The organism is Rhizobium sp. CRRU65, assembly GCF_048551595.1.
Classification (GTDB): domain Bacteria; phylum Pseudomonadota; class Alphaproteobacteria; order Rhizobiales; family Rhizobiaceae; genus Rhizobium; species Rhizobium leguminosarum_J.
Genome location: NZ_JBLYZH010000009.1, coordinates 171,296 through 226,310, shown reverse-complemented (window position 1 = coordinate 226,310; position 55,015 = coordinate 171,296). Strand labels below are relative to the sequence as shown.

The window sequence follows — 55,015 nt, the reverse complement described above, 5'->3', positions numbered from 1 at the left end:
GCTCTCGCATTGAGCAATACATCTGGGGAAAAACGCTTGCGCATCGTGCATGCAGTGAGAATTACGGTCATGCTAAAATCGGGCCATGATAACTGATAGGGTAGCTTGCCGTACTTAATAACTGCGATGACAGAAATCATCAAACGAAAAACTGCAGGCGCCAAAATTTAGTCGAGAAAACTGCGAGCGGTTGTTCATATGATCGGGATAGGAGCTTGGTTATGAGGGATGAAGAATACGGGTACACCCCTTGGGGCGCTAAGCTTGGCGGCCAAATTTACTGGAACGACGTCAACAGCTTGCGCATTGGCGTTGCTCTCAGCGACGATCCGTTACAGCCCGCAGCATCTCAATGTCGAACATCTTCCGCTCGGGTGGCGCCATTACGCCTATGTAATCTCGTTTCTTCGCGATGCACCGACGCATTCCATTGTTGTCCTGGATGAACCCGACCGCGTGCTTCATCCGCGCCTGCAACGCCGCCTTTTACAGGACGTCGCGGCGACTACGAAAGACCGGCACCAGCAGCTGTTTATCGCCACGCATTCTCCCGCCCCGGTCAATCCCGCCCTGGTCGAGCCGCTCGGAGCCAAGGTCTTTCGCGCGGGTGGTCACCGACTAACGGTGCTGACCGACCGGCGCGATGTCGGTCACTCATCGGCCGATCTCGCGCAGGCCAACGGGGTGATCTGGGTGGAGGGACCGACGGACAGGATCTACATCAATGCATGGCTACGACTTTATGCCGAGCATGCCGGGAAAGAAGCCTGGATTGAGGGGCTGAATTACCAGATCGCCTTTTACGGCGGCGCACTGCTCAAGTACCTAACGCTGTTTGACGCCAAGGATGGGATCGGCGACCGGGTTTCTCGAAACGCTTTCGTAATCATGGACGCCGACCTCGATGCGACCGATGGGGAAATCGACGCGTCGACAGCGAAGGGCACGCTTCTTGCGGAAGCCAAACAAATCGCTGCACAAAACGCCGATGGCAAAAGTCGCGAGGTACCAGCGTGGGTGACCCAGTCCTATACGATCGAGAACTATCTGCCGCCAGCCTACGATCAATGGCTGAAAACTGTCGATGAGCGGACCAAGATTGTCGGGAGGAAGATTACGCTTGCAGACCGGTTCCGCACCGGCGGTCATGGGTGGGAGGACAGCTTTCGTCAAGGCAGCGACCTCCCGGCAAAAATTGAGGCGCTCTTTGCTGAGATCGAGGCCTGGCAGGCCACGGACAAGGTCGAGCTGGCGCCGATGCGATCCCCTGACTCTAATCCGTCGATTTGGATTGCGGTTCGCGGCAAAGGCTTGCCCCGCCGGATAACTTGAAACCAAGATCGTGGGCCGGTACATCTCTCGCCCGGCCCACGCCCGTCAGATCAGGCTTCGGCAGCCTTTGCGGTCAAGGCCGACCCGCGATGAGATGGCTTTCTCGACACGACCGACGATTGGCAGGCACATGCCTCGCACCGCATGTCGGATTATTTCGCCAAATAATCGTGTGATGCGTGGCCCAGCTGTTCGGCACTTGAATCAGGCACGAATTGCCATGCGGCTCGGTTCCTGCTCGAAGGCCAGAAATCACAGAAGGAGGACGGCTCAATACCGTTCAATCCGGACAGCCATCCTTGATCCACTGCTCGATTTCATCGATCAGCGGGCAAGGGATATAGGGTCCGCCCTGCGGCATACGGTTTCCCCCGAAACCGACCCTCAAATCGATGATTAGGTTGGCCTGGCCGGCATTGGCTGTCCCGATAAGTTCGGGTTGGATCAGGCGGCGGTTTTTTCCAACCGCTGCCAGGAGATCAGCTTTCGAGTCCCACACAAAATGCGGTCCATGACCCGACAGATCAGGGTTGTGACCGTTGCTCGTAGCCCAGGTCTCCAAGGCCTCGTTTAATATCTGTTGCACGCGTTCGAAGCGCATACCATTCTCCTAGTGCTCGCTGACGTATTTTGAAAAAATATGGCTGACATTCAGCAGGAGTGGTTTCAGGATGACGGTCCCGGATACCGATTTGACGCGCTTGGTATCATGGCAACTGAAACAGTTCGGTTGCTCGATCTGCGTGAATGACTCCATAGCGAGGCTCGAAAGCGCGTCCTCGCCGGCGACGATGCCGTCGTCGGAGCTTTCCCCCGGCTGATTGCTAAAAGGCTTGTTCAGCAAAAAACTCTCTTCTGGCTTATCGAGCCAGGTGGCGCCAACGAGGCGGTAGAATTGGCGTTTGTCGGTTGCCGGAAGCTTGCCGTCCTGGAACTGGCCAAGCATGAATGCATTCAAATCCCGCAGGTCGTCGTCCTGTTCTATCGTCGTGGGCTTTGCCTCCGGATAAGCCCGGTAAACCGACGTCGGCAGAACGCCTCCTTTGTCCAGACGTTGCGTCTTTTCGTTAAAGGCGGCGGCTTGTTCGCTGAAGGTTGGAGCGATATTTGCAACCGTTCCTAAAGTGCCGCCATGATAGAGAAGGTAGTCGAAGGGCGAAATCGCGGTTGCCGGACCGGAACCGTTGGAGTCTGGATTGACTGGGGCGGAAGGGGCGAGGTCGGTCGCGCCGTTGAGATCGCTGTGTTCAAACGTCGACCAGATGAACTCGGGATGGCCCTTCAGGGTGAAAACGACATGAATAGCAAACAAGCCCAGGCGAACCCTCCTCGGGTCCGCGGCTCGATCGACTTCGATGCGATTGTTGACGACGTGAAGAGAGGGAACATCAGCCCAGGTGGTGATGTAGGTATCACCCTCATTTTCGTGCGTCAGCACCCGCCACGCAGACTTCAGCTCGACAATCCCTTCAGGAAAGGCCAGCGTATCGCTGGCGTTCTCAATAGCGGATTTGGTGGTGAGACCATTGTCTTTAACGAATTTAGCGAACTGATCGTTGACGTGGATCCCGTAATAGACCGGGTATCCGCGCTGATCGAAAAGAATGGCGGCATTCCCCGCCTGCTCGATGCCGGCGTCGACAGAGGTCGCAGCCGCGCCCGCAATTTTTGTCAAGGCAGCCGTCATCTGAAACGTTGAGGCGTCATTCGGCATCTGTATGCTTCGCGGCGCGAGGCTGAGCAGGTTCGAAGTGGCGATCTGTGCGTCAAACAGACTGCCCATCGACGGAAAGGAAAGAAAGTTTGCCCGGCCATCCGTGTCGGGCATGGCGTCAAACATGAAGTTGTGCCAAGCCTCGATGTAGAAAGGACAGTCCGGCTCGGGATGAGCCGGCGGTTTTTGAGTATAGGATGGCAGCGGCGTGGTCGGAAACCATGAAGTTAGCGCACCCTCACCAGCCGTTTCAGGGCAAGCTGCAAGGCTTTTACTCGCCAGCATCAGTGATGTGAGAAAGAATAAAGCGGAAGCTGCTCGGATTCGCACTTTTACCCCCCGTAAAAGACTGTTGAACGAACAAACCATCGATAACATGACTTTCGACCGTATGCAACCTAAACATTAATTCGTGGGGTATCAAGTAAATCTAAGATTGTCTACTGTGTTACTCAAGTTTAACAGGTAAAATCTTTCGCCGAACGAGATTCTATTGCCAGGAATGCAGCTCCTGGCGCGAAACGGATCTGGATCGCCTCTGCAAAAAATCGGTGAAGCCTCAAGTTGAGCGTCTCGCCCGGACGCCAACAATGCAGGAGGCATGGCGAGATTGTCCTAGCACTTGAATGGGTCCGATCCAACATAGACGCTTTCGGCGGTGACCCGAACAACGTGAGCCTCTCCCGGCCGAGTCAATTTATCGAGCCGTCACAGCCGTGCCGGTGACGGCCTTTCAGTGCCCTATTGCGCGGATGCGGTGAATGTGGGGTGCGGATCGTTTGTGACGTGGGGTGACGAAGGGATTTCGAAGCGTGGAGAAAATCGAGATGAAGCGCTGCAGACTTCCCGATGAACGGAAACCTTGCCGCGTCCTCTCCCGCTTCCGCAGTGGCAGATGGGAATTTGAGACCCTTGTGGGATTGGTGCTCGACAGAGGCTAGTTTCCGTGATTTTCGCGACCGCGCCAGGCTCCACTCGCTCTAAAGGGCAAAACAGTTGGCGCGACAATTTTCGGCAAGTCGGTTGTGAGTGCTTTCAGCCCTGATGCCGAGGTGAACGCGGCAAGGTCGGCGGGAATTACCCAACTCAGCGTGCGCGGCGAAATCGTCGCGATCATCAGCGTTGTCGTGCGATTTGAGGATGGAACAGGAGCGGCTATCGCAATAATTCCAAAACATCACACGACAGTGATGGTCGAGCCATTTGGGATTAGCAACGTGCTGTTCGATTTCGCCCGGCGGGGTTGGGATGGTAGGCTGGGCTTGGTACTCGACTACGGTGCGATCGCATCGGAAGTAGTGCCGCTGCGGCGAATTTCGGGCTGTTTCCCGAAAGCCGCGAGGATGCGAAGGCATTCGCGAAGAACTCCGCTCCCTTCAATAATCCTGCCCTGGCCCTCTACGCAGCGATGGGACTTGTAGAGGTTGGAACTCCGGAAGCAGGTGAGTGCTCTCACAGAGAATATGGGATGGTCCAAAAGTGGTGCGATATTCGACCTCTGCCTTCATGTCGGCAGCTGGAGCGTCGATGCGGGGCCATTCTGCCCGTTGCTAAGTCAAACGTGGGCTTTCTTGGAAAAGGACGCCCGGTATCTCCCCGATTACATCGTCGAAGCCGGCCGGCATCGACAAACGTCGCTTTGGACGACGTTCACCTCGGAGGGGATGAACATCATCGAAAAGGCAGGGGAGGCTGGAGAACTGCAATGGCAACGAAACTGATTTTCGTCCAAAATTACGACCGGGTCAGAAACCGGACGGACAATGCCCATGGTATTCAGGTTACTTGAGGGACCCTGTTGTTGCTGACCACATTTATGAAGCGGTTATGTCCGAGCTCTAGCGCTCTAGCGCGGTTCACCTGGATCGGAATTTGTTGACGGTGGGCCAAACTCGATAATTCCGCGCAGTAGTAGTGGAGTATCTTGAGGCACGGCTCCAGGCGTGCTTTTGAGTCCTGTCGAGATACAGATCTCGATGTCAAAACCTCGCCCAAGACGCGGCAAGCTGAGCGAAGCCCGCCGAAGTATAATCAAAACCCAAATTTGTTGTAGGCAAGCGGAGGGGCTCGGCGGGTTGCCAATTCTATCAATCGGTTAACTGTTTTAAACAGGCGTCGTTGGTTCTAATCCCTTCAAGGCGACCAGGATGGGTTTCGCCGACGACCAAGGGCATGTCCATCTGAGATATTAGCGCCGTGTTTTTGCTGCGACGATCGCTTCCGCCAGTATGATACATAGCTGTAGTTCTTCGAGCGTCATGCCGTTCGCGGCATTTGCAAAGCGTTCCAGGAGATCTGTCGTTTCAGCAACTGCGTCGGCGTGTCCTGGGACGCCCAGCAGCCAATTTGGTGTTGTGCCCAGCGACAACGCTATTCTTACCAGTATCGCTAAGTCGGGTTCTCTTCGGCCGGCCACATAGTGCGCATATCGGCGCTCATCGAGGCCTACCCGCCTCGCGGCCTCAGCGTTCGAAATGCCTAGCTGTTCAGCTCTTTCGCGAAGCCGCTTTGAAAGGATATCCATGGGAACGATTTGTTCCTCATTGATAACGATCTGGCCACGAACGATATGGAGTGATATAACTACATCCTGTAGTTTTGAATTTGATAGGTCGGATACATGGAACTACGCCAGCTCTCCTACTTCGTTGCGGTGGCCGAGGAACTGCACTTCGGCCGGGCGGCAGCCAAGGTGCGCATCGCCCAGCCGGCGTTGTCCAACCACGTGCAGGCACTGGAGCGCGAACTCGGCTGCGCGCTATTCATCCGTTCGACCAGGCGGGTGGAACTGACCAGGGCAGGGGAGATCTTCCACGAGCGCTGCGTCGGGATCCTGAGCGAGGTCGATCTGAGTGCCGAGATCACCAGGGCGGTGGCCGGCAAGACGATCCGGCAGATCAGGATCGGCACCGTCTATCCGGCGACCACCGGCGTGCTGCCGGCGTTTCTTGGAAAGATCGCCCGCAAGTACCCGGATATCCGCATTCATATTTCAAGCGGCAACACTGGCGACATCATCCGCGGCCTGGAGAACGGCCAGATCAATCTCGGTTTCATCCGGCCGGTGGAAAACATCGGCTCGTTGCGCTTCTCCTCGATCGCTCATGAACGGTATCTGCTGGCGGTGGCGAGGAGCAACCGGCTGGCGGAGCAGGCGGAGATCGTCATCGACGATCTGCGCGGGGAGAAGATCATCGCCTTCAATCGCAAGAACCTCTCCTATACCGAGCGGTACTTCAACGAGAAGTTCGAGGAATACGATCTGACCCGCAACATCGCTTATAGCTGCGACGACACCTATTCGCTGGTGTCGCTGGTCTCGGCCGGGCTTGGCATCGGCTTTGCGCCGGAATGGACCGAGGGCTTGCCGAACAGGGCCTTCGAACTGAAGGCGGTGAGAGGCATCGACTTCCGGATCGGGCTGGGTGTTGCCTGGAGCAAGGACGACCCAACCGCCTCGCGTGACGACATTGTCGATATCGCCCGCTCATTGGCATGGCCGGGCAGGTAAACGATCTGCGGTTCATCTGTGACGCGAGCGATGTGATCCCCTCGCGGATCTGCCATGTCTGCTTCCATCAGAACCTCCCCTGCGATTGCGGCCATCGCGTCCTGCCCCGGCTTTTGGTCCTGCCAGGCTCGCGCCGCCGGCAACGGCTTTGCCGTCCTCCACTTCGTTGCGGCCCTGCGGGTGCAGGCAGCGCTTGCCGCCCGGCTTTCGGACCGCCGTAGCAGGTCGCGATGGCCGCGACCTCGAAACGGAGGTTCCAACATGAGCAGGCAGCAATCCATTCAACGATCGGATATCCACAGCCGCATCACCAACACGATCATCGCCGATCTCAAACAGGGAGTGCGGCCATGGACCAAACCCTGGACGACAGGACATGCGACAGCCGAGGTCGGCCGGCCACTGCGCCACAATGGCCAACCCTATTCCGGGATCAACGTTCTGCTGCTGTGGTCGCAAGCCATCGCCCGCGGCTTTGCCTCATCACGCTGGATGACGTTCCGCCAGGCCATCGAACTCGGCGGCGCCGTTCGCAAGGGCGAAACCGGCACGACCGTGGTCTTTGCCAGTTCGTTTATCCGCACCGAGACGACCGAGACGGGCAGCGAGATCGAACAGGATGTTCCATTCCTCAAGGCCTACACGGTGTTCAACACCGATCAGATCGCCGGTCTTAACGGCCGCTTTGACGACACCGCACCTCACCAGGATCCGATGAGCCGCATTGGCGATGCCGGCCGCTTCTTTGCCAATACCGGCGCGCTGATCCGCCACGGAGGATCGGCTGCCTATTATGCCGCTCAGCGTGATTACATCCAGATGCCATGCCTGGATGCCTTCAGGGACGATGCTTCCTATGTCGCCGTCCTCAGCCACGAGATGACGCACTGGACCGCCGCACCGCGACGGCTTGATCGCGATCTCAGCCGCTACGCGAAAGACCGGAGCGAACGCGCCCGCGAAGAGCTGATTGCCGAACTCGGCAGCGCGTTTCTCTGCGCCGATCTCGGCATCGTTCCCGAGCTCGAACCGCGTCCCGACCACGCAAGCTATCTCGATGGCTGGCTGAAGGTTCTGGGCAACGACAAGCGCGCCATCTTCTCGGCGGCAGCCCATGCGCAGCGCGCCGTCGACTATCTGCATTCCCTGCAGCCGGAGCGCAACGAGGAGGAGGCGGCGTAAGCCGTCTCTTCTTCACTCAACTGTCTCTTCCTTCAATCAGGCATGCGAGACGCGGATGCCGATCACCGCAGGACCCGATAGCCTCTCGACCGCTTCCTGCGCAAAAGGGTGAGCAGGAGAACGACCGCTTTTGCCTCGCTGTCGAAGACATGGATCTTCTGCTGCCCGCGACTGCCGATGCGTCCCCAGCTGCGCACCAGCGAGGTCTCGCCGAAGAGGTTCGGCTCGATCGACAGCGCATAAAAGCGAGCCATGTTCTTCGATGGATCGATGCGTTCGATGTAGAGACGATAGGGCTGAACTGTCATGCCGGCAGAATCGCAAAGAACGGTTCACTGCGTCCAACGACATTTGTGAATCGGTTAGGCCCGATCGATTCATCGGGGTGATGGGACCGCCTCACTCATTTCCTGGCTCATCGCTCCGGCCTTATCTCTCCTGGTTCATCTCTCCTGGTTGACAAACAACCCGACGAATTCCGGATCGGAATAATAGCGCAACTTTGTCGCAACGATGGGCCGCTGGCCGGCGATGAACAACAGCTCGGTCTTGGCATGCAGGTTGCGGACTTCGTCGGGCGTCAGGAGAGGCCGGCCGACATGCTGCTCGGCGAAGGAGAGACCTGTCCTTCCCGAATCGAGCGCGCGCGCCGCCGTGTTGAACACCACGGTCTCCTGGCCAAGCAGATCGGAGACCAGACGGGCGCTGTCGTGATCGTTGACGCCGAACACTTGCAGCACGCCGGCGTTGGATAAAAACGTACCGGCGCGCTGGCCATAGGTGGCGCGCAACTGATGAATGTCCTGGACGATCGGCCAGAGTTGCACACCGTAACCTGCCATCAGACCCATGGCCCGTTCGATCGGCGCCAGATGACCAAGGGCGGCGAACTCGTCGAGCAGATAGAGAACCGGCGGCGTCGATGGATGCGGCGAGGGTGCCGTGCGCGCCATCTCGGTCAGGCTCTGGGCCACCAGCAAACGCAGCCATCGCGAATAGGCCGCAAGCCTGTCTGGCGGCAAGACTAGGAACACGGTCGCCTTGTCTGCCTTGAGGTCACCGAACCGAAAATCCGATCGCCCCAACACCCCGGTCATGCGCAGACTGTCGAGGAAATGTGTGTGTCGCTGGGCTGCCGATAATACGCCGCTGGCTTCGCGATCCGACTTGCCGAGATGGCGATTGGCAGCACGTGCCACCAGGCCGTTGATCGCACCAGTCCCCTGCATCTCATGAAGCAGATTCTGGAATGCCGCCGGCGCCATCGTCAGCAAATGCCTCAGCATCGTCAGCGTGCGCCTGTCGTCTGGTTGGCTGGCAAGCACATGCAGCAGCAATCCAGCGATCAGCGCCTTGGCTTCCTCGTTCCAATGGGCGTCACCTGAAAGACCAGGTTCGTCGAACACCAGCGCGTCGGCCAAGGTGGAGACGTCTTCGGCAACATCGATGCCGGCAGGATTAAAACCGTCCATCGGATTGAAGGCAGCCGTTGGTCTGCCGGTGATGCCGAACGGATCGAGGATATGAACCGGCCCGAACTTCTCTCGCGCATCACCGGCGATGATCGCGTTCTCGCCTTTCGGATCGATGCAGATGATCGAGCGGTCGGCGGTCAGAAGGTTCGGGATGATGGTGCCGACACCCTTGCCGCTGCGCGTCGGCGCCATGGTCAGAAGATGAGCCGGTCCGCTGTAGCGAAGAAGCCGGCCGGAGTTGTTCGCGCGGCCGATCAGCAATCCGCCTTCTGCCTTTGTCAGCGGCGCGATCTCTCTGCGGCCGGCAAAGCGCGCCGTCCCATGCGTGTCGTCCGCCGCCGATCCAAAATGCGTGATCAACGGAACCGACAACAGTCGAATGAGCAGCACGACGGCAAAGACCATCACCACCCAATCGCCGATATGCCAAATGACGTCACCCCTGTGGCCGCCGAGCATCACGCGTCTGAGGTAGTCGATCCCGAAGTAGACGGTGAACACGACAAGCAAATAGCCAAATGCACCCATGACAAACGACTTGGCATATCGCAGCGGAAACGTGATCAGAGCGACGATCGCCCAGAGCGGATCGCGGGCCGCCATGCGCATCATGTTTGCCAAGGCAATCTTGATCTGGTTGGCATGGATCATCACACTGCACTCCCGTTGCCGACATTGCCGATATTGCCGCGCGACGGTTCGTGTAGCTGTGGCTTCAGCAGATCGTCGAACAGATCCCGATCGCCGTCGCGGGTGAGGAACTTTGGCAGTTCGGATCTGAGCCAGGCTGCCAGTCCTCCGCCGATCTGCACATCGCGATCATGCTCCAGCCGATGCAGCACCAGTGCGCCGATCAACACCTTGCGGCGCGTATCGATGGCGCGTTCCTGTTTGCCGAGCCGGATCTGCAATGTCTTTCGCTGGGCTTCCAGCTGGGCCAGCCGTTCGCCGATGGTTTTGCGTACCACTGTCATTGTCTCCCTTCACGTCGATGAGCGATTGAACCCGCGGCATCAGGACAATGACCGCACGGGATCGCATGCGCAGATGCTGCCGCGATGGGTGCATGTCGGCTACTCGCAAATCTGCGCGTGGAAGCAACCGGCTGAACGGCTTACGACGTCATCGGGAGATTGCCGCATGCTCCCACCAGTGCCCGAAGGAGCGAAGCGACGAAGGCACAAGGGCGCACTTACGAGTTGCCGGGCAACTCAAAGCGCGGGCCGGCAGCCCGCTAACAAAGGGGACAAGCGATGGCGATCTATCATCTCAGCATGAAGCCGATCGCCCGCAGCGCTGGCCGCAGCGCTGTCGCGTCCGCCGCCTATCGTGCGGCCGAGCGGCTGACGAACGAGCGTGATGGGCTGACCCATGATTTTAGCAACAGGAAAGGTGTCGAGCATGCCGAGATCGTCTTGCCGACTGGTTCTTCCGCCTATTGGGCGATGAAGCGATCGGCCTTGTGGAATGCCGCCGAGCGTGCCGAGAAGCGAAGTGACGCCCGGATTGCCCGGGAATTCGAAATCGCCCTGCCGCACGAATTGAGTTCCGACCAGCGACTGGCGCTGACGCGGGCCTTCGCCGCCGATCTCGCCAACCGCTACGGCGCTGCCGTCGACTTCGCGATCCATCGGCCAGGTGGGGCAAGCGATATCCGCAACAGCCATGCGCATCTGATGATGACGACGCGCCAGCTGACGGAAACCGGTCTTGGCGACAAGACGCTGCTCGAGCGGGAAAACAGATGGCTTCTCGCCAATCACCTGCCGCCATCGCAGCTGCAGCTGAAGGATCTCAGACAGGCCTGGGAGCATCTTGCCAACACGCACCTTGAGAGGGCCGGCCTCGATATCCGTATCGACAATCGCTCGCATCTGGAAGCCGGGATCACGATCGAACCGAGCGAACATGTCGGTGTCCATGCCACTCAGATCGATCGGCAGGGTGGAATGGTCTCGCGCGTCCGCATCTCACCGCAATCGGCCGATCGCAATGCCGAGACCATTCGCCGGCGCCCCGAAGAGATATTGAAGCTCATCACCAACGAGAAAAGCGTCTTCAACCGCTATGATATTGCCAGGGCTTTGCATCGCACTATCAACGACGATGCGCAGACCTTCCAGAATGCTTTTGCCGCGGTCATGGCGTCGAAGGCACTTGTCGAGCTCAGACCCGACAGTTCAAGCCTTCGCGGTCGTGACGGCGAGGCACGCTATTCGACGGTCGAGATGGTGGCGATCGAGGGTGCGATGGCAACAGCCACTGTTGCGATGAAGACGCGCCAAAACCACGGTGTGGCGAAGCGCAATGTCGATGCGGCAATCGCCGAACAGGACAGATCGATCCAGGCGGGAAATCCTTCACCGGGGCAGGGGCTGTCGGCTGAACAGCGCCAGGCGATCGAGCATGTCACCGGCGCCTCGCAGATCGCTGTGGTGATCGGTTTTGCCGGTGCCGGCAAGAGCACGATGCTGGCGGCTGCCCGGCAGGCCTGGGAAGCGCAAGGCTATCGCGTTCATGGCGCGGCTCTGGCCGGCAAGGCCGCGGAAGGCCTGGAGCAATCGTCGGGGATCGCCAGCCGCACATTGGCGTCGTGGGAATACAGCTGGCAGGCTGATCGGGGTCGGCTGAATGCTCGTGACGTCTTCGTCATCGACGAGGGCGGCATGGTCGGAAGTCGTCAGCTTGCCCGCTTCGTCGACGAGGTCAAACGGGCCGGCGCCAAGCTCGTCCTGGTCGGAGATCATGAACAGCTTCAGGCGATCGGAGCGGGCGCGCCGTTTCGGGCGATTGCGGAAGCCGTCGGCCATGCGCAATTGTCGGAAGTGCGCCGGCAAAAAGCCGATTGGCAAAAGCAGGCTTCGATCGACTTTGCCTCGCATCGGACTGCCGACGGGCTTGCTGCCTACGAGGCACATGGCAACATCCAGCTGAAAGCAAACCGCGACGACGTGCTGAAGGCGATCATTGCCGATTACGTCGCTGACCGATCGGCCAATCCCAACGACACGCGCATTGCGATGGCCCATCGACGCGACGACGTCCGCGCCATCAATGCCGGCATTCGCGCTCGGTTGCAGGAGCGCGGTGAGCTCTCAAGAAGCACCGGCACCTCGGATGATCGTGGTGAGGAACTCACCTACCAGACCAGCAATGGGAAGCGATCTTTTGCGCGCGGCGACCGCATCGTCTTCCTGGAGAACGATCGTGATCTCGGCGTCAAGAATGGCATGCTGGGCGAGGTGATCGCCGTCGCGCCAGACGCAATAGACGTTCGGCTTGACGGCAAGGCGCAGACGCAAGATGGGCAACGCCAGGTGACCGTACCGGTCAATCGTTACCAATCCTTTGATCACGGGTACGCAACGACGATCCACAAGACGCAAGGGGCTACCGTCGACCGGAGTTTTGTCCTGGCGTCGACGACGATGGACCGGCATCTGACCTATGTGGCGATGACCCGTCATCGTGAGGAGGTGCAGCTTTATGCGGGGCTCGATGCGTTCAAGACGGAGCGATCCCTGACAGAGACACTGAGCCGCTCAGGCGTCAAGGAGACGACGCTTGACTATACCCATGACTTTGCCAATCGGCGCGGTATGGAGGATCGCCGGGGGCAGGGCGACGGCGCCGTCGCACCTGCGGTAATCATCAAGGAGGCGGAGCGCATCGCGGACACGACGGTTCCCAAGCCAATGCAGGAACCGCAGCCGCTCGCAGCCCGCACCATCGCCGATGGCGGCTCTTCGCACCAGGATCCCAATGTCGATGAACGTGGCGATGAACGTCGCGTGCTCATTGCGGCCGTGAAGACCTATGCGATGAGCGTCGAAGCGGTTGGACGGTCAAGGGCAATGCCGGCATTCGAACGAGATTGGGAGGCGGCAAAGCAGCTTGCGCCGCAAGTGTTCAACGACGCGCCAGCGGCCATGGACGTGTTGCGCGGCCGCATCCTGGATGAGAACGCAGATCCGGTCGAACTCGCCGGACAACTGAGCGCTTCCCCCGAGACGATCGGCGCGCTGGCTGGCAAGACCGGCCTGTTCGGAGACAACGCCGAACGCAAACACGCGCTTTCAAGGATCGATGCGCTGGCGTCGCATGTTCGCCAATCCGCCAACACCTGGCAGCGTCGCCTTGCGGCCGAATGCGGCTCGGAGCGCTGGAAGCGGGAAAAGCAGGACGTCGTCGAGGTTCTGGGGCCGAGCCGCCGGAGCGAAGCGCTGCTGCGCCAGCTCGATGATCTGCCTTATACGGACAAGGCCAAGTTCGTCGAGCGACTGGCCGGGACACCGGAGGGGCGTCAAGCGCTTGCCGAGGCAAAGGACATCGCTACTGCGATCGAAACGCGCTTCGGTCGCGCCGATCCCGCAGATCTCGCGGATCAGCTAAAGCGAGTGGGGCCCGATCGGGATGGTGATGTCGAGCGTATCCGCCAGGTTGCTCGCCTTGCCGATCGTAGTCATCGTGCGGAGCTCACCCAGCAGATGGAGTTGAAACGGTCCCTTTCGCGCACGAAGAGTTTGGGATTGGGGATGTAGAGTTCCATCACCGACCTGTGGTCTTTTTTGATTTCGGCCGGATCGTTCTGCGTGTCGATGATGCAGCGGATCGGCTCGGTCTTCTTGATCTGCTTGCGTTTCACGCGCACAGCTGGGCCAGCCTCCGGCTTTCGCCGACGGTGACGGTGACGAAATAGAAGCCGATTTCCGCACCTCCGCGTCAAGCTCTGGCCCCAGCACCAGACCTTGCAGAATAAGCCTTTGCGTGAATGCTCGCCGCCTTCGCCTCCACAGCGCGCTGTAGGGGGTGTCGAAATGGGGGATTTCCGAGCAAGCGGCTTTGTGATAAAACCTCTGCTATATATTCGATGAATAGAGGAATCGTCACAGGCGATGACATTCACTACCGCCCAGAGACTTCGAGCGCTCGACCTCCTGAAAGCGCGGGGGATGCTCCGGCTGAAGGATTTCGTTGCCGAAGGCATTGGACCGGAGACGCTCGCCCGTCTCGTTCGGGAGGAGGCAGTCGTCCGCCCGGCACGAGGCCTGTATCAACTCCCGGACACTCAGGCTGAGGCGGCCCATGCACTCGCTGAAGCGGCTGTTCTGGTTCCAAAGGGCGTGGTCTGCTTGACCTCCGCCCTCCAATACCACGAACTGACGCTGCAGATGCCCTCGGCTGTGTGGATGGCGATCGACCGCACTGCCTGGCGCCCCAAGATCGATTATCCGCCTATCAAGTTCGTACGCTTCAAGGGGTCCGCTCTCACCGAGGGCGTCGAACGGCATCGCATCGAGGGCGTCGAGGTGCCGATCACAAATCCGGCGCGTTCGATCGTCGATTGCTTCCGCTATCGGGCGAAAGTCGGCCTCGACGTTGCGATGGAGGGGCTGCGCGAGGGGCTCCGTCGGCGCAAGACCACAAGCGACGACCTCTGGACATATGCGAAAGAGGCGAGGATCTGGTCGATCATGCGACCCTATGTCGAAGCGACGGTGGCCGATGGCGCGTGAACTCAAGAAAAACGTAGGGGCATCGGTGCGCGCCCGGCTGCTGGATCGGTCTCGCGCAGAGCGTACGGACTTTCAGATCCTACTGACGCGCTACGCGCTCGAAAGACTCCTGTACCGGCTGAGCCTATCGGAGCATCGCGACCGCTTTATCCTGAAGGGCGCGATGCTGTTCGTAACCTGGATCGCCGACCCGTTTCGGCCGACGCGGGACCTCGATCTGCTGGGCTACGGCGAAAACAGCCCGAAGGCCATCGCCGAAACTTTCCATGCCATTTGCACGCAGCCGGTGGACGCTGATGGCGTAGTCTTCGACGTGGATGCACTCGCAGCCGCGCCGATCCGTGAGGAAGTCGAATATGGCGGCGTTCGTGTCCGTACCACTGCCACCATCGGAGGCGCGCGCATTCCCATTCAGGTGGACATAGGTTTCGGTGACGCCGTCACGCCTGGACCGGTCGACATAGAATATCCGTCGCTGCTCGATGCGCCGGTGCCGCGCCTGCGGGCCTATCCGGTCGCGACCGTGGTCGCCGAGAAATTCGAGGCGCTGGTATCGCTCGGCATGGCAAATAGCCGCCTGAAGGATTTCTATGATCTCTGGCTGATTGCCGAGACGTTCGAGTTGGAGCGGTCCACCCTCGCTGAGGCGGTGCGCCAGACCTTTGCGAGACGAGGGACGGGTATTCCGACGGAGGGGCCAACGGGTCTCAGCGAAGCCTATGCTGAGGTCTGGGATCGGCAATGGCGGGCGTTCCTTGGTCGCGAACGGATGGCGGCCGCACCACCCGCCTTGGGCACGGTGGTCACTGATCTCGGACGCTTCCTATTGCCGCTGACGCAGCCTGTGGAAGGGGAATGGCGCTGGAAGCCTCATGAGGGCTGGATTCAGCTCAAGTAAAGCAGCTTGGATATCCAAAGCGCTGAAGTACGATATGCCGGACGTCAGCGGATGAGCCTTCGCTCGAGAAAGCTTCGCATCTCGCGCCGTCCGATTTCCGTCAGTGCCCTGGCGTCTCGGCGCCGTCGCGCTAGCGATGAAACGATAGCGATCGTCGCGTTCGGCGTCCTCGGCGAAATGAACACGAGATGGCATCAGGGTTGGCTGTCAGCCAGACGATTTCGGATGCGCGCGAAGGATTCCGCAGCGGGGCGCAGTTTGCCCTCCTCGACCTGCCGGTTGGTCAGCGCCAGCACCTTCAGAAGCGCCAGCGTCTCCTGTGTTTCTTCGTATTGGCCGATATCCTGAAGGATGGCTTTCGCCTCTCCGTGAAGCGTAATGACGACCGGCTGCGGATTATCCTTCAGCTTTCGGATGACCTCCGGCGCATGCGCCTTGAGATAGATGACCGGCTTGACCTGTTCTGACAGCTTCATGCGGTTACTCCGTTTCGACCCAAATATAGACCATCAAGTGGCGATTGAAAGAAGCCTTACGCTGCCAGTGAGACACAGTCCCGGCAGGCGATTTTCCATCTTAGGTGCGGCCCTTTTTTTCACGCAACGCGTTCGAAAGAGAATGTCATTTCTTATAATGAAGTTTGTCTACTGATTTTATAGACTAAACTTTGCAACCAAGGATCGGATCGTGGCGTCATGACCTATCTCCTCAGCCTTCTCGACAAAAGCCCGATCGAACAGGGTCTCACCGCGGCGGACGCGCTGCGGGCGACGGTCAAGATTGCCGCCCGGGCCGAGGAACTCGGTTATCACCGTTTCTGGGTCGCTGAGCATCATAACATGTCCAATCTGGCGAGCTCCGCGCCGGAGGCACTGATCGCCTATCTTCTCGCCAGGACCTCGAGGATCCGCATCGGCTCCGGCGGCGTCATGCTGCAGCACTACAGTGCGTATAAGGTTGCCGAGACCTTCAATCTTCTGGCATCGCTTGCGCCCGGTCGCGTCGATCTCGGTGTCGGCAAGGCGCCGGGCGGCTTTCCGCTCTCGACGCGCGCCCTGCAGCTTGCCGTCGATCCGGCCAGGAAGCCCGATTTCGCGAGCCAACTTTCCGATCTCAACACATATCTCGCTGCCGACCCGAATTACGAGGGGGCGCAGGCAACGCCTTTCCCGCCGACTGCTCCCGAACGTTTCCTGCTCGGCGCCAGCGTCGAAAGCGCCGAGCTCGCTGCCGAGAAGGGTTGGGAACTCGTTTTCGCCGGTCACCTGAACGGCGATCCTGACAATTTGCGCAGAACCTTCGAGGCCTATGAGCGGGCATCCGGCGGCAAGCGCCCGATCCTGGCACTCGCAGCCTTCGCCGCCGAAAGCGAGGACTATGCCCGCGAGCGCGTCGGCAAGCTGCGCATCGTCAAGGTGTTCCTGCCGAACGGCCAGACCGTCAATGTCGGCAGCGAGGAGCAGGCGGCCGAATTTGCCCGCCAGGCCGGCGTCACCGATTACCGCATCGAGGAAAAGGTGCCGAGCGTGCTGCATGGCACGGCGGAGCAGATCCGCAAGGAGCTGGACGAACTTCACCGCCGCTACGGGGTCAAGGAGTTCGTGCTCGACACGCCGGCGCTTTCGGCCGCCGAGCGGCTGGCCTCCATCGAGCTGCTCGCCAAAGAGCGGCTTTCCCTCGCCGCCTGACCGTTTCCAAAAAAGGATTGATCCCATGGCTCAAAGACACGTCACGTTCGGCATCATGCTGCAGGGTCCCGGCGGTCACATGAATGCGTGGAAGCATCCAAGCGGACCGGCCGATGCCAGCGTCAATTTCGATTTCTTCGTCAAGACGGCGCGCAAGGCTGAGGCGGCTGGCATCGCTTTCGCCTTCGTTGCCGACGGGCTCTACATCAACGAGCAGTCCATTCCGCATTTCCTCAACCGGTTCGAGCCGATCGCCATTCTCTCGGCGCTCGCCGCCTCGACCTCGAAAATCGGCCTCGTCGGCACGGTCTCGACCTCCTACAGCGATCCCTTCACCATCGCCCGCCAGTTCGCCTCGATCGATCTCATCAGCGGCGGCCGGGCAGGGTGGAATGCGGTGACCTCGCCGCTCGAGGGTTCCGGGCGCAATTACAGCCGCGAACATCCCGAACACGAACTGCGCTATGAGATCGCCGAGGACTATATCGATGCGATCAAGGGCCTGTGGGATTCCTGGGACGACGACGCCTTCGTCCGCAACCGCGAGACCGGCGTCTTTGTCGACAAGACGAAGATGCATCGCCTCAACCACAAGGGCCGCTTCTTCCGCGTCGAGGGGCCGCTCAATATCGGCCGCTCCAAGCAGGGCCAACCCGTCGTTTTCCAGGCAGGCGCCTCGGACTCGGGCATCAGGCTTGCCGGCAAGCATGCCGACGCGGTCTTCACCAATGGCGGGCCGTTCGAGGAGGCGCAGGCCTTCTACCGGCAGCTCAAGGACAGCGTAATTGCCCATGGCCGCAGTGCCGCGGAAGTCGGAATCTATCCTGGTATCGGACCGATCGTCGGAGCGACGCAGGAAGAGGCGGACGCCAAGTATCAGGCGATCCGCAACCTCGTCACCATCGAGGAGGCGCTGCTCTATCTCGGTCGCTTCTTCGATCATCATGATTTCAGCGTCTATCCGCTCGACGCGCCGTTCCCCGAGCTCGGCGATATCGGCAGGAACAATTTCCGCGCCACCACCGACCGCATCAAGAAGACGGCGCGGGAGAAGGACCTGACGCTCCGCCAGGTCGCGCTTGATTCCGCAACGCCGCGCACCGCCTTCATCGGCACGGCGGAACACATCGCCGACGAGATCATCCGTTGGGTGGATCATGGCGCCGCCGACGGCTTCATCCTCGGTTTCCCTGTCATCGCCGAGGGCTTCGACGACTTCTCCAGATACGTTCTGCCGATCCTCACGGAACGCGGCTATTTCGATCCGGTCCTGAAGGGCGAGACGCTGCGCGACCATCTCGGCCTGCCCTTCCGCGAAAGCCGCTATGCGGCTGGCGCGGACCAGGTCGAGCGCGGAAAGGCTGTCGGCGCCTGAGGCGCTGACGAACCGCAATGAACATCATCGCTCAGAACTCGCACAGCAACGATCCGGTCGAGAAAGGTATCGCCGCCTATCTCGACGAGATCATCGCGCTTCGCCACGACCTGCACCAATATCCGGAGCTTGCGTTCCAGGAGCTCAGAACCAGCAAGCTTGTGGCATCCCACCTTTCCTCCTGGGGCTATGAGGTGGCGACGGGCATTGCCGGAACCGGCATCGTCGCCACCCTCAAGCGCGGCGATGGCAAAAAGCGGATCGGCATCCGCGCCGACATGGACGCGCTGCCGATCGAGGAGGCGACCGGTCTTGCCTATGCCAGCAGCAATCCTGGTGTCATGCATGCCTGCGGCCATGACGGACATACGTCGATCCTGCTCGCCGCCGCCCGTTATCTCGCCGAAAGCGGCAATTTCAGCGGCACGCTGCGGCTGATCTTCCAGCCCGCCGAGGAAATCGGCGCCGGCGCCCGCAAGATGATCTCGGAAGGCCTGTTCGAACGTTTTCCTGTCGACGCGGTCTTCGGGCTCCACAACTGGCCGGGTGTTCCCGCGGGTCAATTCGGCTTCGTTAGCGGCCCCGCCATGGCTTCGGTCGATCAGGCGGTAATCAAGATCATCGGCAAGGGCGGCCACGGCGCCGAGCCGCACCGCGCCGTCGATCCGGTGCTTGCCTCGGCCTCCTTCATCACCGCCTTGCAGAGCGTCGTTTCCCGCAATGTCGACCCGCAGGACATGGCGGTCGCCACCGTCGGCTCGATCCATGCCGGCTCCGCCTCGAACGTCATCCCTGAGAGCGTCGAGATGAAGCTCACCATGCGGGCCTTCAGCGAGACGGTCCGCCAGCTGTTGCGAGACCGCATTCCCGCCCTTGCCCGCGCCCAGGCCGAAAGCTTCGGCGCCGAGGCGGATGTGAACTACCGCCTCGGCTTTCCGGCGCTGGTCAATCACACAGCCGAGACGGCCTTTGCCCGCGACGTCGCCTATGACGCACTCGGCCCGGCGGCGGTCGAGAAGGATTTCCGGCCGAGAACCGCGAGCGAGGATTTTGCCTTCATGCTGCAGGCAAATCCCGGCAGCTACCTCTTCGTCGGGAATGGCGACAGCGCTCCTCTCCACAATGCCCACTACAATTTCAACGACGCGATCATTGCGCCCGCCGCCCGCTACTGGGTCCGGCTCGCCGAAACCTTCCTCACTGATGACAACGGGTGATGAACGATATGAGCGATACGTTTCTCTATACCAGCCCTCTCGACCCGCGCGCCAAGCCGCTGATCGATGAATTGATCCACGAATATGACAGCCGCTACGGCAACTATTTCAATGCCGAAGGGGCCGCAGCCGAGCTGAACCGCTATCCTCCCGAAGCCTTTGCGCCGCCTGACGGCAATTTTCTCCTGTTGATCCGTGGTGGCGAAACCATCGGCGGCGGCGCCTTCAAGAACTATGACGACCGCACGGCCGAGTTCAAACGCATCTGGACGCGCTCCGATCTGCGCCGTCAGGGCCTTGCCCGCCAGGTGCTCGTGGAACTGGAGGCCCAGGCCGCCCGCCAAGGCTATTCCCGCATCTACCTGACGACCGGCTTTCGCCAGCCCGAAGCCGTCGGCCTCTATCTGAACTACGGCTACACCGCTCTCTTCGACACCTCCGTTGATCCCGAGATCTACAAGAGCCTGCCCTTCGAGAAGGACATCACCCATCTCGCTGAGCCTGCTCACGAAGATGCCGAACCGCGCCTGCGGGTGGCCGGCGCAAATTTCTGAAAACGGCAAAGACCGACAATCATAAAAGGGAAGCACAATGGCGCTGACAACGGATTTCGCCGGCATCGACCCCGGCAGCAGGACGGCAGGATCGAAGGATTACTCCCGTTACCGGATCGTGCCGGCGCGTCATCCGGGCCGCCTGGCAGGCACGATCTTTGCCGCCGTCGTCATCATCGCCGTGCTCTATTCCATCTTCACCAATCCGCGCTGGGGCTGGGGCGTCTTTGCTGAATGGTTCTTTGCCGAACCAGTGCTCGTCGGTCTCGGCAGGACGCTGCTTTTGACCGTGCTTGCCGCCATATCCGGATCCATCCTCGGGACCGCTCTGGCGCTCGCCCGCGTTTCCAGGTCGCCGCTGCTCTCAGGTCTTTCCTGGGGCTATATCTGGCTGCTGCGCTCGATCCCGGTCATCGTGCTGCTGCTGATCTTGAACAATCTCGGCTACCTCTACGAGACGATCAAGATTGGCATTCCCTTCACCGATACCGTCTTTCTCGACTATCCGACAGTGCAATTGCTGACGCCCTTTGCCGCCGCCTTCCTCGGCCTGACGCTCAACCAGTCTGCCTTCTTCGCCGAGATCGTGCGCGGCGGTATTCTCTCGGTGGATCATGGTCAGCTGGAGGCGGCCGCCGCACTCGGTCTGCCGCGCCGCCGCCAGGCCTTCCGCATCGTGCTGCCGCAGGCCATGCGCTCGATCCTTCCGACCGGCTTCAACGAACTCATCGGACTGGCGAAGAGCACCTCGATGGTCTACGTGCTGGCGCTGCCGGAGCTCTTCTATACGGTCCAGGTGATCTACCGCCGCAATCTCGAAGTCATTCCGTTGCTGATGGTCGCGACCGTCTGGTACCTGATCATCATGACGGTGCTGTCGATTGCTCAGCGCTATATCGAACGCTACTTTTCCAAAGGCGCCGTGCGCAACCCGACGCCGTTGCCCTTCCAGGCATTTTTCGAGCGTTTCCGCCGTCCGCTGCCTGTCGTCGATTCGGCGACTGACACCGTGCGCAAGATCGGTTTCCAGGATGCGGCAACGCTGCGGGCCGCAGGCGGCGCGGTGCGCATCCACGGTATCTCGAAGAGCTTCGGCTCGCTGAAGGTGCTCGATGATGTCGAGCTCAGCCTTCCCGCCGGCAGCGTGACCGCCATCCTCGGCCCGTCCGGTTCCGGCAAGTCGACGCTTCTGCGCACCATCAACCATCTGGAGCGTGTCGATGAAGGTTTTATCTCGGTTGACGGCGATTTCGTCGGCTACAGCAGGAAGGGCGACACGCTCTACGAGCTCAAGGAGAAGGATATCCTCAAACGCCGCGCCGATATCGGCATGGTCTTCCAGAGCTTCAATCTCTTCCCGCATCTGACCGTGCTCGAAAATCTCATCGAGGCACCGATCCAGGTTCGCGGCGTCGGCCGTGAGGACGCCGTGCAGCTGGCGCAGGAGCTGCTGGCACGCATCGGCCTCAGCGACAAGATCAGCGCCTATCCGCGCCAGCTTTCCGGCGGCCAGCAGCAGCGTGTGGCGATCGCCCGCGCACTGGCGCTCCGCCCGAAGGTGCTGCTCTTCGACGAGCCGACCTCGGCGCTCGATCCGGAGCTCGTCGGCGAAGTGCTCGACGTCATCAAGGAACTTGCCCGCACCGGCACGACGCTCGTCATCGTCACCCATGAGGTCGGTTTTGCCCGCGAAGTCGCCGACACGGTCGTCTTCATGGACAGCGGCCGCATCCTGGAGGCCGGCCCGCCGGCCCGCATCTTCACACAAGCGGAACATCCCCGTACGCGGGAATTCCTCGCCAAGGTTCTCTAGCGCGAAACAGCGCTGGCGAAATGCCGGGCCGCGACGGGCTGCTCCGGCCGAATAGCGACAATCACAACCTAAAGATGAAATGGAGAAGGGGCATGACATTTACAGATAGAGCAAGGCTTCTGATAGCGGGAGCCGTCACCATTGCTGCGATCGGTTTCGGTTCCGCTCAGGCGCAGCAGAAGTTCGATCTCAGCCCCGAGCAGCCGAACCGGTTGCGGGTGGAAAAGAACGAGAAGCGCATTGCCGAAGTCAAGGACTTCAAGTTCGTCGAAAGCGGCGTCTTCACCGTCGGCATCAGCTCAAGCGGCAATCTTCCGCTGCATGACTATGCCTCCGATTCCAAGACCGTCATCGGCTATGACGTCGATCTGGCGCAGGCCATTGCCGACAGCCTGGGCCTGAAGCTGGAGTTGGTTTCGGTCGCCTGGGCCGATTGGCCGCTGGGGCTGACCTCCGGAAAGTTCGACGCGGTGATCTCCAACGTGACGGTCACGGAAGAACGCAAGGAGAAGTTCGATTTCTCGACCTACCGCAAGGATGAGCTTGGCTTCTACGTCAAGGCCGATAGCCCGATCGCGGCGATCAAGCAGCCGAAGGATATTGCCGGCCTGAAGGTGATTACCGATGCCGGCACCAACCAGGAGAAAATCCTGCTGGAGTGGGATCGCGAGAACGTCGCCGCCGGCCTGAAGCCAATCGAGGTGCAATATTATGACGACGACGCGGTCAAGGATCTCGCCGTTCAGTCCGGCAGGGCCGACACCGTCTTCAGCGTGAACGCGACGCAGGCCTATTCGGCGGGGATCAACGGCAAGACCAAACTTGTCGGCACCGTCAGCGGCGGTTGGCCGATCACGGCCGAAATTGCCGTTACCACGCGCAAGGGCAGCGGCCTGGCTGCTCCCTTGACCGATGTCGTCAACGACCTGATCGCCAGTGGCGCCTATCGGAAGATTCTCGATACGTGGAACCTCGGTCCCGAAGCGATCGACAAGGCCCAGACCAACCCGCCGGGCCTGCCGAAGAGCGGTTCCTGATCAGTTCCTATAGGGCCGGCGGCATTGCTGCCGGCCACCCTGCCTGACAGTTTGGAGAATAAAAACCATGATTGCCTTTCCGGCATCCCGGACCCTGCTGATCGCCGCCATGGCGTCTGCCCTTTGCTACGGCGCAGCTCCTGCAGCCGAGGATTTCGACCTCAGCCCAGAGCAGCTGGGCCGGCTTCACGCCGCCAGGAACGATGCGGCGATTGCCGCAATCCCCAAGGATTTCAAGTTGGTCACGCCAGGCAAGTTTACTATCGCGGTCAGTCCCGGCGGCCCGCCGCTTGCTACTTATGCCACGGATGCCAAGACCGTGGTCGGGGCAGATCCCGATTATGCCTATGCCGTCGCCGATAGCCTCGGGCTGACGCTGGAGATCGTGCCGGTCGCCTGGATCGACTGGCCGCTCGGCCTCGCCTCGGGCAAGTATGATGCGGTCATCTCCAATGTCGGGGTGACCGAGCAGCGCAAGGAAAAATTCGATTTCTCCACCTACCGCCAGGGCCTGCACGGTTTCTTCGTGAAATCCGACAGCCCGGTCACCTCGATCAAGGAGCCCAAGGATGCGGCAGGCCTCAGGATCATTGTCGGGGCCGGCACCAACCAGGAACGCATCCTGGTGAAGTGGAGCGAGGAAGATGTTGCCGCGGGCCTAAAGCCGATCGAGCTGCAATATTACGACGACGAGGCAGCAAGCCTTCTCGCGCTGCGGTCCGGCCGGGCCGATGTCATCGTCCAGCCGCATGCGCAGCTCGTCTTCATCGCCGCGCGCGACAAGAACATCAGGCGCGTCGGCACGCTGAGCGCCGGCTGGCCGGATCGCTCGGACGTCGCGATCACCACCCGCAAGGGAAGCGGACTGGCCGATGCGCTGACTGTCGCCACCAACGGCCTGATCAAGGACGGCACCTACGCAAAAATCCTCGACCACTGGCATCTTTCCGAGGAAGCCTTGCCGGTATCCGAGACCAATCCGCCCGGCCTGCCGAAATACTGATCATCGGATGGCACGAGTGGAAGAGACGACATGAGCGGCCACAACATATCCATCAGCCATATCGGCTTCCTCACCCCCGGCAACTATGCCGATGACGATCCGTTGTCGGGATTGGAGCAGACGCTTGAGCAGCTGCAATATGGCGAAGATCTGGGCTTCGACAGTGCCTGGGTCCGCCAGCGGCACCTGGAGCCTGGAATCTCTTCGGCCAGCGCCTTCCTGGCGGCGGCGACGCAGCGCACCAGCCGGATCGAGCTTGGAACCGCGGTCATCCCGATCGGTTACGAGAGCCCTTACCGGCTGGCCGAAGATCTTGCCACCGTCGATGTTCTGTCCCGCGGACGGCTGAATGTCGGCGTCAGCGCTGGCCGGCCGCTACACGCCGAGCTGATCGCCCCGCTCGTCTTCGACGGCGATTGGACGGGTTACGATTTCTCGCATGATCGCGTGCTGCGCTTTGCCGACAATCTGCGTGGCACTTATCTCGGCGACGAGCAGACCTTGATCAAGACGCCCTTCGGCCCGCAGCGGCCGCGGCTGCAGCCTTATGCCAGGGGCCTGATCGACCGGATCTGGTATGGCGGCGGGTCGCAGCGCTCGGCCGAATGGGCCGGCCGCAATGGTTTCAACCTGTTGACCGGCAATGTGATAACTGGCGAGGGGACCGATGATTTCTTCACCGCGCAATCGCGGCTGATCGAAACCTATCGCGCCGCTGGCACGCAGCGCCGGGTCGCGCTGGGCCGCGTCATCGTGCCTTTCGACAGCGCCGATGCGGCAACGCGCCGCCGATATCGAGACTATGCCGATGGCCGTGATGAGCGGACGCTTTCGCCGCAGGGCGAGCGGGGCACCTTGTTTGCCCGCGATGTCGTCGGCACATCGGACGAGATATTGGCGCAACTGTTTGCCGATCCGATCCTGCCCGAGGTCGGCGAGTTGCGGCTGGAGCTTCCTTACGAGTTCGAGCACGAGGAATATCGCCAGATTCTCCACGACTTCGTGACGCGGATCGCCCCGGAGCTCGGATGGAAAGCACAATCCGAAGTTAGATCCGCTTCCTGAAAATACCGTCGCCCATTCGACGCCAGAACAATCACCTCGCAGGGAACATGCATCAGTGACCAAATCAGTAGAATACTTCTTTTCGATCGGCTCACCCTGGTCCTACATCGGCTTCGACGCCTTCGCCGAACTTGCGGCGAAGAACGAGGTCGTCATCACGCCCTATCTGACGACGGTGGTCGAGGAAAATGGCGGTATCTTTTCGCGCAACCGCCCGGAGATCCGGCGCGCTTATTGGACGCGGGACCTCAAGCGCTGGGCGCGCGTGCGCGGCAAGGAACTGCGGCTCGAACATCGCCCTGATTTGAGTGATCCGACGCCCGCGTCCCTCTTCGTGATTGCCGCCTATCTCGACGGACAGGATTGGATCGGCGTTGCCCGCGCCCTGCAGCATGCCTTCTGGAGCGAGGCGAAGGATATCGGCAAGCCCGATGTGCGCGAGGCGATCGTGACATCAGCGGGTTTCGATGGCGCAGCACTCCTCAGACGACAAGCCGACGACGATGTCCAGAACAAATGGTCGGCGGACCGCGTCCATGCGCGCGACAGCGGCGTCTTCGGCTTTCCCACCTATGTCTATGATGGCGAGATCTATTGGGGACAGGACAATTTGCCCTTCCTCGAACGTCATCTTCACGGCGACAAGCCTTAGGCTTGGATTAAGCAATCCAGCCCCCGTGGACGGATTTTTTCAGATAAGCCTATAAAATAGATAGGCTTTATTCTCTACTCCTGATGCCATGCGATAGATTGGTGTGGTTGATGGGGAAATCACGCGCATGCTCGACAGGACTTCGCAAGCCGCCGGAAACATTGCTTCCAGGCGTTCGACGGAATGGCCGACCGTCATTCTCGCACTCGTCATCCACGGCGGATTTCTCGCGCTGACATGGTGGTGGCAATCATTGCCGCTGATCGTGGCCGTGATCGCAGGAGGCTGGTTGATTGCCTGGCACGGATCCCTTCAGCACGAAGTCATTCACGGCCATCCGACGGGAAACCAAGGGATAAACGACGCGATCGGGTCGATACCGCTGTCACTGTGGCTGCCTTATCCGATCTATAAGGAAAGCCATCTGGAGCATCATCGCGACGAATATCTGACCGATCCGATCGAAGATCCGGAATCTTCCTATTTTACCAAGGCTACCTGGGAGCAGCTTGGCGCCACCGGCAGGTTGCTGGCGCGGTGGAACACCACCCTGTTCGGCCGTTTGACTATCGGTCCTGCGGTGATGCTGTTGAGTTTCCTTGGACAGGAATGGCAGCAGATACGGGCGAACGAGCCGGGACAACGTCGGATTTGGGCAATGCACGGCATCGCCGTTGCCGCCGTCCTTTTCTGGGCGATGGTCGTCTGCGGCGTGCCGCTGTGGCTTTATCTCGGTTTCGTCTATACGGGTGCTGCGATGACGCGGCTCAGATCCTATGCCGAGCACAGATATGCCGAAAGCCATGAGGAACGCACCGCCATCGTCGAAAACAGCTATCTCTTCGGCTTGCTGTTTCTGTTCAACAACCTGCACGTTCTCCATCATCGCCGGCCGGGCATTTCCTGGTATCGCCTTCCGACGGTGTATCGCAAAAACCGCGATACACTCGTCCGTTCAAATGGCGGGCTTGTCTATGATGGCTATTGGGACATCGCGCGCCGGTTTTTTCTGAAGCCGCACGACGATCCGACGCATCCTCATCATTCATAACAGGTACGGCGCCATCGTACCCGATGGTCACCGGGTTGGGCCGCCAGTGCCATTGCCACGTCTCAGCTTTGCGGGCGTGAGGCCAATTGCCTTTGCTGAGGTGCGTCGCGCGAAGCAGCAGGCGCTGTCTGGCGAAGCGAGCGTCGTTCCGCTCGAGCGATGATAGCGGACGGAATTCTGTTATCTTGGCAAGATTGCGCCATCCCATCGAAACCGTTCCATTCTATTGGAGGAAAAGATATGGGAAGATTTTTTTACATTGTTTGCTGCAATTAGTTCTTTTATCTCCCGGTTCATTGAAACGCGAAACGCCGCTGTATTGATCGGAGAGAGACAATGAACCCCGCCATGAACATGATGCCGATGATGAACAACATGATGCCTGCCATGATGAACCCGATGATGGGTGGAATGATGCCGATGGGCGGCATGCCCATGATGAACGGCGCGATGATGCCGATGATGGCCTCCATGCCGATGATGATGATGATGGGCTCCATGAAATGCACCATGACCGCCGAGGGCATGGTCTGCGAAATGAAGCCGATGGAAGGCATGGACAAGGACATGTTCATGGAATGCTGCAAGCGCATGATGTCGATGATGTCCGGCGGCATGCCCGTGATGATGAACTGCGGCGGCATGATGATGTGCTGCACGATGGCCGCCTGAGCCATCCGCCTCTCAAGGAAACGACCAGGAGCCTCCGGAAGACGGGGGCTCTTTTTTGCGTCAGACGCGAACGTCTTCGAGATAGGTCGTAACCAGGTAGAGGATTGCTTCCGTTCCCGTCATGTTTCGGTAGATATGGGGCACGTCTGCATCGAAGATGATGGCGTCGCCTTCACCCAGGATATGCGGTGCCTGCTTGCCGGCAATGATTTCGACGGTTCCTTGGGCAACGACCAGATTTTCGACTGTTCCATGCTGATGGGCATCGGCACTTTCTGTATGGTGCGGAGCGATCCTGAGCTCGTAGAATTCCACCTTTCTTTCGCCTTCGAAGGGGAAAAGAGCCCGTGTCCGGAAGCGCCCTTCGGAAGAGGCGAGGATCTTCGATCTTGCTCGCGGTACGGCAATGATCGAGGTTTCGCCGCGTTCGGCGATCAGCGCGGCGCACGGAATACCAAGAGCAAGTGCGATCTTCGAGAGAATGCTTAACGTCGGGCTGCTTTTACCCGTTTCGATTTGCCCGAGCATGGCACGGCTGACACCGGCGATCTTTGCCAGCCGGTCCAGGGAGTAGCCGCGGCGGGTGCGAATGCGCCGCAGATTCTGTCCTGTCTGAACCGTGATCTCCTCGGCGGTGTCTCTGGCTTCGCCGTCGGGAAGAAGCGCTTGATCAGACGCCATATCCCGCAATGCCCATTGCCATGACCGGGACAAAACCCCAATACGGCACCCACATCAGAACCGGCTGCATCGCAAAGGATACGGGTGCGGCCGCCTTGGACGCATCGGGCGCATCTTTGCTGCGCGATTGCCGGTAGGCCTGGAAATCGATGACATCAGCCGTCTGCAATGGCATGAAAAGCTCCCGCTAAAATCTATAAGAAGCCTATATTTTCCGCAGAGGAAAAGGCAGGGCTTGTCATCCAATCGTCCCGCTGAACCGGAAATCTTATACCAATTATATTCGACCTTGCGGCAAAGCCATTTATGGCGGGCAGTTTGCAAGAGCTCTCGCCGGGCTCGAGACATCACGATGCCGCCCGCATCAGCGTCTCCAGAAGCAGCCGAACAAGTCGCCTCCCTGCCTTTCTTCCCGCACGCGCGATCGCAGATGCCGAAGCGGCCGCCAGATCGTCGATCGCTTGTAGCGATCGCCATACAGCTTATGCGTGCCCGATCGGCGGCGAACGTTTTTTTCAACCAGGCGAAGAAGGAGAGACGCATGTTTCTTTAATCTATCAATTTTGTAGACAATAGTTGAGGCAACACAAAGAGAGGAAAAACCATGTCAGCTTTCAAACTCGTCGGCATTGCTGGCAGCTTCAACCGTCCATCGAAGACATTGGCACTCGTTCGACATGTCGCCGAACGTGCGAGCATTCGCTACGGATTTACCAGCAAGACCTATGATCTCAATGATGTCGGTCCGTCGCTCGGCAGCGCCTTGTGGCGCAAGGATCTCGACGCGCAGGCCAGGCATGTCGTCGACGAGATCGTACAGGCCGATGCCCTGATCATCGGTTCGCCAACCTACAAGGGCTCATATCCCGGCCATTTCAAGCACCTGATCGACCTGATCGACCCCCACGAACTTCGGGGCAAGCCGATTATCATCACGGCGACCGGCGGCGGTGACCGGCATGCGTTGATGGTCGAGCATCAGCTTCGGCCGCTGTTCGGGTTTTTCATGGCCCACACCTTGCCGACCGCCGTTTATGCGTCCGATCGCGATTTCACAGACTATGCGGTCTCATCCGACCCGCTGTTGGGCCGCATTAACGAAGTGATCGGCGAATTGGCGGCCTTCTTTCCCCGCGCAAACCCGGCCCTGGCGGCAGCCGAGTAAGGATCGTCGCGATGGCTCGATCTCAGGAAGCAACGATCCCCGATGCGGAACGGCCGGGGGCAAGCGAGCAATTGTGGAGCGTCTTCGAATTCGCCCGACGCTATCGTCTCGCCAAACGCGAGGAGAACCGCCTGCTGATGCTTTTCGGACCAACGGCATCGCTTCACATTCTTCTCGCCAATGCACAACGTCATTCGCTGATTTCGTAGTGCAATTCCAGCAAAAGTGCACAGCGGTTTTGCGTCCGGAATTGCATGAAAACAAAGAGATGAGCACTTCCGCAATTCGAAGAAAGACGGAAATGCTCTAGCCGAAGAATACGGGTTCCTTACAGGAGGTTCGCATGAAGCTTGATTTTCAGTTCTGGCTGAAGCTTTCGATCGGCCGGTTCCTCGGCCTGAAGCCGCCCGCTGCACGGGTGCCTGTGAATGGATCGTTCGCGCGAGACGACGAGCGCGACCGGTCCGCGCGCGAATACGAACTCCATTATTGGGGCACCATGCCCGGCCTTTGGTATTGAGGAGAACGGCGCGATGGCGATTGTCGTGGAGACCGACCTGCGTCGGGGCGGTGCGAGAAGAGCGGAAGGCAGCGGCATGTCGCATTTCAGGCATGCGGCCGGAATCTGCACGATCGTCAGCTCCTTCACATTCCTGTTCGCCCTGGTGATCGGGTGGATCTGATGAGTGATGTCCGATGTTTGCCCCAATCGAGAAAAAGGCCGACGCGCAGCTTCAAAGAGGAAGCCGTCAGATGATCGACGTACTTATTCTTCCCGGGCTTTTCGGCTCGGGAGAAGGGCATTGGCAACAGCATTGGCTGCAGGATCAGCCGGACAGTCGTCTAGTCGCTCAGGACGACTGGGACCATCCGAACCTTGACAACTGGCTGCTGCGATTGGAAGGCGCGCTTGAAGAGGCCGGCGAGGCCTATCTGGTTGCCCACAGTCTCGGATGCCTGCTTGCCGCCCGCTTGGCCGGGCGAAGTGCTGCTCGCCGCGTCAAAGCAGCATTGCTCGTTGCTCCATGCGATCTGCCGGTCACGGAAAACCTGCATCCCGGGCTTATCTCGTTTGGCGCCATGCCGACGGCGCCTTTGGCTTTTCCGAGCATTGTCGTCGGCAGCATGAACGATGCGTACATGACGGTCGATCGGTTGACCCTGTTCGGCCGCTTGTGGAACGCAGAGACCAGGAATATCGGCCTTGCCGGGCACATCAATGTCGCCAGCGGCTTTGGCCGCTGGCGCAGCGGCTACCGATTGCTGGAGGGCTTGAAGACGCAAACGCGCGGTCGAAGGCATGTCGTTTCCATGCCGCCGGCTTTTGCTATGTGAGTGGAATCGCCATGTCCGACATTGTCGCCGACCTGCTGCGCCTAAGCGAAGATCCGAATGCCGACCCGAGGACCAAGCGCCGCCAAACCATGGAGCGGCTGGTGCAGACGCTGCTCGCCATGGCAGATACCGAAATGGGATCAGAAGATCCGCAGCACCGCCATTCCATCATTCATTTGACGACGATCATCCGCGAGATGACGGGAAGGATCGCAGAGGCCGATGATGCGACGTTTTCGGCAATCGTCAGGGAGGCCGCGATGCTGATACGCAGCCTGCAGCGGCGCCAGGCCGACGCGGCCAGATTTACGGTGCACTGACGCATGACGGATATCCGGGAGCATAAGCTGGTGACGGTCCGGGGAAGCAAACTTTTGATGCCCGGATCAACAATGGCTCTGACGGACGAGCTCGTATCGCTGAGCCTTCGCCCCGCGATTGATGTCGGCCCGGAGCCACACCGAAAACCGCTGACCGAAGCGGAGGTGGAGATGCTCGCCAACCGGCTTCTTCACGAGTCTACCGGCACGCCGCTTTGGATCTTCGCCTATGGCTCATTGATATGGAAGCCGGACTTCGATGCCGTCGAATCGCAGCATGGCGCGACAAGAGGGTGGCATCGCTCCTTCTGCCTGCAGATGACCCGCTGGCGGGGAACGCGGTCCCAGCCGGGCCTGATGATGGCACTTGACCGTGGTGGGCGATGCAACGGCGTCGTCTTCAGGCTTGCCGATGATGACCGCCTTGGCCAGATTCGGCGGTTGATCCGCCGTGAGGTCGGCACGATCGAAGACGCAGCGACGGTGCGCTGGATCCCGGTCGCAACCGCGCATGGGCTGGTGCGTGCGCTGGTCTTTTGGGCTGGTCCGAAAGGCGAGCGTGTTTCCCGCAAATTGCCGCTGGAGACGGTGGCGCAGGTACTTGCGAGAGCCTGCGGGCACATGGGCTCCTGTGCCGAGTATCTGTATCTAACGGTGAAACATCTGGAAGAACGTGGCATCCGGGACCGCAATTTATGGCGGCTTCAGAAGCTGGTCGCAGCCGAGCTCGTCGCCATACACGGGCTGAACGCGGCGGCGGGAAACCATTGAATATCGCTCCCTGCCCGCCCTCCGGTCAGAGCTTGCCCTTCCAGGGCACGAGGTACGCCTCCAGAAACCGGATGACGGCCGAGAAGGTGAACGCGCAGATCGCAATGATACCGATACCGACGAAGACGACGTCGGTCGCCAGGAACTGTGAAGCCGACATGATCATGAAACCAATCCCGCGCGTAGAGGCGATCAATTCAGCTGCAACCAGCGTACCCCAGCCGACACCGAGCGCAATTCGAATGCCGGTGAGGATCTCGGGCAGGGCCGACGGCAGGACGATATCAAGGAAGAGCTGCAGCCGGCTAGCGCCCAGCGAACGCGCGGCATTGACGCGCTCGATCGGCAGCGCACGGACGCCGGCCTGGGCCGAGAGGCAGATCGGTGCGAACATCGCAAGCACCAGCAGCGTGATCTTCGACGTCTCGCCGATGCCGAGCCAGATGATCATCAGCGGCAGGTAGGAGAGCGGCGGAAGCGGCCAGTAGAATTCGATCGGCGCGTCGAGCACCCCTTTTGCCCATCGGTTCAGGCCCATGAGCAATCCGAGTGGGATGCCGGCGGAGACGGCGATCAGGGCGGCGACGACGATGCGGAACAGGCTTGCAAAAACATGCTCGGACAGCGACGCACCTGCGTAACCGTCGCGATAGATGGCGCCGATCTGTGTCAGCACCTCGTCAGGACGCGGCAGAAACAGGTGTGGAACGACACCGAGCGCAGAGACGACCCACCACAAAAGCAGTATGGCCAGCGCTGTCGCAATGCTGATGGCCACCGTCGATTTCTCGCCGGCTCCAAAGCCCGCCATTTTCACCAGCTTGACCTGATGGTCCTCTCTACCCGCCGCAATCGGCGGTGCCTGCACTATATCGCTCATGCGGCGCTCCTGAGGTCTTCGGTGCTGTGGAGAATGGCGCGGATCTCCTCGCGCAGCTCGGCAAATTGCGGCGACGCCTTGATTGATCGGGCGTCGCCGGTTTCGGCGAAGCGGCGAACGAAATCCAGATCGAAGCGCGCAACGACGCGCCCCGGTCGAGGTGACATGACCAGGACCTGCGTGCCCAGGAACAAGGCTTCTTCGATCGAGTGCGTGATGAAGAAGACCTTCTTTGCCGTCTTATCCCAGATGGAAACCAGCAGTTCCTGCATCTGCTCGCGCGTCAGGCTGTCGAGTGCGCCGAACGGCTCGTCCATCAGCAGGATGTCGGGATTTGTTGCCAGAGCCCGTGCGATGCCGACACGCTGGCGCATGCCGCCCGACAGCTCGTAGGGAAAAGCGCCGGCGAATTCGTCGAGACCGACGAGCCGGAGCAGCTCCAGGGCGCGCGCTTGGCGCTCCCTGCGCTTGACCCCGGCGAATTTCAAACCGAGCGCGACATTGTCGATCACCGATTTCCAAGGTAGCAGCGAGTCTTTCTGAAAAACGACGCCGCGATCTGCGCCGGGTTGTTCAACCGCACGGCCATCGAGCGTGATCCGGCCATCCGAAAGCGGAAGGAAGCCGGCAATCGCGTTGAGAAGGGTTGATTTGCCGCATCCCGAAGCGCCGAGTGCGACGACGAAGCCCCGTTCGGGAATATCGAAGGAAACGCGATCGAGTGCGTGAACCGTCCGCCCGTCGCGGGCTGCGAAGAAAACGCTGGCGTGATCGACTTTAAGCATGTTGCCGCTCGCAAGTTCGATGCCGGCGCGGTAAGCCGCGCCGGCGCTGGGGAGGATCAGTTGCTGACGCCGGTGAGGGCATCTGCGGTGACGAAGGCGCCGTAATTCGCCTGTACATCGGAAACCTTACCCTGTTCCTTCAGGAACGATGCCGTGTCCTTGAGAATCTTGCCGGCACCCGCCTTTTCGCCGCCGCCGAGCCAGGCATCCGATGCCTGGACCTCAGGTGTCAGAAGCGTGAGGTTCTTCAGGGCCGATGCCTGCTGGTCGGCTGTTCCGCCGAGAAGCTTGGCAAGTGATTTGGCGTTGTCGCTGTCGGGACCCCAGGCGGATTTGTCCGATGCGAAGGACGCGTAGTATTTGTTGATGACCGAAGCGAAGCCCTTCAGAAAGTCCGGGTTGTCGGCGGCAAATTTCGAGGTCGCGACCCAGGCCGAGAATGTCGGCGCACCCTTGTCTGCCACGTCCTTGGAGGTGACGAGAACCTTCCCGTTCTTCTTCAGTTCGGTGAGCGCCGGATCCCAGACGAAGCCGCCATCGATATCGCCGCGGTTATAGCTGGCGACGATTTCGGGCTGGGGGATGGCGAAGACCTGAACGTCTTTTTCGGTCAGGCCCAGCGATTTGATCAGCGCCAGGAGCTGATAGTGGTCCGTGGATACCGGCGCGGCAGCAAGCTTCTTGCCCTTCAGATCATTCAGGCTTTCGATGCCGGAACCGTTGCGGACGACGAGAGCCTCGTCGATGCCCGAGATGGAGGCGAGGTAAAAAGCCTTGACCTCGAGCCCGCGTGATACCGCAGCCGCAAACGGGCTGGAGCCGACATAGCCGATCTGGACATCGCCGGATGCAATGGCCGCAAAGATTTCGGCGCCGGAATTGAACCTGCGGAAGTCGATGTCGTATCCCGTCTCCTTGGCGAATTCACCATTGGCGATCGCCACGGAAGACGGCAAGGCGTCGGTCTGATAGGCGACAACGACCTTCTTGTCCGCCGCTTCGGCGACAACAGCCGTTGCAAAAGTGCCGACGCCGACGGCGATCGCGGCAACCAAATTCCTGAAATTCATCTTGAGCCCCTTTGTTCAGGGCCGGACGGCCCTTGATCTCACCCTCAAAAGCGTAATGGTTGGGGAGGGGCTAGCGGGAGAAATAACAAACTATATTTATAGACAATAGAGATAATTGTTTCGTGATTCTGCCGCTTGTGCGATCAACAGGGACCGGCGAGCGACATTGGGCTTGAATGACGAAATATCTCGATGACGCTCTGAGCTTCAGGGAGAATGTATTTGGCATATGATGTTATCGTGGTCGGTTCCGGTTTTTCAGCGATAGCGGTTACCTGCAATCTCATCGAGCAGCTTCCCGCTTCGGCGAAGGTCGCCGTCGTCGGCGACGATCCTGGTTTCGGCCGCGGGACGGCTTACCGGACGGAGCTCTATCTCCATCGCCTCAATGTTCCGGCCGGCCGCATGAGCCTTTTGCCGCATCAACCCGACGACTTTGTCGACTGGCTTAAAAGCCATGGCCGTCCGTTGCAGGCCGGCGATTTCGCCTCGCGCAGCGATTATGGTCTTTATGTCCGCGATACGCTTGCACGGTTGCTTCGAAAGCGGGACGGCCGTTGCCGGGTCGATTTCATCAAGGCTAAGGCAGCGGGATGCGTTGAACGTTACAGCAGCACGCTGGCCTTCCATCTCGGCAACGGTGACGAGATTGCCGGGAAGACCGTGGTGCTCTGCCTCGGCGTCGGGAACGCGACCCTTCCGGTCGCTCCGGACGGAATTCCGCCATCGCTGCGATCGCGGATCATCGAGAACCCGTGGCGGCTTTCGTGGCTGAGGCGCGTCGCACCATCCGATGCGGTGTGTATCCTCGGATCCGGCCTGACGATGATCGATCAGGTGCTGGCGCTTCGCGCCCATGGCCACCGCGGCAGGATCGATGTGCTTTCGCGGCGCGGGCTCGCACCCCTCGGGCACGCTTGGAAGCCGCCAGTGCCTCTGCCGATCGACGTCGAGAAGCTTCCAGATACGATCAGCGGCATATTGAAGACCCTGCGGGGAAAGAGCAGGACGGTTGCCGACTGGCGAGCCGTGATGGACGGTCTGAGGCCTGCAACGCAAGCTCTCTGGCAACGGCTTTCGGGCGAGGAACGTGCACGATTCCTCAGGCATGCGCTTCCCTGGTGGAACATCCACCGTCACCGGGTCGCGCCTGACGTGTTCGACAGGTTTGAGACATTGGTCTTGGACGGAACTGTTCGTTTCCACGCAGGCTTCATGAAATCGCTCGGGGCCGAGGAGGGCCGGCTTGTTGCCGGCTACAGGGTCAGAGCGGCGCGCGAGATCGCCGAGATCAGGGCGGACTGGCTCGTCAACTGCACGGGAATGGAGCGGGCCGGGATCAGTCATTCACCGCTTTTGAAGGAAATGAGCCGCTTTGAGTTGATCGCCCCCGATCCTCTCGGCCTCGGGATCCAGGTGGACGCCGCTTCCGAGGTGATAGCCCCGTCGCGGATCTCGCCGGCCCGACTATTTGCGGTCGGTGCCCTGACGGCGGGGCAATTCTGGGAGATTACCGCCGTTCCGGATATCCGGGTGCAGGCCAAGGCCGTGGTCGAAGAGATCGTTTCAAGAGGCTAGCTCCCGACGTGTCGGCAGCAGATCAAAGGTGCTGCAACGTCCTTTGCGCGTCTGAAAAGACGAGCGGCGCTATAGGTCGGCACAGCGCTTGTTGAATTGCCGGGCGCCGACAGCTACAGTATCTGGTACGCCATAATACGATTCTTGCATTCGGCTGCCGCGGCGGAAGTTGAGCGTGCAAAGTCCAACACTGAGGTACAGAATGAGCGGCGCTCTAAAGGACGCAATTCGAGTCGAGCGTCCTGCAAAGACCTTGCGGGAATTGGCGCTCGACAAGGTCCGCGAAGCCATCGTCAACGGATATTTCCGTCCCGGAGATCGCCTTGTCGAGCGTGACCTCTGCGCCCAGCTCGGCGTCAGCCGAACAGTCGTGCGCGAGGTTCTGAGGCATCTGGAATCGGAAGGGCTTGTCGCCAATCTGCCGAACAAGGGGCCGATCGTCGCGCAGCTCGACATCGGGGAAGCCAAGCAGATCTATGAGATCCGTGGCGCGCTGGAAGGCATGGCGGCGCGGCTGTGCGCGGAGCGCCGCAGCCCCGAGATCGTCGCTGCGCTGGAGGAATCTCTGGCCGGGATCCGCAACAGTTACCGCGATAACGATATGGCGGCTGTGCTGACGAACACCTCTTCCTTCTATCATACGCTGTTCACGATGGTTGACAGGAACGTTGCCTGGGGTGTCGTCAATCTTCTCACCGTGCGCATCAACCACCTGCGCTCGATGACGATCAAGACGGAGAGACGCGGCATCGAAGGCCCGCTGCAGATGTCGAAGATCGTCGACGCCATCCGCCGCGGCGACGGCGAGGGGGCTTACCGGGCGGCGATGGATCACGTCGCCGCCGCGAGCGCGATTGCCGAAGCGGTGCTGTCGGGGAAGAAGCCTGCCGACTAGGCACGAGCGGCCCGTGCCGCTTCCCCGCAGGCCTGGCAAAGCGCTCATCTCAGCTGTCGATATCACTCCATTCGCGATGATGTTCCGCGCAATTTAGCGGAACCCATACTCCGCGCTTGACACGCAACTTTGTCCAATGTGATGGTATGCCATATTAAGTAATATGTAAGGCGGTAGCATGGACTGGGATGACCGACTTCTGCACTCGGCCTGCCTCCACGGGCGCCGCCGTGTCGTTTGTCAGCTGACAACGCGCTGACGGGAAGAAAGCGCTGCCCGGTGGGTCGAAGGGCGCACGCGCGGCAAATCGAAAAACTCGCCTTGGCCTAAACTGCTCCTCGAGGGAACCAACTTGACACTCATATATTATGGTATACCATAATACGAAATTGAGAAATGAGGTGCTCGATGGCCATTCAAATTCGCAAGACGGGACTGCAGATCGAAACGACGCTGATCGAAGGCGGCAAGGCCGCGGCGGTTCCGCTGAAGCTGTTTACCGCCTTCGCGGTCGTGAAGAATCCCTGGGCCGGTCGCGGCTTCGTCGACGACCTCAAGCCCGAAATTCACGCAGGCGCTCCGGTGCTCGGCGAGTTGCTGACCAAGATGATCATCGATGCGGTCGGGTCCGGCGAAGCTGTCGAAGGATATGGAAAGTCCGCTGTCGTCGGCCTGGACGGCGAAATCGAACACGGATCCGCGCTTATCCACACGCTGCGTTTCGGCAATTTCTATCGCCAGGCCGTCGGCGCCAAGTCCTATCTCGCCTTCTGCAACACACGCGGTCCGGCCAATGCGCCGATCATGATCCCGCTGATGGACAAGAACGATGAAGGCCGCCGTTCGCACTACCTGACCATCCAGACGTCGATCCCCGACGCGCCTGCTGCCGACGAGATCGTCGTGGCTCTCGGTGCTTCGATAGGCGGGCGCCCGCATCACCGCATCGGCGACCGCTACCAGGATCTGAAAGACCTGGGGCAGGACGTTGCCAATCCTGCGGGCGTTTGAAGGAGCGCTCTGAGATGCTGACGGCCGGATCGACCACACGCACCGCTGCAGCAACAAACGCCGCCGGTGCCTTGCCCCGAAAAAAGACGGCAAGCGGAACGGCCTATCACGAGGCCGGCAGCGGTGAGCCGTTGGTTCTCATTCATGGCGTCGGCATGCGGCTGGAGGCCTGGGCTCCGCAGATCGCATTCCTGTCTGCGGGCCATCGCGTCATCGCCGTCGATATGCCGGGACATGGCGAGAGCGCAAAGTTGCCGGCGGGCAGTCGGCTCGAGGAGTTCGTCGACTGGTTCGGACGCTTTCTCGACGAGATGGCAATCGACACGGCAAATGTTGCCGGACACTCGATGGGGGCACTGGTTTCAGGAGGGGCGGCCGTGACCTTTGGCGAGCGGATCAGCCGCGTCGCCTACCTCAACGGCGTCTACAGGCGTGATCCTGAAGCAAAGGCCGCCGTGCTTGCGCGCGCCGCGGCCATTCCGGTATCGGGCGTCGACAAGGAAGGCCCTCTGGCCCGCTGGTTCGGCGATGATGCAGACAGCGTCACTGCGCGTGAATTGACGCGAAAATGGCTGAACCTCGTTGATCCCCAGGGCTATGCCGTCGCTTACGCCGCCTTTGCGGGAGGAGACGAGACCTATGCCAACGGCTGGAAAGACGTGGCTGGTCCGGCCCTGTTTCTGACGGGGTCCGATGATCCGAACTCGACGCCCTTGATGGCGACGCAAATGGCAGAGCTTGCGCCGCAGGGCTACGCTCGCATCGTCGAAGGCCATCGTCATATGGTGAACCTGACCGCGCCTGATATCGTCAATTCGCTGCTCGCTGAGTGGCTGTCGTTCGGGGAGGATGAACGATGACAATCCAGACTGTCGACCCAAGAGCACTGCGAGATGCATTCGGGGCCTTTCCGACCGGGGTGACTGTCGTCACCGCCTGTGACGGGGATGGAAATCCGATCGGCTTCACAGCGAACTCCTTCACCTCAGTCTCGCTTAATCCGCCTTTGCTGCTCGTCTGCCTTGCCAAGTCGTCGCGCAATTTCGCCACCATGACCGGAGCACAGCACTTTGCGATCAACGTGCTTTCGGAAACGCAGAAAGACGTGTCGAACACCTTTGCACGCCCGGTCGAGGACAGGTTTGCGGCGGTCGAGTGGGCGAAGGGATCGGCAGGCTGCCCGATATTCTCGAACGTTGCGGCCTGGTTCGAATGCGCCATGGAAGAGGTCATCGAGGCTGGCGACCACGTCATCTTGATGGGGCGCATCGAAGCTTTCGACAATAGCGGCCGCAACGGTCTCGGCTATGCGCGTGGCGGTTATTTCACGCCGACGCTCGCAAGCAAGGCGGTGTCCGCGGCAAGCGAAGGCAATATGGAACTTGCAGCCGTTGTCGAACGCCGCGGCGAGGTTCTGCTGCTCGGCGAAGATGTGCTCTCCCTGCCAGGTGTCGATGCCCATGACGGCAGTCCGACCGAGACGCTGCAAAAATACCTGGAAACGCTCACCGGGTTGAAGGTCAGCATCGGCTTTCTCTATTCGGTTTATGAGGGCAAGAGCGACGGCAAGCAGCACATCGTCTATCACGCCGTTGCCGGAGAGGGCGAGCCCGCCGGCGGCAGGTTCCTGAAGCCTGACGCATTGGTTGCGGCAAAGTTCAAGACCAGTTCGACTGCCGATATCGTCAACCGTTTTGCGATGGAAAGCTCGATCGGCAATTTCGGCGTCTATTTCGGCGACGAGACCGGCGGCACTGTTCACCCAATTCCAGCCAAGGACGCAAAAGAATGAAGTTCTCCCTCTTCGTCCATATGGAGCGGCTCGACGCCAATCAAAGCCATAAGAGCCTCTACGAGGAATTCGTCGCGCTTTGCGAGATCGCCGACAAAGGCGGCATGCACGCGATCTGGACCGGTGAGCACCATGGCATGGATTTCACCATTGCGCCCAACCCGTTCGTGACCATTGCCGATCTGGCACGCCGCACATCGCGGGCACGGCTCGGAACGGGGACGGTGATTGCCCCCTTCTGGCATCCGATCAAGCTTGCCGGTGAGGCGGCCATGGCCGATATCATCTGCGACGGAAGGCTGGATATCGGTATCGCGCGCGGGGCCTATTCCTTCGAATACGAGCGTCTGTTGCCCGGTCTCGATGCCTGGGGTGCCGGTCAGCGCATGCGCGAGCTCATCCCGGCGGTCAAGGGCATATGGGCCGGCGACTACGCCCATGACGGGGAATTCTTCAAGTTTCCGTCGACCACCTCGGCGCCGAAACCGCTGCAGCAGCCGAACCCGCCCATCTGGGTGGCAGCGCGCGATCCGAATTCGCACGAATTTGCCGTCGCCAACGGCTGCAACGTTCAGGTCACGCCCCTCTGGCAAGGCGACGACGAGGTTCAGTCGTTGATGGAGCGCTTCAACGACGCATGCGCCAAGCATCCCGAGATCGAGCGGCCCAAGATCATGTTGCTGCGCCATACCTATGTCGGCTCGTCGGCGGACGATGTCGCTCAGGCCGCCCATGAACTCAGCGTCTACTACAATTATTTCTTCGCCTGGTTCAAGAATGAGAAGCCGGTTACCCAGGGTCTGATCGAACGGATCCCGGACGACCAGATCAGAGCAAACGCGATGCTGTCGGACCAGGTCATGCGCACCAACAACGTCGTTGGCGATGCTGAGACCGTCATCGACCGGCTCAAGGCGTATGAAGCACTCGGTTATGACGAATATTCCTTCTGGATCGACACCGGCATGAGCTTCGAGCGCAAGAAGGCGTCGCTCGAACGCTTCATCACCGAGGTCATGCCGGCATTTCAGGAGTAACACCATGCGGCGTTTCCAGCACTATATCGACGGCGAATTTTCAGATGGCGCAGCCAGCTATCCGAGCATCGACCCCGCTTCCGGCGCGGTCTGGGCTGATATGCCCGAAGCGCGCGAGGCCGATGTCGACCGGGCTGTCAACGCGGCCGACAGGGCGCTTTACGATGGCCCCTGGCCGAAACTGACGGCCACCCAACGCGGCAAGCTGCTTTACAAGCTGGCCGATCTGGTTGCCGCCAACGCGCAGATCCTCGCAGAACTGGAGACGCGCGACACCGGCAAGATCATCCGCGAAACCTCGGCGCAGATCGCTTATGTCGCCGAATACTATCGCTACTATGCCGGCATCGCCGACAAGATCGAAGGCGCCTACCTGCCGATCGACAAGCCCGACATGGATGTCTGGCTTCGCCGCGAGCCGATCGGCGTCGTTGCGATGGTCGTGCCGTGGAACAGCCAGCTCTTCCTGTCTGCGGTGAAGATCGGACCGGCGCTTGCGGCCGGCTGCACGATGGTGGTCAAGGCCTCGGAAGACGGGCCGGCGCCGCTTCTCGAATTTGCACGGCTCGTGCACGAGGCAGGCTTTCCCGCCGGCGTCGTCAACATCATCACCGGTTTCGGCGCGTCGTGCGGCGCCGCCCTCGGCCGGCACCCGAAGGTTGCGCATGTCGCCTTTACCGGCGGCCCTGAAACCGCCCGGCACGTCGTTCGCAACTCGGCCGAAAACCTCGCCTCCACCTCGCTTGAACTTGGCGGCAAGTCGCCATTCATCGTCTTTGCCGATGCAGATCTCGAGAGCGCTGCCAATGCCCAGGTCGCAGGCATCTTCGCCGCGACAGGGCAGAGCTGCGTTGCCGGATCGCGCCTCATCGTCGAACGCAGCGTCAAGGACAAATTCGTCGCCCTGCTACGGGATAAGGCGGAGGCGATCCGGATCGGTGCTCCGCTCGATATGGCGACAGAAGTCGGCCCGCTTGCCACCAAGCGCCAGCAGGACAATATCGGCGCCCTCGTCGCCAAGTCGATTGAAAGTGGCGCCCGCCTTGTCACGGGAGGACGCAAGATCGACGGCGACGGCTATTATTTCCCGCCGACGATTCTCGACTGCGACGATGTCGCCTCGCCCTCGCTGATCGAGGAATTCTTCGGGCCGGTCTTGTCCGTCGTGTCGTTCGAGACGGAGGCCGAGGCGCTGCGGCTCGCCAACGATACCCGTTATGGCCTGGCTTCCGGCGTCTTCACCCAGAACCTGACCCGGGCGCACCGGTTGATGAAGGGGCTGCGAGCCGGGATCGTCTGGGTCAACACCTACCGCGTGGTCTCGCCGATCGCGCCGTTCGGCGGTTTCGGCCTGTCCGGCCATGGCAGGGAAGGCGGCATGGCCGCGGCGCTCGACTATACCCGCACCAAGACGATCTGGCTCAGGACATCGGACGATCCGATCCCCGATCCCTTCGTGATGAGGTAGCGCCGATGTTTTACGAAATCCGCACCTATCGGCTGAAGAACGGCACCATCCCGCAATATCTCAAGGTCGTCGAGGAAGAGGGGATCGAAATCCAGAAGAGCCATCTCGGCACGCTCGTCGGTTACTTCTTTTCGGAGATCGGAACGATCAACGAGATCGTTCACATCTGGGCCTTTGCGAGCCTGGACGACCGGGAGGCGAGGCGCCAGAGGCTTCTGGCCGATCCCCGGTGGCAGGCCTTCCTGCCCAAGATCCGCGATCTGATCGAAGTGGCGGAAAACAAGATTATGAAGCCAGCCAACTTTTCTCCCAGGAGCGAGGCGCACTGACGGCATAAGGCATACCCGTAGGACAAACCAGAACAAGGATAAGGGAACATGAAAACAACATTTGCTGTCGCGGCGGTTGCCGCATTCGTGGCTGTGTCCGTACCGGCGCGCGCCGACAACATGGTCTTCTCGAGCTGGGGAGGAACGACCCAGGACGCGCAGAAGGCCGCATGGGCCAGCCCGTTCACGGAGAAGACCGGTATCACCGTCGTGCAGGACGGGCCGACGGATTACGGCAAGCTCAAGGCGATGGTCGAGGCTGGCCAGGTCACCTGGGACGTCGTCGACGTCGAAGGCGACTATGCCGCCCAGGCCGGCAAGAATGGCCAGCTCGAGAAACTCGATTTCTCGGTCATCGACAAATCCAAGCTCGATCCGCGCTTCGTGACTGATTACTCGGTCGGCAGCTTCTATTATTCCTTCGTCATCGGCTGCAATGCCGATGCCGTCACCGCCTGCCCGAAGACATGGGCGGATCTGTTCGACACGGCAAAGTTTCCGGGAAAGCGCACATTCTACAAGTGGTCGGCTCCCGGCGTGATCGAAGCGGCGCTGCTTGCCGACGGTGTGGCCGCCGACAAGCTCTATCCACTTGATCTCGACCGCGCCTTCAAGAAGCTCGATACGATCAAATCGGATATCGTCTGGTGGTCGGGCGGCGCACAGTCGCAGCAGCTTCTGGCATCCGCCGAGGCTCCCTTCGGCAGTGTCTGGAATGGCCGCATGACCGCGCTTGCGGCGAGCGGTATCAAGACCGAGACCTCATGGGAACAGAACATCACCGCTGCGGATTCGCTCGTCGTGCCGAAGGGTTCGCCGAACGTGGAAGCCGCGATGAAGTTCATTGCAATGGCGACTTCTGCCGAACCGCAGGCCGCCCTTGCAAAAGCCACCGGATATGCACCAATCAACGTTGACTCGGCCAAGCTGATGGATCCGGAGACGGCCAAGACCCTGCCGGATCAGCAGACGGCCAGCCAGGTGAATGCCGATATGAACTACTGGGCTGATAATCGCGATGCCATCGGCGAGAAGTGGTACGCCTGGCAGGCGAAATAGCCTGAAACTTGAGATGAACGGGTACGGCGAATGTTCGCCGTGCCCCCGCAGTGTCGGTGCCCGCTTGTCGGACCTCGGCGCCTGCGGAAATTGACGGGTGGGAAGGACTGTCATGTCGACATATAGCGATGCCTCCGCTGCAATTGCGCCCCTTCCAAAGGTGCGCAGGGCAACAGGTTTCGGCGGGGTGCTTCCGGCTCTCGCCTTCGTGACGATCTTTTTCATCGCGCCGGTGGCAGTGCTCCTGTTGCGCAGCGTGCTGGAACCCGTGCCGGGTTTTGGAAACTATGCGCAGCTGATCGGGTCCGCGACCTATCTGAAGATCTTCGCCAACACCTTCATCGTCTCAGGTCTCGTCACGGTGATTTCGCTGCTGATCGGATTTCCCGTTGCCTGGGCGCTGGCAATCATGCCCGGGCGCCTAACCTCGGTGATCTTTGCGATCCTGCTCCTATCGATGTGGACCAACCTGCTTGCCCGCACCTATGCCTGGATGGTTCTTTTGCAGCGCACGGGGCTCATCAACAAGATGCTGATCGGAATGGGGCTGATCGACAAGCCCCTGGCACTGGTCAACAACCTGACCGGGGTGACCATCGGCATGACCTATATCATGCTGCCCTTCATCATCCTGCCGCTCTACGGCGTGATCAGGAAGATCGACCCGTCTACCCTGCAGGCGGCGGCACTTTGCGGCGCCAACCGGTGGCAGTGCCTGACCCGTGTTCTGCTGCCCTTGGCAATGCCCGGCATGGCGGCTGGTGCACTCATGGTCTTCGTCATGTCGCTTGGTTATTTCGTCACGCCGTCGCTTCTCGGCGGCACCGCCAACATGATGCTCGCAGAGCTGATCGCGCAATTCGTGCAGTCGCTGGTCAACTGGGGCATGGGAGGTGCTGCGGCGCTGGTTCTCCTCGTGGTGACCCTGTTGCTTTATGCCGTGCAGCTGCGCTTCGTCGGCAACCAGAATCCGGGAGGGCGTTGACATGTTGCTCAATTTCGACCGTCTCGGCTGGTGGAAATACATCCTGCTGGCGATAACGCTTCTGACTGCGGCCTTCCTGCTGATGCCGATCGTCTTTATCGCGGCGCTCTCCTTCGGCTCCTCGCAGTGGCTGATCTTTCCGCCGCCCGGCTGGACGCTTCAATGGTACAGCGAGCTCTTTGCCGATCCGCGCTGGCTGGAATCGGCCTGGACGAGCTTCAAGATCGCGGTCATCGTGACTGTTCTGTCGGTGCTGCTCGGGCTCGTGACCTCCTTCGGGCTGGTGCGCGGTTCGTTCCTGTTCCGCGATGCGCTGAAAGCACTGTTCCTGACGCCGATGATCCTGCCCGTCGTGGTTCTTGCGGTCGCCCTTTATGCCTTCTTTCTGAGGATCGGCCTTGGCGGCACGTTGGTAGGCTTCGTCATTTCGCACCTCGTTCTGGCGCTGCCCTTCTCGATCCTCTCGATCTCAAGTGCGCTGGAGGGCTTCGACAAGTCGATCGAGGACGCGGCGGTTCTGTGCGGCGCCTCGCCTCTGGAAGCAAAGATCAGGGTCACCCTGCCGGCGATCAGCCATGGGCTGTTTTCGGCGGCCGTCTTCTCGTTCCTGACTTCCTGGGACGAGGTGGTGGTGGCAATCTTCATGTCCAGCCCGACCCTGCAGACGCTGCCCGTCAAAGTATGGGCAACGCTGCGGCAGGACCTGACGCCCGTTGTCGCTGCGGCGTCGACCCTTCTCATCCTTTTGACGATCCTCTTGATGGCGCTGGTTGCCGTCGTGCGTAAGGTACTGAAACAATGAAAGAACCGTTCCTTCAGATCCGCGGAATACGCAAGGAATACGGCCCGGTCGTCGCCGTCCACGACGTCAATCTCGACGTCCGGCGCGGGGAGTTCCTGACCTTTCTCGGACCGTCCGGATCCGGCAAAAGCACCACGCTCTACATCCTGGCCGGTTTTGAAACTCCAACGAAAGGCGACATCACGCTGGAGGGCAAGACCTTGCTCGACACGCCTTCGCACAAGCGCAACATCGGCATGGTGTTCCAGCGCTACACCCTGTTTCCGCATCTGACGGTGGGCGAAAACATCGCCTTCCCGCTGAAGGTGAGGCGGAAGTCCAAGGCCGAGGTCGACAGCAAGGTCAAGGAGATGCTGCGTCTCGTCAGGCTCGAAGGCTTCGAGGATCGCAAGCCTGCGCAAATGTCCGGCGGCCAGCAGCAGCGTGTCGCCCTTGCCAGGGCCCTTGCCTATGATCCGCCGGTGCTTCTGATGGACGAGCCGCTGTCGGCGCTCGACAAGAAGCTGCGCGAGGAAATCCAGCATGAGATACGCCGGATCCATCAGCAGACCGAAGTGACGATCCTCTATGTCACGCACGACCAGGAGGAGGCGCTGCGGCTCTCCGACCGGATCGCCGTCTTTTCCAAGGGGGTCATCGACCAGATCGGCACGGGGCCGGAACTCTATGCCAATCCGCGGACCCGCTTCGTTGCCGAATTCATCGGCGACAGCGACTTCATTTCCTGCGACCTGCTGTCATCCTCCGATGGGCAGGCCACCATTTCGCTTGGCGGCGGAAGCGTCTTCAATGACATTCCGGTGCATGGAAAAGGAAGCTCCGGGACAAGGGCAGCCCTGATGCTGAGGCCTGAGCGCATTCGGTTGTCGCGAAACCAGGTGGCGGGAGCGGGTCTTGCCGCAACCGTCAGCGACATTACCTTCCTCGGCAACAATATTCACGTCTCGACCGAGACGGCGACGGGTGAGGCGCTGGCGGTTCGTCTGCCGTTTGGTCATGAGGCTATCGTCGGGCTCAGCCGTGGCGATATAGTCCATCTGAATTTCGATCCCGGTGCCGCTCACGTATTCTGTTGAAAGTTGTCATATGAAGCTCAATGATCCCTCGCTGTTCCGCCAGGCATGCCCCATCGCCGATCGCTGGATCGAAGCGGAAGGCCGCAAGGCGGCGACGGTCCGCAATCCAGCCACAGGCGAGCCGCTGGGGGTGGTCCCCGATCTCGGTGCGGCGGAAACGGAAGATGCCATCCGCGCCGCGGTCATCGCCCAGAAGCTTTGGGCGAAGAAGACTGCCGGGGAGCGCGCCGCCGTTCTCAAGGCATGGCATCGGCTGATGATCGAAAACCGCGACGATCTGGCGATGATCCTGACGCTGGAGCAGGGAAAACCGCTGGCCGAGGCCAAAGGGGAGATCACCTATGGTGCGAGCTTCATCGAATGGTTCGCCGAAGAGGCGAGGCGCATCAACGGCGAGGTCGTACCGGGACATCAGCCGGACAAGCGGATCCTCGTCCTGCGCCAGCCCGCAGGCGTAGTGGCGGCAATCACGCCCTGGAACTTTCCGAATGCGATGATCACCCGCAAGATTGGCCCTGCGCTTGCCGCCGGCTGTGCCGTCGTGCTCAAGCCGGCGCTGCAGACGCCATTCTCTGCCATTGCCATCGCCGTTCTCGGTGAGCGTGCCGGCCTGCCGCCGGGGCTTCTCAACATCGTCACGGGTGACGCAGCGGCAATTGGCGGAGTGCTGACGGCAAGCCGTGACGTTCGGGTTTTGACATTCACGGGCTCCACCCGGACGGGCGAACTGCTTTACCGGCAATGCGCGCCGACGATCAAAAAGCTCGGCCTCGAACTTGGCGGCAATGCGCCCTTCATTGTGTTCGACGATGCTGATCTCGACGCTGCCGTCGAAGGCGCGCTCATCGCCAAGTTCCGCAACAACGGTCAGACCTGCGTCTGCGCCAATCGGCTTTATGTTCAGGACGGCGTCTATGAGGCGTTTGCCGCCAAACTCGCCGCGGCGGTTTCGGGCCTGAAGGTCGGCAACGGTCTCGACCGTGACGTCGTGCTTGGCCCGCTGATCGACGACAACGCCGTCGCCAAGGTTGAAAGCCATATCAGCGATGCCGTTACAAAGGGTGCCGGGATCGTCTTAGGCGGCAAACGCCACGCGCTTGGCGGCCATTTCTTCGAGCCGACAATCCTGCGCGATGTCGCTGCCGGCATGCAGGTCGCTCGCGAGGAAACCTTCGGGCCGCTTGCACCGCTTTTTCGTTTCCGCGACGAAGAGGACGTCATCGAACAGGCGAACGACACCGAGTTCGGGCTTGCTTCGTATTTTTACGCCCGCGATCTGTCGCGGGTATTTCGTGTGGCCGAAGCGCTCGAATATGGGATGGTCGGCGTCAATACCGGTCTTGTCTCCACAGCCGAGGCTCCATTCGGCGGTGTGAAAATGTCAGGTCTCGGCCGCGAAGGGTCAAGGCACGGGTTGGACGAATATACCGAGCTCAAATATGTATGCCTCGGCGGCATTGCTTGATCTAGTCGATGCTTGCGCCTCGCAAGGAAAGACCAGAATGCCTCTCGTCAGCATCGCCATGTATGCTACATCCCAGCCGGTCGCGGAGGCGACCGCTGAGTTATGGTCGTTCCTCCGGCACTATCTTTTGGAAGCCGGCCTCAAGGACCTGCCCGAAAAGCTCGATCAGGCGGTTCGCTACAATGAAGCTTGGCTGAGGCCGGATCTTCTTCTCTCGCAGGCATGCGGCTATCCCTTTGCAAAGAGCCTGCGGGGCAGGGTCCGCCTGGTGGCGACGCCGATATATCACCATCCCGGCTGCGACGGCCCGCTGATGCGCAGCTTCATCATCGTCGCCAAGGATTCTGCCCTTCATTCGCTGGAGGACTTGCGCGGCACCACGGCGGCGATCAACGGCCCTGACAGCAATTCCGGCAGCAATTTCTTTCGCGCAGCGGTCGCTCCGCTTGCCCGCGACGGCCACTTTTTCGGCCGGATTATCGAAACCGGCAGCCACGGCGGCAGCATCGCCGCCGTTGTCGAAGGCAGGGCCGACAGTGCGGCCATCGATTGCGTGACCTATGCAAATATTCGGCGCTTCGATCCCGGCCATATCCAAGCGGTCCGCATCATCGCCGAAACGCCCAAAGGTCCGGGTCTGCCTTTTATCACCTCAGGCGATGCGTCGGACGACAGAGTCCTTCTCCTGCGAAATGCGCTTGGCGCCGCGATCAAGGAGCCGTCGCTCTCCGCCATGCGCGCCACGCTCGGCCTTGTTGATTTTTCAGTGCTTTCAGAAGGAGATTATCAGCCGCTTTTATCATTGGCCGGCGATGCATTGCCCCAATTAAGGGCTTGAAAGCGGCAGCGGACATCAGAGCGCCGAGTTTGCTTCCGTCTCGGCGAGACGGTGAGCGATGCGGTCGGCATTGGCCATGATCGTCATCGTGACGTATTTCGAGGAAAGATCGGGAAGAATTGAACCATCGACGACGTAAAGACCGGGATGAAGATTCATGTCGCCATCCGAAGAAGTACCGAACGGGCCGGCTGCGCCCATAGGCAGAGTGCCGGCGAAATGTGCATCGATGCCAGGCTCCGCCAGCGATGTGCCCGGGAGCTGTATCAGTCCCAACCGTTTCCATTCACGGCGCAGCATTTTTTTCAAAGCCTCGGCGCGAAGGCCAAATCCCTCTGCGAAGCCGCCGCGGACGGTCAGACCCTTTCTTGCCGTTTCATCGCGACGGATGTAGCTGTGGCTTTGATCGCCGGGATAATAGATCGTTGCGACGAGGAGACTGCCGCCGATAAACTCGAACGTCGCGCGCCCGGCTTTTAGACCGAGCGGCATCCTGTTGACGAAGCTCTGCGCCGGCACAGTACCAACCTCATAGATCCCTCCGTCACGTAATCGGATGCGCCGCTGCCGTAGCGCAGAGATAAGCCAAGCTGCGCAAGGCTGTGCCTCGGCGTCGGGGAACGCAACAAACGTGGGAGGCAGAGCAGAGGGACGGCCAGCGTGGGGCTGTTGAACAGACGCAGCCCGTGCTCGTCAAACGGCAGGAAATCGGCCAGCAGGGCGGCCGTTCCAAAGTCCTGCGGCCAGAATGATCCTCGGTGCGGAAAATGACGATCCGCGTTTCTGACTGTCCAGCTGAGCCTCGTGTCGACGAGACGGCCGGCACGTTATCGAGTAAACAAAAATGCGGAGACTTTCGCAATAGAAGCAGATCCTGTAGGATGCGCTGGCGTTCCGCGCCTTTATCTGTCTTTCCACGGATTGACGATCTTGAGGTCCATTCCCGCAAAATCCGAGACATTGCGTGTCGCGAGTGAAGCGCCGCGTGAAATTGCGATGGCAGCAATCTGAGCATCGAATTGACTGAACGGTCGACCCGCCTTGCGGCGGTCGGTGACGATAGTGGCATAGACATTTGAAGCGTCGCGATCAAATGGCAGAACACGACCGCCAATATCCTCGCTAAATACCAACAAGATCGCCGCCTCAAGATCGCGTCGACGACGTCCCTCGGGAAGGAGACGCAGTCCGTAGAGGATCTCAGCCGGTGACTGCTGTCGTGAAGATCGATGTAGGATGTTGTGCGGCGAACCAACCGATCACCGCCACATTCGGGGCGGGCGTCAGCAGCTCTGAGATGACGTTGGTATCGAGAATGATCACGCGGAGATGTCCGGGGGATCACGGATCGGCTCGCGGGGCGGGATGTCGAGTTCGACGCCGCCAACCGAGAGCAGACGTGCCCGGATCGCATCCGCGAGATTGCGCGCCGGCGGTTCGCTCGTCGCAAGCGCCATGCGCAGGATATCCCGTGCTTCGTCCTCCATGGAGCGGCCATGCGTTGCTGCCCTCATGCGCAACCGCTGCTTCAGACCGTCATCGAGATTGCGGATCGTCATGCTTGCCATCGCTATCTCCATACATCAATGACTGCATATTAATCATTGATTGCAGGATTCCAAGGTTGGCGTGAAGATAGCGGTGTCGCAAACGCCGTGCGTCGGCAGAATCGAGCGCCGAGACGGTGGCGCGCTTGCCATCCTCAGAACCGATGTTCCGCTCCTTCGACCGGATTTGCCCAGACTGTCATTCCAGATGCAAACGGCGTCTCGCCTTCGGCGCGCACCACCATCTCGCCGAGTTCGGGAACGTCCAGGTAGAGGATAGCGTCGGCGCCAAGCCGCTCGAGATGCCGGATCCTGCCCTGCCATTGCCCGGCACGTTCCGAAAGCCTGATATGCTCAGGGCGAATGCCGTAGGTCGCGCAGTTCATTCGCCGTGCTATCTCGCCGCCATAGAGGTTCATTTTCGGGCTGCCGATGAACCCGGCGACGAAGGGTGTTGCGGGATTGCGGTAGAGCTCCATCGGACTGCCGATCTGCTCGACCGCGCCGCCCTTCAGGACAACGATCTTATCCGCCATCGTCATGGCTTCGACTTGGTCGTGGGTGACATAGATCATCGTCGATTTCAGGCGGGCGTGCAGATCGGCGATCTCAAGGCGCATCTGGGCTCTGAGCGAAGCGTCGAGATTGGAGAGTGGCTCATCGAACAGGAAGACCTTGGGATCGCGGATGATCGCGCGGCCGATGGCGACGCGCTGCCTCTGGCCGCCGGAGAGTGCTTTCGGCTTTCTCTCCAGCAGCTGGGTGAGCTGCAGCGTTTCAGCTGTCGCCGCGACCTTGGCGGCGATTTCCGCCTTTGGGCGGCGGGCGAGCGAAAGCCCGAAGCCGATATTCTCGGCAACGGTCATATGTGGGTAGAGCGCGTAGCTCTGGAACACCATGGCAATGCCGCGCTCGGAGGGTTCGGCATAGGTCACCTCCTTGCCGCCGATGGTCAGCGTGCCTGATGTCGTCTCCTCCAGGCCGGCGATGATCCGCAGCAACGTCGATTTTCCGCATCCAGACGGGCCGACGAAAACCACGAACTCGCCGGAGGCGACCTCCAGATCGATTCCCTTGATGACTTCGAGGGCGCCAAAGCTCTTGCGAACCTGCTTGAGAGTGAGCTCAGCCATTCTGCTACCCTTTGACTGCGCCGGCCGTCATGCCCGCGACGATCTGCCGGTTGAAGAAGATGAAGACGATCAGCGGTGGGATCGTTACCAGGAGGATGTTCATGAACAGGAGATTGTACTGGCTCGTGTACATGCTCTGGAAGTTATAGAGCGTCAGCTGCACCGTCACGTTCTCCTTGCCGGGAAGGTAGTAGAGCGGGTTGGTGAAATCGTTGAAGATCGCAATCGACTGGACGACGATGTTGGTGACGGTCACCGGCTTCAGCAGCGGCAGGATCACTCTGAAGAAGATCTGCCGGGGCTTGGCGCCATCGATCAGCGCCGCCTCGTCGAGGTCGCGTGGTATGGTCGAGATGAACGACCGGTAGAGCAAGGTCGAGAAAGAAAGATTATAGGCGACCTGGATCAGGATCATCCCGGTCATGGTCTTGAAGAGACCGATCTCCTGCAAGAGGCCGATGGTGGGCACGACGGCCGGCGGCATCATCAGGCCCATGAAAAGAGCAATGGAGGCCACCCTGTTCCAGACGGTCCTGCGACGCTGCATCACATAGCCGACCATCGCCGACAGCAGGATCAGGATCGTGACGGAGGCGACGGTGATCAGGGTGGAGTTGAAATAGGCGAGCATGAGCTGGTAGTCGCGTGCCTTGAAAACGGCGACCAGATTATCCCAGAACAGCCACTGCGCAGGCAATTCGAAATTAAGGCGAGATGCCTCGGATTTCGATTTGACCGCCTGGAGAGCGACGAAAATGAAAGGCATCACGAAGATGACGGCCGCGACGGCAAGGGCTATCGCGCCGGTCACGTAAGGGCGGGTGCTTCTCATTCTTCGACCCCACGCCGGTTGAACCAAAGGGTGAGTGGCAGGATGATCACGGCAATCAGCGCAAACAGGATGACGTTTCCAGCGGTCGACAGACCGTAGAAGCCCGCCTGATACTGTTTGTAGATGACTGAGGCGATCACATCCGAGGAGAAACCAGGCCCGCCGCGGGTCATCGCCCATATCAGGTCAAAGGATCGAAGCCCGCCGATCAGCGACAATGTCACCACGGTGATGGTGGCGGGACGCACGAGCGGCAGGGTGATCCGAAAAAATTGCTGGAGACGGGTGGCGCCGTCGATTCTCGCCGCCTCATAATAATCGGGGCTGATCGCAGCAAGACCGGCGATGAAGATCAGGGTGGCGAGGCCGACACCCTTCCAGAGATCGACGAGGGCAACCGAAAAGAGGGCGAGTGCCGGATTGGTCAGCCATCCCGGCCCGGGAATGCCGAGCGTTTCGAGCGTGACATTGATGATGCCTCTGGTTGGATGCATCATCACCGTGAAGGTGATGCCGATGCCGATCGTCGAGACCAGGACGGGAAAGAAGACCAGCGTGCGCAGGAAGCCGCGGGCGAAAATATTGCTGGTCAACAGCACGGCGAGCAGCAGCCCGCAGACCGTCTTCAGGCCGGATGTGGTCACGGCATAGATCAGCGTGTTGACCAGTCCCTTGACCAGGAAGGGTTCGGAAAAGAACTGCTGAAAATTTTCGAGCCCGATGAATTCGGCGGTCGAAAGATCCCAGCGCGTGAGGCTGAACCAGAGGGAGGATACCGTGGGAACCAGAAACAGCACGCCGTAGATGATTGCGGCCGGAATGAAAAACCACAGCGGGTAGGGCGATTTGCGCGAGCGGGGGCGTGTCTCGGTCATGACTACCTCTTCGATCGGGTGGAACCTCGCTCCATCGGGAGCGAGGTTAATTGACCCGAAAGACCGCTACCAGTTCGGCAGGCCGAGTTGCTTGGCCTGTTTGCGCACATCGTCGTCATAGAGTTTTGCCGCGTCGGCTGGCTGGCGAATACCGGAGCCGACTTCGACGGTGATCTGCTCGAGAGCCGGCCCCTTGACCGGCGAAACAAATTCCAGCGCCGGGGTCGTCTTGTCCTTGGCCTCGAAATAGGGAAGCATGTCCTTCACCGCAGGCGGCACGTCGGCAGGCAGACCGCAGCCGTCGATCAAGGGAGGCCCTTGCACGGTGTTGGTTTCCACCATGATCTTGCAGCCTTCGACGCTTCCTGCGAAATCCACGAATTTCTGCGCTTCCTCTGCGTGCTGACTGGTAAGGGGAATGTAGAGGGCGGGCGGCATCCAGACCGTCAGGCCATTCGTCGCCGCGTCGTCGCTCGGCTGCGCGAAGAAACCGACATCTGCGAGGTTGTCGGGATAATTCTGCTTGAGCGCGCCGATTGCGAAGCTCAGCATTGGATAGTGCGCTGCCTCGCCCGTTGCCACCATTCTGAGGCCATCGTCATAGCTTGCTGCGCCGAAATCCTCGTTCATCAGGCCAGCGTCGTGAACGTCCTTCAGCCGTTCGAAGCCTTTCATGGCCGCCGGCGTCTCTGCGTATTTCGCCTTGTTGGCAGTGTAGTCGGCGGCGAAGTTCGGCACGGCGGCATGCAGGTTGTAATAGTCCGCCAGAACGAATAACTGCGAGGTCCAGGTATCGCGATAGGTCTGCGCCACGGCGACCTTGCCTGATGCCTTGACCTTTGCGTTGTTCGCCATGAAGTCCGCCCATGTCTTCGGGACTGACAGGCCGAGGTCCTGGTAGATTTTCCTGTTGTAGAGGATGCCGCCCGCCATCGCCGTGCCGAAGGGAACACCGTAGAGCTTGCCGTCGGCGCGGACGACCGACTTGAAGCCTTCGTCCACCTTCGCCTGCGACGCAAGACCGCTCAGATCGACAAGCGTCTGCGCGGGTTTCAGCGCCTGGAGCAGCGAGCCGGAATTATAGAGAAACACATCGGACATCTCGCCGGTCGCTAGGCGCGTCTTGATGATGTTGTCACCCTCGCCGCCACCGGCCCGTGGCTCGATTTCGATCGTCACGTCGGGCACCTTTGTCTGATAGGCGGCAACCAGCGCCTCGGCGGCAGCGACCGTGTCCGGATTGTTGTCGATCAGGAATGACAGCGTGGTTTCTGCATGCGACGGGCCGGCCGCAACCAATGCCAAAAGCGCGGACGCGCCCGCAAGAATGAGTTTAATCCGATGTGTCATGACGTTCCTCCTCTGAACGGTGTGACGTTTATGCTCCTCAGGAAGTGGGTAGAGAAAAGGCCAGTCGGTGCGTCCCGGGGTGAATAACGGCTTCCTCGACGATGGGCTCTCCGTTGAGCGACGGGTTTTGATGCCGTTTTCCGGGCCGGAACCGGCCGATGCAACCTTCCGGAAGTGTCAG

Annotated in this window: 59 protein-coding genes and 2 pseudogenes (2 of these 61 cut by a window edge); 39 read left to right on the top strand and 22 right to left on the bottom strand. The window is 60.3% G+C overall.

Features of this window, described 5'->3' with window-relative positions:
- Positions 1-143 carry the 5' end (the start) of a hypothetical protein gene (locus ACM5SV_RS20100; RefSeq protein WP_419425374.1) on the bottom strand. The gene continues 859 nt to the left of window position 1, outside the view, so only the first 143 of its 1,002 coding nucleotides appear in the window; its start codon is at positions 141-143; its stop codon lies off the left edge, out of view.
- Positions 144-264: 121 nt separating this feature from the next.
- On the opposite strand from ACM5SV_RS20100, the gene ACM5SV_RS20095 reads away from it, so the two are divergent.
- Entirely contained in the window at positions 265-1,332 is a 1,068-nt protein-coding gene (locus tag ACM5SV_RS20095) for an ATP-dependent nuclease (RefSeq protein WP_419425373.1), read from the top strand.
- 280 nt (positions 1,333-1,612) lie between these two features.
- On the opposite strand, the gene ACM5SV_RS20090 is transcribed toward ACM5SV_RS20095, so the two are convergent.
- Together ACM5SV_RS20090 and ACM5SV_RS20085 are read right to left on the bottom strand one after the other, a co-directional pair.
- Positions 1,613-1,933: a hypothetical protein gene (locus tag ACM5SV_RS20090; protein ID WP_164022050.1), complete on the bottom strand. Its 321-nt coding sequence runs from the start codon at positions 1,931-1,933 to the stop codon at positions 1,613-1,615.
- A gap of 9 nt (positions 1,934-1,942) precedes the next feature.
- Positions 1,943-3,424, bottom strand: coding sequence for a hypothetical protein (locus ACM5SV_RS20085; protein ID WP_164022051.1), 1,482 nt, complete (start codon positions 3,422-3,424; stop codon positions 1,943-1,945).
- 186 nt (positions 3,425-3,610) lie between these two features.
- Here ACM5SV_RS20085 and ACM5SV_RS20080 point away from each other — a divergent pair, with 186 nt between their 5' ends.
- The gene (locus ACM5SV_RS20080; protein ID WP_419425372.1) at positions 3,611-3,772 is read left to right on the top strand and encodes a carboxylesterase family protein; all 162 of its coding nucleotides are present in this window, start codon (positions 3,611-3,613) and stop codon (positions 3,770-3,772) included.
- Positions 3,773-3,779: 7 nt separating this feature from the next.
- Here ACM5SV_RS20080 and ACM5SV_RS20075 read toward each other — a convergent pair.
- A pseudogene (locus ACM5SV_RS20075) lies at positions 3,780-3,987 on the bottom strand (IS6 family transposase); the annotation flags it as partial.
- Between the two features lie 1,247 nt (positions 3,988-5,234).
- The gene (locus ACM5SV_RS20070; protein WP_130792222.1) at positions 5,235-5,570 is read right to left on the bottom strand and encodes a helix-turn-helix domain-containing protein; all 336 of its coding nucleotides are present in this window, start codon (positions 5,568-5,570) and stop codon (positions 5,235-5,237) included.
- A gap of 96 nt (positions 5,571-5,666) precedes the next feature.
- On the opposite strand from ACM5SV_RS20070, the gene ACM5SV_RS20065 reads away from it, so the two are divergent.
- Both ACM5SV_RS20065 and ACM5SV_RS20060 read left to right on the top strand, forming a co-directional pair.
- Positions 5,667-6,557 (top strand): LysR family transcriptional regulator, encoded by an 891-nt coding sequence (locus ACM5SV_RS20065; RefSeq protein WP_419425371.1) that lies wholly within the window; start codon positions 5,667-5,669, stop codon positions 6,555-6,557.
- Positions 6,558-6,818: 261 nt separating this feature from the next.
- Entirely contained in the window at positions 6,819-7,739 is a 921-nt protein-coding gene (locus ACM5SV_RS20060; protein WP_419425370.1) for an ArdC family protein, read from the top strand.
- A gap of 62 nt (positions 7,740-7,801) precedes the next feature.
- Here ACM5SV_RS20060 and ACM5SV_RS20055 read toward each other — a convergent pair whose 3' ends face one another.
- From ACM5SV_RS20055 to ACM5SV_RS20045, 3 genes are all read right to left on the bottom strand, one after another.
- Complete coding sequence (locus ACM5SV_RS20055; protein ID WP_419425369.1) at positions 7,802-8,047, bottom strand: WGR domain-containing protein; 246 nt, start codon at positions 8,045-8,047, stop codon at positions 7,802-7,804.
- A 135-nt stretch (positions 8,048-8,182) separates the two neighbouring features.
- Complete coding sequence (locus ACM5SV_RS20050) at positions 8,183-9,865, bottom strand: type IV secretory system conjugative DNA transfer family protein (protein ID WP_419425368.1); 1,683 nt, start codon at positions 9,863-9,865, stop codon at positions 8,183-8,185.
- On the bottom strand, positions 9,865-10,188 hold the full coding sequence (locus ACM5SV_RS20045; protein WP_419425367.1) for a mobilization protein: 324 nt from the start codon (positions 10,186-10,188) through the stop codon (positions 9,865-9,867). The genes ACM5SV_RS20050 and ACM5SV_RS20045 overlap by 1 nt, the downstream gene beginning before the upstream one ends.
- A 279-nt stretch (positions 10,189-10,467) precedes the next feature.
- Between ACM5SV_RS20045 and traA the strand changes: the two genes are divergently transcribed.
- The 3 genes from traA to ACM5SV_RS20030 all read left to right on the top strand — a co-directional run bounded on the left by traA (position 10,468) and on the right by ACM5SV_RS20030 (position 15,628).
- Positions 10,468-13,755, top strand: a complete 3,288-nt coding sequence (traA, locus tag ACM5SV_RS20040; RefSeq protein ID WP_419425366.1) for a Ti-type conjugative transfer relaxase TraA — start codon at positions 10,468-10,470, stop codon at positions 13,753-13,755.
- 354 nt (positions 13,756-14,109) lie between these two features.
- On the top strand, positions 14,110-14,730 hold the full coding sequence (locus ACM5SV_RS20035; RefSeq protein ID WP_003555692.1) for a type IV toxin-antitoxin system AbiEi family antitoxin domain-containing protein: 621 nt from the start codon (positions 14,110-14,112) through the stop codon (positions 14,728-14,730).
- Positions 14,720-15,628, top strand: coding sequence for a nucleotidyl transferase AbiEii/AbiGii toxin family protein (locus ACM5SV_RS20030; protein WP_164590598.1), 909 nt, complete (start codon positions 14,720-14,722; stop codon positions 15,626-15,628). Before ACM5SV_RS20035 ends, ACM5SV_RS20030 begins: the two co-directional genes overlap by 11 nt.
- A gap of 194 nt (positions 15,629-15,822) precedes the next feature.
- Here ACM5SV_RS20030 and ACM5SV_RS20025 read toward each other — a convergent pair whose 3' ends face one another.
- The gene (locus ACM5SV_RS20025; protein WP_419425365.1) at positions 15,823-16,104 is read right to left on the bottom strand and encodes a type II toxin-antitoxin system Phd/YefM family antitoxin; all 282 of its coding nucleotides are present in this window, start codon (positions 16,102-16,104) and stop codon (positions 15,823-15,825) included.
- Positions 16,105-16,323: 219 nt separating this feature from the next.
- Here ACM5SV_RS20025 and ACM5SV_RS20020 point away from each other — a divergent pair, with 219 nt between their 5' ends.
- The 11 genes from ACM5SV_RS20020 to ACM5SV_RS19970 all read left to right on the top strand — a co-directional run bounded on the left by ACM5SV_RS20020 (position 16,324) and on the right by ACM5SV_RS19970 (position 27,755).
- A complete protein-coding gene (locus ACM5SV_RS20020; RefSeq protein ID WP_222004569.1) occupies positions 16,324-17,316 on the top strand; it encodes an LLM class flavin-dependent oxidoreductase in 993 nt (330 codons plus the stop codon).
- A gap of 25 nt (positions 17,317-17,341) precedes the next feature.
- Positions 17,342-18,691 (top strand): LLM class flavin-dependent oxidoreductase, encoded by a 1,350-nt coding sequence (locus tag ACM5SV_RS20015; RefSeq protein WP_128407503.1) that lies wholly within the window; start codon positions 17,342-17,344, stop codon positions 18,689-18,691.
- Between the two features lie 17 nt (positions 18,692-18,708).
- Positions 18,709-19,908, top strand: a complete 1,200-nt coding sequence (locus tag ACM5SV_RS20010; RefSeq protein ID WP_419425364.1) for a M20 aminoacylase family protein — start codon at positions 18,709-18,711, stop codon at positions 19,906-19,908.
- The gene (locus ACM5SV_RS20005; protein WP_419425363.1) at positions 19,905-20,462 is read left to right on the top strand and encodes a GNAT family N-acetyltransferase; all 558 of its coding nucleotides are present in this window, start codon (positions 19,905-19,907) and stop codon (positions 20,460-20,462) included. Before ACM5SV_RS20010 ends, ACM5SV_RS20005 begins: the two co-directional genes overlap by 4 nt.
- A 37-nt stretch (positions 20,463-20,499) precedes the next feature.
- Positions 20,500-22,275, top strand: a complete 1,776-nt coding sequence (locus ACM5SV_RS20000; RefSeq protein ID WP_419425362.1) for an amino acid ABC transporter permease/ATP-binding protein — start codon at positions 20,500-20,502, stop codon at positions 22,273-22,275.
- Between the two features lie 92 nt (positions 22,276-22,367).
- Entirely contained in the window at positions 22,368-23,312 is a 945-nt protein-coding gene (locus tag ACM5SV_RS19995; RefSeq protein WP_419425361.1) for an ABC transporter substrate-binding protein, read from the top strand.
- 67 nt (positions 23,313-23,379) lie between these two features.
- Positions 23,380-24,315, top strand: coding sequence for an ABC transporter substrate-binding protein (locus ACM5SV_RS19990; protein WP_419425360.1), 936 nt, complete (start codon positions 23,380-23,382; stop codon positions 24,313-24,315).
- A 30-nt stretch (positions 24,316-24,345) separates the two neighbouring features.
- A complete protein-coding gene (locus ACM5SV_RS19985) occupies positions 24,346-25,380 on the top strand; it encodes an LLM class flavin-dependent oxidoreductase (protein WP_419425359.1) in 1,035 nt (344 codons plus the stop codon).
- 55 nt (positions 25,381-25,435) lie between these two features.
- On the top strand, positions 25,436-26,032 hold the full coding sequence (locus ACM5SV_RS19980; protein ID WP_222015293.1) for a 2-hydroxychromene-2-carboxylate isomerase: 597 nt from the start codon (positions 25,436-25,438) through the stop codon (positions 26,030-26,032).
- A gap of 127 nt (positions 26,033-26,159) precedes the next feature.
- Positions 26,160-27,083, top strand: coding sequence for a fatty acid desaturase (locus ACM5SV_RS19975; RefSeq protein WP_419425358.1), 924 nt, complete (start codon positions 26,160-26,162; stop codon positions 27,081-27,083).
- Positions 27,084-27,419: 336 nt separating this feature from the next.
- Positions 27,420-27,755 carry a hypothetical protein gene (locus ACM5SV_RS19970; RefSeq protein WP_222004575.1) on the top strand — a complete coding sequence of 112 codons (336 nt, stop codon included), beginning with the start codon at positions 27,420-27,422 and terminating at the stop codon, positions 27,753-27,755.
- Positions 27,756-27,815: 60 nt separating this feature from the next.
- Here the strand turns inward: ACM5SV_RS19970 and ACM5SV_RS19965 are convergent, their stop codons facing one another.
- Positions 27,816-28,436 carry a helix-turn-helix domain-containing protein gene (locus ACM5SV_RS19965; protein WP_017997708.1) on the bottom strand — a complete coding sequence of 207 codons (621 nt, stop codon included), beginning with the start codon at positions 28,434-28,436 and terminating at the stop codon, positions 27,816-27,818.
- On the bottom strand, positions 28,426-28,611 hold the full coding sequence (locus ACM5SV_RS19960) for a hypothetical protein (protein ID WP_222004577.1): 186 nt from the start codon (positions 28,609-28,611) through the stop codon (positions 28,426-28,428). The genes ACM5SV_RS19965 and ACM5SV_RS19960 overlap by 11 nt, the downstream gene beginning before the upstream one ends.
- A gap of 429 nt (positions 28,612-29,040) precedes the next feature.
- Between ACM5SV_RS19960 and msuE the strand changes: the two genes are divergently transcribed.
- The 7 genes from msuE (at position 29,041) to ACM5SV_RS19925 (ending at position 32,027) form a co-directional block, all read left to right on the top strand.
- Positions 29,041-29,601 carry an FMN reductase gene (msuE, locus tag ACM5SV_RS19955; protein WP_222015295.1) on the top strand — a complete coding sequence of 187 codons (561 nt, stop codon included), beginning with the start codon at positions 29,041-29,043 and terminating at the stop codon, positions 29,599-29,601.
- 11 nt (positions 29,602-29,612) lie between these two features.
- Complete coding sequence (locus tag ACM5SV_RS19950) at positions 29,613-29,810, top strand: hypothetical protein (protein ID WP_222015296.1); 198 nt, start codon at positions 29,613-29,615, stop codon at positions 29,808-29,810.
- A 134-nt stretch (positions 29,811-29,944) separates the two neighbouring features.
- The gene (locus tag ACM5SV_RS19945) at positions 29,945-30,121 is read left to right on the top strand and encodes a hypothetical protein (RefSeq protein WP_221968295.1); all 177 of its coding nucleotides are present in this window, start codon (positions 29,945-29,947) and stop codon (positions 30,119-30,121) included.
- A gap of 13 nt (positions 30,122-30,134) precedes the next feature.
- Positions 30,135-30,284, top strand: a complete 150-nt coding sequence (locus ACM5SV_RS19940) for a hypothetical protein (protein WP_222015299.1) — start codon at positions 30,135-30,137, stop codon at positions 30,282-30,284.
- A 70-nt stretch (positions 30,285-30,354) separates the two neighbouring features.
- A complete protein-coding gene (locus tag ACM5SV_RS19935; RefSeq protein WP_222015302.1) occupies positions 30,355-30,936 on the top strand; it encodes an RBBP9/YdeN family alpha/beta hydrolase in 582 nt (193 codons plus the stop codon).
- 11 nt (positions 30,937-30,947) lie between these two features.
- Entirely contained in the window at positions 30,948-31,256 is a 309-nt protein-coding gene (locus tag ACM5SV_RS19930; protein ID WP_003555672.1) for a hypothetical protein, read from the top strand.
- A 3-nt stretch (positions 31,257-31,259) separates the two neighbouring features.
- The gene (locus tag ACM5SV_RS19925; RefSeq protein WP_222015304.1) at positions 31,260-32,027 is read left to right on the top strand and encodes a gamma-glutamylcyclotransferase; all 768 of its coding nucleotides are present in this window, start codon (positions 31,260-31,262) and stop codon (positions 32,025-32,027) included.
- A 25-nt stretch (positions 32,028-32,052) separates the two neighbouring features.
- On the opposite strand, the gene ACM5SV_RS19920 is transcribed toward ACM5SV_RS19925, so the two are convergent.
- From ACM5SV_RS19920 to tauA, 3 genes are read right to left on the bottom strand one after another with little or no spacing between them, the layout of a single operon-like run.
- Positions 32,053-32,907 (bottom strand): ABC transporter permease subunit, encoded by an 855-nt coding sequence (locus ACM5SV_RS19920; protein WP_222015306.1) that lies wholly within the window; start codon positions 32,905-32,907, stop codon positions 32,053-32,055.
- Positions 32,904-33,692, bottom strand: coding sequence for a taurine ABC transporter ATP-binding protein (locus ACM5SV_RS19915; protein ID WP_003555669.1), 789 nt, complete (start codon positions 33,690-33,692; stop codon positions 32,904-32,906). The genes ACM5SV_RS19920 and ACM5SV_RS19915 overlap by 4 nt, the downstream gene beginning before the upstream one ends.
- A gap of 56 nt (positions 33,693-33,748) precedes the next feature.
- Positions 33,749-34,762, bottom strand: coding sequence for a taurine ABC transporter substrate-binding protein (tauA, locus tag ACM5SV_RS19910; RefSeq protein WP_017997699.1), 1,014 nt, complete (start codon positions 34,760-34,762; stop codon positions 33,749-33,751).
- Positions 34,763-34,978: 216 nt separating this feature from the next.
- Between tauA and ACM5SV_RS19905 the strand changes: the two genes are divergently transcribed.
- From ACM5SV_RS19905 to ACM5SV_RS19840, 14 genes are all read left to right on the top strand, one after another.
- Positions 34,979-36,340: an FAD/NAD(P)-binding protein gene (locus tag ACM5SV_RS19905; protein WP_419425357.1), complete on the top strand. Its 1,362-nt coding sequence runs from the start codon at positions 34,979-34,981 to the stop codon at positions 36,338-36,340.
- Between the two features lie 202 nt (positions 36,341-36,542).
- Positions 36,543-37,235 carry a GntR family transcriptional regulator gene (locus ACM5SV_RS19900; protein ID WP_003555665.1) on the top strand — a complete coding sequence of 231 codons (693 nt, stop codon included), beginning with the start codon at positions 36,543-36,545 and terminating at the stop codon, positions 37,233-37,235.
- A gap of 408 nt (positions 37,236-37,643) precedes the next feature.
- Complete coding sequence (locus ACM5SV_RS19895; protein WP_003538313.1) at positions 37,644-38,246, top strand: amino acid synthesis family protein; 603 nt, start codon at positions 37,644-37,646, stop codon at positions 38,244-38,246.
- 14 nt (positions 38,247-38,260) lie between these two features.
- Complete coding sequence (locus tag ACM5SV_RS19890; protein WP_222057773.1) at positions 38,261-39,106, top strand: alpha/beta fold hydrolase; 846 nt, start codon at positions 38,261-38,263, stop codon at positions 39,104-39,106.
- Positions 39,103-40,038, top strand: a complete 936-nt coding sequence (locus ACM5SV_RS19885; protein WP_221968314.1) for a flavin reductase family protein — start codon at positions 39,103-39,105, stop codon at positions 40,036-40,038. Before ACM5SV_RS19890 ends, ACM5SV_RS19885 begins: the two co-directional genes overlap by 4 nt.
- Positions 40,035-41,075: an LLM class flavin-dependent oxidoreductase gene (locus ACM5SV_RS19880; protein WP_012760774.1), complete on the top strand. Its 1,041-nt coding sequence runs from the start codon at positions 40,035-40,037 to the stop codon at positions 41,073-41,075. Before ACM5SV_RS19885 ends, ACM5SV_RS19880 begins: the two co-directional genes overlap by 4 nt.
- Before the next feature lie 4 nt (positions 41,076-41,079).
- A complete protein-coding gene (locus ACM5SV_RS19875) occupies positions 41,080-42,543 on the top strand; it encodes an aldehyde dehydrogenase (RefSeq protein WP_419425356.1) in 1,464 nt (487 codons plus the stop codon).
- A gap of 5 nt (positions 42,544-42,548) precedes the next feature.
- A complete protein-coding gene (locus ACM5SV_RS19870) occupies positions 42,549-42,872 on the top strand; it encodes an NIPSNAP family protein (protein WP_003538302.1) in 324 nt (107 codons plus the stop codon).
- A 48-nt stretch (positions 42,873-42,920) separates the two neighbouring features.
- On the top strand, positions 42,921-43,931 hold the full coding sequence (locus ACM5SV_RS19865; RefSeq protein WP_221963096.1) for an ABC transporter substrate-binding protein: 1,011 nt from the start codon (positions 42,921-42,923) through the stop codon (positions 43,929-43,931).
- Positions 43,932-44,043: 112 nt separating this feature from the next.
- Complete coding sequence (locus tag ACM5SV_RS19860; RefSeq protein ID WP_017997692.1) at positions 44,044-44,916, top strand: ABC transporter permease; 873 nt, start codon at positions 44,044-44,046, stop codon at positions 44,914-44,916.
- A gap of 1 nt (position 44,917) precedes the next feature.
- Positions 44,918-45,718, top strand: a complete 801-nt coding sequence (locus ACM5SV_RS19855; protein ID WP_003555656.1) for an ABC transporter permease — start codon at positions 44,918-44,920, stop codon at positions 45,716-45,718.
- Complete coding sequence (locus ACM5SV_RS19850) at positions 45,715-46,794, top strand: ABC transporter ATP-binding protein (RefSeq protein ID WP_003555655.1); 1,080 nt, start codon at positions 45,715-45,717, stop codon at positions 46,792-46,794. Before ACM5SV_RS19855 ends, ACM5SV_RS19850 begins: the two co-directional genes overlap by 4 nt.
- A 10-nt stretch (positions 46,795-46,804) precedes the next feature.
- Entirely contained in the window at positions 46,805-48,259 is a 1,455-nt protein-coding gene (locus ACM5SV_RS19845) for an NAD-dependent succinate-semialdehyde dehydrogenase (protein ID WP_221973992.1), read from the top strand.
- 37 nt (positions 48,260-48,296) lie between these two features.
- Entirely contained in the window at positions 48,297-49,097 is an 801-nt protein-coding gene (locus tag ACM5SV_RS19840) for a phosphate/phosphite/phosphonate ABC transporter substrate-binding protein (RefSeq protein WP_222015317.1), read from the top strand.
- Between the two features lie 15 nt (positions 49,098-49,112).
- On the opposite strand, the gene ACM5SV_RS19835 is transcribed toward ACM5SV_RS19840, so the two are convergent.
- The 8 genes and pseudogenes from ACM5SV_RS19835 to ACM5SV_RS19800 form a co-directional block, all read right to left on the bottom strand.
- Complete coding sequence (locus tag ACM5SV_RS19835) at positions 49,113-49,616, bottom strand: GMC oxidoreductase (RefSeq protein ID WP_012760769.1); 504 nt, start codon at positions 49,614-49,616, stop codon at positions 49,113-49,115.
- Positions 49,617-49,999: 383 nt separating this feature from the next.
- Positions 50,000-50,420, bottom strand: a pseudogene (locus ACM5SV_RS19830) (type II toxin-antitoxin system VapC family toxin).
- Complete coding sequence (locus tag ACM5SV_RS19825) at positions 50,417-50,665, bottom strand: FitA-like ribbon-helix-helix domain-containing protein (protein WP_012760767.1); 249 nt, start codon at positions 50,663-50,665, stop codon at positions 50,417-50,419. Before ACM5SV_RS19825 ends, ACM5SV_RS19830 begins: the two are co-directional and overlap by 4 nt.
- Before the next feature lie 134 nt (positions 50,666-50,799).
- Positions 50,800-51,777, bottom strand: coding sequence for an ABC transporter ATP-binding protein (locus ACM5SV_RS19820; protein WP_222015319.1), 978 nt, complete (start codon positions 51,775-51,777; stop codon positions 50,800-50,802).
- Between the two features lie 4 nt (positions 51,778-51,781).
- The gene (locus tag ACM5SV_RS19815) at positions 51,782-52,609 is read right to left on the bottom strand and encodes a carbohydrate ABC transporter permease (protein WP_024322574.1); all 828 of its coding nucleotides are present in this window, start codon (positions 52,607-52,609) and stop codon (positions 51,782-51,784) included.
- Complete coding sequence (locus ACM5SV_RS19810; RefSeq protein WP_024322573.1) at positions 52,606-53,484, bottom strand: carbohydrate ABC transporter permease; 879 nt, start codon at positions 53,482-53,484, stop codon at positions 52,606-52,608. Before ACM5SV_RS19810 ends, ACM5SV_RS19815 begins: the two co-directional genes overlap by 4 nt.
- A gap of 66 nt (positions 53,485-53,550) precedes the next feature.
- Positions 53,551-54,834: an ABC transporter substrate-binding protein gene (locus tag ACM5SV_RS19805; protein WP_017997684.1), complete on the bottom strand. Its 1,284-nt coding sequence runs from the start codon at positions 54,832-54,834 to the stop codon at positions 53,551-53,553.
- Positions 54,835-54,871: 37 nt separating this feature from the next.
- Positions 54,872-55,015, bottom strand: partial view of a family 78 glycoside hydrolase catalytic domain gene (locus tag ACM5SV_RS19800; RefSeq protein ID WP_419425355.1) — the final stretch only. It continues 2,178 nt past the right edge of the window; 144 of the gene's 2,322 nt are visible here — the last part of the coding sequence; its start codon lies beyond the right edge, outside the window; its stop codon occupies positions 54,872-54,874.

What these genes read in the sequence shown, in the direction of transcription:
- ACM5SV_RS19860 (WP_017997692.1), top strand. Translation starts at nt 44,044, where the DNA reads ATGTCGACATATAGCGATGCCTCCGCTGCAATTGCGCCCCTTCCAAAG.
- ACM5SV_RS19975 (WP_419425358.1), top strand. Translation starts at nt 26,160, where the DNA reads ATGCTCGACAGGACTTCGCAAGCCGCCGGAAACATTGCTTCCAGGCGT.
- ACM5SV_RS19880 (WP_012760774.1), top strand. Translation starts at nt 40,035, where the DNA reads ATGAAGTTCTCCCTCTTCGTCCATATGGAGCGGCTCGACGCCAATCAA.
- ACM5SV_RS19950 (WP_222015296.1), top strand. Translation starts at nt 29,613, where the DNA reads ATGGCTCGATCTCAGGAAGCAACGATCCCCGATGCGGAACGGCCGGGG.
- ACM5SV_RS19870 (WP_003538302.1), top strand. Translation starts at nt 42,549, where the DNA reads ATGTTTTACGAAATCCGCACCTATCGGCTGAAGAACGGCACCATCCCG.
- ACM5SV_RS19845 (WP_221973992.1), top strand. Translation starts at nt 46,805, where the DNA reads ATGAAGCTCAATGATCCCTCGCTGTTCCGCCAGGCATGCCCCATCGCC.
- ACM5SV_RS20015 (WP_128407503.1), top strand. Translation starts at nt 17,342, where the DNA reads ATGGCTCAAAGACACGTCACGTTCGGCATCATGCTGCAGGGTCCCGGC.
- ACM5SV_RS19925 (WP_222015304.1), top strand. Translation starts at nt 31,260, where the DNA reads ATGACGGATATCCGGGAGCATAAGCTGGTGACGGTCCGGGGAAGCAAA.
- ACM5SV_RS20020 (WP_222004569.1), top strand. Translation starts at nt 16,324, where the DNA reads ATGACCTATCTCCTCAGCCTTCTCGACAAAAGCCCGATCGAACAGGGT.
- ACM5SV_RS19895 (WP_003538313.1), top strand. Translation starts at nt 37,644, where the DNA reads ATGGCCATTCAAATTCGCAAGACGGGACTGCAGATCGAAACGACGCTG.
- ACM5SV_RS20030 (WP_164590598.1), top strand. Translation starts at nt 14,720, where the DNA reads ATGGCGCGTGAACTCAAGAAAAACGTAGGGGCATCGGTGCGCGCCCGG.
- ACM5SV_RS19875 (WP_419425356.1), top strand. Translation starts at nt 41,080, where the DNA reads ATGCGGCGTTTCCAGCACTATATCGACGGCGAATTTTCAGATGGCGCA.
- ACM5SV_RS19865 (WP_221963096.1), top strand. Translation starts at nt 42,921, where the DNA reads ATGAAAACAACATTTGCTGTCGCGGCGGTTGCCGCATTCGTGGCTGTG.
- ACM5SV_RS20045 (WP_419425367.1), bottom strand. Translation starts at nt 10,188, where the DNA reads ATGACAGTGGTACGCAAAACCATCGGCGAACGGCTGGCCCAGCTGGAA.
- ACM5SV_RS20035 (WP_003555692.1), top strand. Translation starts at nt 14,110, where the DNA reads ATGACATTCACTACCGCCCAGAGACTTCGAGCGCTCGACCTCCTGAAA.
- ACM5SV_RS19990 (WP_419425360.1), top strand. Translation starts at nt 23,380, where the DNA reads ATGATTGCCTTTCCGGCATCCCGGACCCTGCTGATCGCCGCCATGGCG.
- ACM5SV_RS19820 (WP_222015319.1), bottom strand. Translation starts at nt 51,777, where the DNA reads ATGGCTGAGCTCACTCTCAAGCAGGTTCGCAAGAGCTTTGGCGCCCTC.
- ACM5SV_RS20065 (WP_419425371.1), top strand. Translation starts at nt 5,667, where the DNA reads ATGGAACTACGCCAGCTCTCCTACTTCGTTGCGGTGGCCGAGGAACTG.
- ACM5SV_RS20090 (WP_164022050.1), bottom strand. Translation starts at nt 1,933, where the DNA reads ATGCGCTTCGAACGCGTGCAACAGATATTAAACGAGGCCTTGGAGACC.
- msuE (WP_222015295.1), top strand. Translation starts at nt 29,041, where the DNA reads ATGTCAGCTTTCAAACTCGTCGGCATTGCTGGCAGCTTCAACCGTCCA.
- ACM5SV_RS19930 (WP_003555672.1), top strand. Translation starts at nt 30,948, where the DNA reads ATGTCCGACATTGTCGCCGACCTGCTGCGCCTAAGCGAAGATCCGAAT.
- ACM5SV_RS20025 (WP_419425365.1), bottom strand. Translation starts at nt 16,104, where the DNA reads ATGAAGCTGTCAGAACAGGTCAAGCCGGTCATCTATCTCAAGGCGCAT.
- traA (WP_419425366.1), top strand. Translation starts at nt 10,468, where the DNA reads ATGGCGATCTATCATCTCAGCATGAAGCCGATCGCCCGCAGCGCTGGC.
- ACM5SV_RS19810 (WP_024322573.1), bottom strand. Translation starts at nt 53,484, where the DNA reads ATGACCGAGACACGCCCCCGCTCGCGCAAATCGCCCTACCCGCTGTGG.
- ACM5SV_RS19855 (WP_003555656.1), top strand. Translation starts at nt 44,918, where the DNA reads ATGTTGCTCAATTTCGACCGTCTCGGCTGGTGGAAATACATCCTGCTG.
- ACM5SV_RS19960 (WP_222004577.1), bottom strand. Translation starts at nt 28,611, where the DNA reads ATGCCATTGCAGACGGCTGATGTCATCGATTTCCAGGCCTACCGGCAA.
- ACM5SV_RS19905 (WP_419425357.1), top strand. Translation starts at nt 34,979, where the DNA reads ATGTATTTGGCATATGATGTTATCGTGGTCGGTTCCGGTTTTTCAGCG.
- ACM5SV_RS19995 (WP_419425361.1), top strand. Translation starts at nt 22,368, where the DNA reads ATGACATTTACAGATAGAGCAAGGCTTCTGATAGCGGGAGCCGTCACC.
- ACM5SV_RS19915 (WP_003555669.1), bottom strand. Translation starts at nt 33,692, where the DNA reads ATGCTTAAAGTCGATCACGCCAGCGTTTTCTTCGCAGCCCGCGACGGG.
- ACM5SV_RS19815 (WP_024322574.1), bottom strand. Translation starts at nt 52,609, where the DNA reads ATGAGAAGCACCCGCCCTTACGTGACCGGCGCGATAGCCCTTGCCGTC.
- ACM5SV_RS19890 (WP_222057773.1), top strand. Translation starts at nt 38,261, where the DNA reads ATGCTGACGGCCGGATCGACCACACGCACCGCTGCAGCAACAAACGCC.
- ACM5SV_RS19940 (WP_222015299.1), top strand. Translation starts at nt 30,135, where the DNA reads ATGGCGATTGTCGTGGAGACCGACCTGCGTCGGGGCGGTGCGAGAAGA.
- ACM5SV_RS19825 (WP_012760767.1), bottom strand. Translation starts at nt 50,665, where the DNA reads ATGGCAAGCATGACGATCCGCAATCTCGATGACGGTCTGAAGCAGCGG.
- tauA (WP_017997699.1), bottom strand. Translation starts at nt 34,762, where the DNA reads ATGAATTTCAGGAATTTGGTTGCCGCGATCGCCGTCGGCGTCGGCACT.
- ACM5SV_RS19885 (WP_221968314.1), top strand. Translation starts at nt 39,103, where the DNA reads ATGACAATCCAGACTGTCGACCCAAGAGCACTGCGAGATGCATTCGGG.
- ACM5SV_RS19965 (WP_017997708.1), bottom strand. Translation starts at nt 28,436, where the DNA reads ATGGCGTCTGATCAAGCGCTTCTTCCCGACGGCGAAGCCAGAGACACC.
- ACM5SV_RS19920 (WP_222015306.1), bottom strand. Translation starts at nt 32,907, where the DNA reads ATGAGCGATATAGTGCAGGCACCGCCGATTGCGGCGGGTAGAGAGGAC.
- ACM5SV_RS19985 (WP_419425359.1), top strand. Translation starts at nt 24,346, where the DNA reads ATGAGCGGCCACAACATATCCATCAGCCATATCGGCTTCCTCACCCCC.
- ACM5SV_RS20050 (WP_419425368.1), bottom strand. Translation starts at nt 9,865, where the DNA reads ATGATCCATGCCAACCAGATCAAGATTGCCTTGGCAAACATGATGCGC.
- ACM5SV_RS19850 (WP_003555655.1), top strand. Translation starts at nt 45,715, where the DNA reads ATGAAAGAACCGTTCCTTCAGATCCGCGGAATACGCAAGGAATACGGC.
- ACM5SV_RS19935 (WP_222015302.1), top strand. Translation starts at nt 30,355, where the DNA reads ATGATCGACGTACTTATTCTTCCCGGGCTTTTCGGCTCGGGAGAAGGG.
- ACM5SV_RS20070 (WP_130792222.1), bottom strand. Translation starts at nt 5,570, where the DNA reads ATGGATATCCTTTCAAAGCGGCTTCGCGAAAGAGCTGAACAGCTAGGC.
- ACM5SV_RS19805 (WP_017997684.1), bottom strand. Translation starts at nt 54,834, where the DNA reads ATGACACATCGGATTAAACTCATTCTTGCGGGCGCGTCCGCGCTTTTG.
- ACM5SV_RS19945 (WP_221968295.1), top strand. Translation starts at nt 29,945, where the DNA reads ATGAAGCTTGATTTTCAGTTCTGGCTGAAGCTTTCGATCGGCCGGTTC.
- ACM5SV_RS20085 (WP_164022051.1), bottom strand. Translation starts at nt 3,424, where the DNA reads ATGTTATCGATGGTTTGTTCGTTCAACAGTCTTTTACGGGGGGTAAAA.
- ACM5SV_RS19840 (WP_222015317.1), top strand. Translation starts at nt 48,297, where the DNA reads ATGCCTCTCGTCAGCATCGCCATGTATGCTACATCCCAGCCGGTCGCG.
- ACM5SV_RS19970 (WP_222004575.1), top strand. Translation starts at nt 27,420, where the DNA reads ATGAACCCCGCCATGAACATGATGCCGATGATGAACAACATGATGCCT.
- ACM5SV_RS20060 (WP_419425370.1), top strand. Translation starts at nt 6,819, where the DNA reads ATGAGCAGGCAGCAATCCATTCAACGATCGGATATCCACAGCCGCATC.
- ACM5SV_RS19900 (WP_003555665.1), top strand. Translation starts at nt 36,543, where the DNA reads ATGAGCGGCGCTCTAAAGGACGCAATTCGAGTCGAGCGTCCTGCAAAG.
- ACM5SV_RS20000 (WP_419425362.1), top strand. Translation starts at nt 20,500, where the DNA reads ATGGCGCTGACAACGGATTTCGCCGGCATCGACCCCGGCAGCAGGACG.
- ACM5SV_RS20055 (WP_419425369.1), bottom strand. Translation starts at nt 8,047, where the DNA reads ATGACAGTTCAGCCCTATCGTCTCTACATCGAACGCATCGATCCATCG.
- ACM5SV_RS20010 (WP_419425364.1), top strand. Translation starts at nt 18,709, where the DNA reads ATGAACATCATCGCTCAGAACTCGCACAGCAACGATCCGGTCGAGAAA.